The 57,313-nt window shown below is 62.0% G+C and carries 51 protein-coding genes (2 of these 51 only partly in view); 28 read left to right on the top strand and 23 right to left on the bottom strand.

Features of this window, described 5'->3' with window-relative positions; genetic code table 11:
* From dgcB to INT12_RS09595, 4 genes are all read right to left on the bottom strand, one after another.
* Nucleotides 1–1,173: the 5' portion of a dimethylglycine demethylation protein DgcB gene (gene dgcB, locus INT12_RS09610; protein WP_079444843.1), read on the bottom strand. The gene continues 771 nt to the left of window position 1, outside the view; only the first 1,173 of its 1,944 coding nucleotides appear in the window; it begins with the start codon at nt 1,171–1,173; its stop codon lies off the left edge, out of view.
* A gap of 113 nt (nt 1,174–1,286) precedes the next feature.
* Entirely contained in the window at nt 1,287–3,347 is a 2,061-nt protein-coding gene (gene dgcA / locus INT12_RS09605) for a dimethylglycine demethylation protein DgcA (protein WP_017849541.1), read from the bottom strand.
* A 16-nt stretch (nt 3,348–3,363) separates the two neighbouring features.
* Nucleotides 3,364–3,894 (bottom strand): DUF5943 domain-containing protein, encoded by a 531-nt coding sequence (locus INT12_RS09600; RefSeq protein WP_193039865.1) that lies wholly within the window; start codon nt 3,892–3,894, stop codon nt 3,364–3,366.
* A 51-nt stretch (nt 3,895–3,945) separates the two neighbouring features.
* Nucleotides 3,946–4,923, bottom strand: coding sequence for a dipeptidase (locus INT12_RS09595; protein ID WP_193039864.1), 978 nt, complete (start codon nt 4,921–4,923; stop codon nt 3,946–3,948).
* Nucleotides 4,924–5,142: 219 nt separating this feature from the next.
* On the opposite strand from INT12_RS09595, the gene INT12_RS09590 reads away from it, so the two are divergent.
* Nucleotides 5,143–5,544 (top strand): lysozyme inhibitor LprI family protein, encoded by a 402-nt coding sequence (locus tag INT12_RS09590; protein ID WP_017849538.1) that lies wholly within the window; start codon nt 5,143–5,145, stop codon nt 5,542–5,544.
* A gap of 40 nt (nt 5,545–5,584) precedes the next feature.
* Here INT12_RS09590 and INT12_RS09585 read toward each other — a convergent pair whose 3' ends face one another.
* Nucleotides 5,585–6,547, bottom strand: coding sequence for a tyrosinase family protein (locus INT12_RS09585; RefSeq protein WP_017849537.1), 963 nt, complete (start codon nt 6,545–6,547; stop codon nt 5,585–5,587).
* 202 nt (nt 6,548–6,749) lie between these two features.
* Here INT12_RS09585 and INT12_RS09580 point away from each other — a divergent pair, with 202 nt between their 5' ends.
* Entirely contained in the window at nt 6,750–7,166 is a 417-nt protein-coding gene (locus INT12_RS09580; RefSeq protein WP_193039863.1) for a DUF3010 family protein, read from the top strand.
* A 441-nt stretch (nt 7,167–7,607) separates the two neighbouring features.
* On the opposite strand, the gene INT12_RS09575 is transcribed toward INT12_RS09580, so the two are convergent.
* Together INT12_RS09575 and INT12_RS09570 are read right to left on the bottom strand one after the other, a co-directional pair.
* Nucleotides 7,608–8,786 (bottom strand): AAA family ATPase, encoded by a 1,179-nt coding sequence (locus INT12_RS09575; protein ID WP_104904324.1) that lies wholly within the window; start codon nt 8,784–8,786, stop codon nt 7,608–7,610.
* Nucleotides 8,787–8,854: 68 nt separating this feature from the next.
* Complete coding sequence (locus INT12_RS09570) at nt 8,855–9,799, bottom strand: GlxA family transcriptional regulator (protein WP_017844925.1); 945 nt, start codon at nt 9,797–9,799, stop codon at nt 8,855–8,857.
* A 193-nt stretch (nt 9,800–9,992) separates the two neighbouring features.
* On the opposite strand from INT12_RS09570, the gene INT12_RS09565 reads away from it, so the two are divergent.
* From INT12_RS09565 to INT12_RS09545, 5 genes are all read left to right on the top strand, one after another.
* Nucleotides 9,993–10,937 carry a choline ABC transporter substrate-binding protein gene (locus INT12_RS09565; protein WP_017844926.1) on the top strand — a complete coding sequence of 315 codons (945 nt, stop codon included), beginning with the start codon at nt 9,993–9,995 and terminating at the stop codon, nt 10,935–10,937.
* Between the two features lie 87 nt (nt 10,938–11,024).
* On the top strand, nt 11,025–11,912 hold the full coding sequence (locus tag INT12_RS09560; RefSeq protein WP_017844927.1) for a 3-keto-5-aminohexanoate cleavage protein: 888 nt from the start codon (nt 11,025–11,027) through the stop codon (nt 11,910–11,912).
* A gap of 147 nt (nt 11,913–12,059) precedes the next feature.
* The gene (locus INT12_RS09555) at nt 12,060–13,025 is read left to right on the top strand and encodes an L-carnitine dehydrogenase (protein WP_046381800.1); all 966 of its coding nucleotides are present in this window, start codon (nt 12,060–12,062) and stop codon (nt 13,023–13,025) included.
* Between the two features lie 13 nt (nt 13,026–13,038).
* Nucleotides 13,039–13,536 carry a thioesterase family protein gene (locus INT12_RS09550; protein WP_046487925.1) on the top strand — a complete coding sequence of 166 codons (498 nt, stop codon included), beginning with the start codon at nt 13,039–13,041 and terminating at the stop codon, nt 13,534–13,536.
* Nucleotides 13,537–13,633: 97 nt separating this feature from the next.
* Nucleotides 13,634–13,897, top strand: coding sequence for a hypothetical protein (locus INT12_RS09545; RefSeq protein ID WP_017844930.1), 264 nt, complete (start codon nt 13,634–13,636; stop codon nt 13,895–13,897).
* A 94-nt stretch (nt 13,898–13,991) separates the two neighbouring features.
* Here the strand turns inward: INT12_RS09545 and INT12_RS09540 are convergent, their stop codons facing one another.
* A complete protein-coding gene (locus INT12_RS09540) occupies nt 13,992–15,095 on the bottom strand; it encodes a GlxA family transcriptional regulator (protein ID WP_017844931.1) in 1,104 nt (367 codons plus the stop codon).
* Between the two features lie 523 nt (nt 15,096–15,618).
* Nucleotides 15,619–16,995 (bottom strand): L-serine ammonia-lyase, encoded by a 1,377-nt coding sequence (locus INT12_RS09535; protein ID WP_017844932.1) that lies wholly within the window; start codon nt 16,993–16,995, stop codon nt 15,619–15,621.
* 415 nt (nt 16,996–17,410) lie between these two features.
* Here INT12_RS09535 and INT12_RS09530 point away from each other — a divergent pair, with 415 nt between their 5' ends.
* The 3 genes from INT12_RS09530 (at nt 17,411) to choV (ending at nt 20,448) form a co-directional block, all read left to right on the top strand.
* Nucleotides 17,411–18,358, top strand: coding sequence for a choline ABC transporter substrate-binding protein (locus INT12_RS09530; protein WP_017844933.1), 948 nt, complete (start codon nt 17,411–17,413; stop codon nt 18,356–18,358).
* A gap of 69 nt (nt 18,359–18,427) precedes the next feature.
* Entirely contained in the window at nt 18,428–19,273 is an 846-nt protein-coding gene (gene choW / locus INT12_RS09525; RefSeq protein ID WP_017844934.1) for a choline ABC transporter permease subunit, read from the top strand.
* Nucleotides 19,270–20,448, top strand: coding sequence for a choline ABC transporter ATP-binding protein (gene choV, locus INT12_RS09520; RefSeq protein ID WP_104904321.1), 1,179 nt, complete (start codon nt 19,270–19,272; stop codon nt 20,446–20,448). The genes choW and choV overlap by 4 nt, the downstream gene beginning before the upstream one ends.
* Nucleotides 20,449–20,622: 174 nt before the next feature.
* On the opposite strand, the gene INT12_RS09515 is transcribed toward choV, so the two are convergent.
* Nucleotides 20,623–22,557: a BCCT family transporter gene (locus tag INT12_RS09515; RefSeq protein ID WP_227778914.1), complete on the bottom strand. Its 1,935-nt coding sequence runs from the start codon at nt 22,555–22,557 to the stop codon at nt 20,623–20,625.
* 390 nt (nt 22,558–22,947) lie between these two features.
* Here INT12_RS09515 and betI point away from each other — a divergent pair, with 390 nt between their 5' ends.
* The 10 genes from betI (at nt 22,948) to yccS (ending at nt 37,633) form a co-directional block, all read left to right on the top strand.
* Nucleotides 22,948–23,541 (top strand): transcriptional regulator BetI, encoded by a 594-nt coding sequence (gene betI / locus INT12_RS09510; protein ID WP_017844937.1) that lies wholly within the window; start codon nt 22,948–22,950, stop codon nt 23,539–23,541.
* A gap of 110 nt (nt 23,542–23,651) precedes the next feature.
* Nucleotides 23,652–25,124: a betaine-aldehyde dehydrogenase gene (gene betB / locus INT12_RS09505; protein WP_193058833.1), complete on the top strand. Its 1,473-nt coding sequence runs from the start codon at nt 23,652–23,654 to the stop codon at nt 25,122–25,124.
* Nucleotides 25,125–25,266: 142 nt separating this feature from the next.
* The gene (gene betA / locus INT12_RS09500) at nt 25,267–26,970 is read left to right on the top strand and encodes a choline dehydrogenase (protein WP_193039507.1); all 1,704 of its coding nucleotides are present in this window, start codon (nt 25,267–25,269) and stop codon (nt 26,968–26,970) included.
* Between the two features lie 205 nt (nt 26,971–27,175).
* Nucleotides 27,176–28,618 (top strand): TldD/PmbA family protein, encoded by a 1,443-nt coding sequence (locus tag INT12_RS09495; protein ID WP_193058832.1) that lies wholly within the window; start codon nt 27,176–27,178, stop codon nt 28,616–28,618.
* On the top strand, nt 28,618–29,934 hold the full coding sequence (locus INT12_RS09490) for a TldD/PmbA family protein (RefSeq protein ID WP_193039509.1): 1,317 nt from the start codon (nt 28,618–28,620) through the stop codon (nt 29,932–29,934). Before INT12_RS09495 ends, INT12_RS09490 begins: the two co-directional genes overlap by 1 nt.
* 235 nt (nt 29,935–30,169) lie before the next feature.
* The gene (locus INT12_RS09485; RefSeq protein ID WP_017844942.1) at nt 30,170–31,060 is read left to right on the top strand and encodes an alpha/beta fold hydrolase; all 891 of its coding nucleotides are present in this window, start codon (nt 30,170–30,172) and stop codon (nt 31,058–31,060) included.
* A gap of 35 nt (nt 31,061–31,095) precedes the next feature.
* Nucleotides 31,096–32,523 carry a multidrug transporter subunit MdtD gene (mdtD, locus tag INT12_RS09480; protein ID WP_017844943.1) on the top strand — a complete coding sequence of 476 codons (1,428 nt, stop codon included), beginning with the start codon at nt 31,096–31,098 and terminating at the stop codon, nt 32,521–32,523.
* 131 nt (nt 32,524–32,654) lie between these two features.
* Nucleotides 32,655–33,992: an ATP-dependent RNA helicase DbpA gene (gene dbpA / locus INT12_RS09475; protein WP_231590016.1), complete on the top strand. Its 1,338-nt coding sequence runs from the start codon at nt 32,655–32,657 to the stop codon at nt 33,990–33,992.
* 159 nt (nt 33,993–34,151) lie between these two features.
* Nucleotides 34,152–35,330, top strand: a complete 1,179-nt coding sequence (locus INT12_RS09470; RefSeq protein WP_193039511.1) for an NAD(P)/FAD-dependent oxidoreductase — start codon at nt 34,152–34,154, stop codon at nt 35,328–35,330.
* A 119-nt stretch (nt 35,331–35,449) separates the two neighbouring features.
* Nucleotides 35,450–37,633, top strand: coding sequence for a YccS family putative transporter (yccS, locus tag INT12_RS09465; RefSeq protein WP_017844946.1), 2,184 nt, complete (start codon nt 35,450–35,452; stop codon nt 37,631–37,633).
* Between the two features lie 4 nt (nt 37,634–37,637).
* Here yccS and INT12_RS09460 read toward each other — a convergent pair whose 3' ends face one another.
* Nucleotides 37,638–38,375, bottom strand: a complete 738-nt coding sequence (locus tag INT12_RS09460) for a substrate-binding periplasmic protein (RefSeq protein WP_046487940.1) — start codon at nt 38,373–38,375, stop codon at nt 37,638–37,640.
* 202 nt (nt 38,376–38,577) lie between these two features.
* Here INT12_RS09460 and INT12_RS09455 point away from each other — a divergent pair, with 202 nt between their 5' ends.
* Entirely contained in the window at nt 38,578–39,030 is a 453-nt protein-coding gene (locus INT12_RS09455) for a GNAT family N-acetyltransferase (protein ID WP_017844948.1), read from the top strand.
* 58 nt (nt 39,031–39,088) lie between these two features.
* Here the strand turns inward: INT12_RS09455 and INT12_RS09450 are convergent, their stop codons facing one another.
* The 3 genes from INT12_RS09450 to INT12_RS09440 are packed head-to-tail and all read right to left on the bottom strand — an operon-like array spanning nt 39,089 to nt 42,054.
* Nucleotides 39,089–39,385, bottom strand: coding sequence for a winged helix-turn-helix domain-containing protein (locus INT12_RS09450; protein WP_046381788.1), 297 nt, complete (start codon nt 39,383–39,385; stop codon nt 39,089–39,091).
* A gap of 19 nt (nt 39,386–39,404) precedes the next feature.
* Nucleotides 39,405–39,905 carry a M48 family metallopeptidase gene (locus tag INT12_RS09445; protein WP_010207148.1) on the bottom strand — a complete coding sequence of 167 codons (501 nt, stop codon included), beginning with the start codon at nt 39,903–39,905 and terminating at the stop codon, nt 39,405–39,407.
* Nucleotides 39,906–39,948: 43 nt separating this feature from the next.
* Entirely contained in the window at nt 39,949–42,054 is a 2,106-nt protein-coding gene (locus tag INT12_RS09440) for a putative bifunctional diguanylate cyclase/phosphodiesterase (protein WP_193039512.1), read from the bottom strand.
* A 312-nt stretch (nt 42,055–42,366) separates the two neighbouring features.
* Between INT12_RS09440 and INT12_RS09435 the strand changes: the two genes are divergently transcribed.
* A complete protein-coding gene (locus INT12_RS09435) occupies nt 42,367–43,032 on the top strand; it encodes a polysaccharide lyase family 7 protein (protein WP_102617721.1) in 666 nt (221 codons plus the stop codon).
* Nucleotides 43,033–43,213: 181 nt separating this feature from the next.
* Here the strand turns inward: INT12_RS09435 and fba are convergent, their stop codons facing one another.
* The 6 genes from fba to tkt form a co-directional block, all read right to left on the bottom strand.
* Complete coding sequence (gene fba / locus INT12_RS09430) at nt 43,214–44,278, bottom strand: class II fructose-bisphosphate aldolase (protein ID WP_003177554.1); 1,065 nt, start codon at nt 44,276–44,278, stop codon at nt 43,214–43,216.
* Between the two features lie 281 nt (nt 44,279–44,559).
* Nucleotides 44,560–44,892: an MliC family protein gene (locus tag INT12_RS09425; RefSeq protein ID WP_017844952.1), complete on the bottom strand. Its 333-nt coding sequence runs from the start codon at nt 44,890–44,892 to the stop codon at nt 44,560–44,562.
* A gap of 60 nt (nt 44,893–44,952) precedes the next feature.
* Nucleotides 44,953–45,180, bottom strand: a complete 228-nt coding sequence (locus INT12_RS09420) for a hypothetical protein (protein WP_017844953.1) — start codon at nt 45,178–45,180, stop codon at nt 44,953–44,955.
* Between the two features lie 26 nt (nt 45,181–45,206).
* Entirely contained in the window at nt 45,207–46,370 is a 1,164-nt protein-coding gene (locus tag INT12_RS09415; RefSeq protein ID WP_017844954.1) for a phosphoglycerate kinase, read from the bottom strand.
* A gap of 18 nt (nt 46,371–46,388) precedes the next feature.
* A complete protein-coding gene (gene epd, locus INT12_RS09410) occupies nt 46,389–47,438 on the bottom strand; it encodes an erythrose-4-phosphate dehydrogenase (RefSeq protein ID WP_017844955.1) in 1,050 nt (349 codons plus the stop codon).
* A 209-nt stretch (nt 47,439–47,647) separates the two neighbouring features.
* The gene (tkt, locus tag INT12_RS09405) at nt 47,648–49,645 is read right to left on the bottom strand and encodes a transketolase (RefSeq protein ID WP_017844956.1); all 1,998 of its coding nucleotides are present in this window, start codon (nt 49,643–49,645) and stop codon (nt 47,648–47,650) included.
* A gap of 259 nt (nt 49,646–49,904) precedes the next feature.
* Between tkt and INT12_RS09400 the strand changes: the two genes are divergently transcribed.
* The 5 genes from INT12_RS09400 (at nt 49,905) to INT12_RS09380 (ending at nt 54,876) form a co-directional block, all read left to right on the top strand.
* Nucleotides 49,905–50,900 (top strand): ArsR/SmtB family transcription factor, encoded by a 996-nt coding sequence (locus INT12_RS09400; protein ID WP_026139787.1) that lies wholly within the window; start codon nt 49,905–49,907, stop codon nt 50,898–50,900.
* A gap of 19 nt (nt 50,901–50,919) precedes the next feature.
* A complete protein-coding gene (gene metK / locus INT12_RS09395; RefSeq protein ID WP_017844958.1) occupies nt 50,920–52,110 on the top strand; it encodes a methionine adenosyltransferase in 1,191 nt (396 codons plus the stop codon).
* Nucleotides 52,111–52,329: 219 nt separating this feature from the next.
* Nucleotides 52,330–52,680: a hypothetical protein gene (locus INT12_RS09390; RefSeq protein ID WP_193039513.1), complete on the top strand. Its 351-nt coding sequence runs from the start codon at nt 52,330–52,332 to the stop codon at nt 52,678–52,680.
* A gap of 99 nt (nt 52,681–52,779) precedes the next feature.
* The gene (gene ligB, locus INT12_RS09385) at nt 52,780–54,441 is read left to right on the top strand and encodes an NAD-dependent DNA ligase LigB (protein ID WP_193039514.1); all 1,662 of its coding nucleotides are present in this window, start codon (nt 52,780–52,782) and stop codon (nt 54,439–54,441) included.
* 39 nt (nt 54,442–54,480) lie between these two features.
* Nucleotides 54,481–54,876: a DUF1090 domain-containing protein gene (locus INT12_RS09380; protein WP_046381783.1), complete on the top strand. Its 396-nt coding sequence runs from the start codon at nt 54,481–54,483 to the stop codon at nt 54,874–54,876.
* A gap of 5 nt (nt 54,877–54,881) precedes the next feature.
* Here the strand turns inward: INT12_RS09380 and INT12_RS09375 are convergent, their stop codons facing one another.
* Complete coding sequence (locus INT12_RS09375) at nt 54,882–55,331, bottom strand: c-type cytochrome (RefSeq protein ID WP_017844962.1); 450 nt, start codon at nt 55,329–55,331, stop codon at nt 54,882–54,884.
* Nucleotides 55,332–55,460: 129 nt separating this feature from the next.
* Here INT12_RS09375 and INT12_RS09370 point away from each other — a divergent pair, with 129 nt between their 5' ends.
* Entirely contained in the window at nt 55,461–56,645 is a 1,185-nt protein-coding gene (locus tag INT12_RS09370; RefSeq protein WP_046487957.1) for a murein transglycosylase A, read from the top strand.
* A 52-nt stretch (nt 56,646–56,697) separates the two neighbouring features.
* On the opposite strand, the gene INT12_RS09365 is transcribed toward INT12_RS09370, so the two are convergent.
* Both INT12_RS09365 and INT12_RS09360 read right to left on the bottom strand, forming a co-directional pair.
* The gene (locus INT12_RS09365) at nt 56,698–57,084 is read right to left on the bottom strand and encodes an MAPEG family protein (protein WP_046381781.1); all 387 of its coding nucleotides are present in this window, start codon (nt 57,082–57,084) and stop codon (nt 56,698–56,700) included.
* Nucleotides 57,085–57,264: 180 nt separating this feature from the next.
* On the bottom strand, nt 57,265–57,313 hold the end of the coding sequence (locus INT12_RS09360; RefSeq protein ID WP_017844965.1) for a formate/nitrite transporter family protein. 839 nt of this gene lie beyond the right edge of the window; only the last 49 of its 888 coding nucleotides appear in the window; its start codon lies beyond the right edge, outside the window; the stop codon is at nt 57,265–57,267.

Genomic DNA, 57,313 nt, shown 5'->3' with positions numbered 1-57,313 from the left:
GCTGAGCAACGGCAGGTTCAGATCCGCCGCCCAGTTCAGTCGGCCGCCCGGTGCGAAGCCGCCGGGGTTGTCGGTGGCGATCAGGTTTTCGAGGACTTCGGCGCCCTTGTTCGGCGTGGCGCCTTTTTCCAGGGTGAGGTGGCGGCGCATGTCGACGATGGCGTCCACGTGCTCGATCATCATCGGGCACTCTTCCACACAGGCGCGGCAGGTGGTGCAGGACCACAAAGTGTCGGCGTCCACCAGGCCGTTGACGATCGGTTGGTGCGGGTTGCCGCGGTGTTCACCGATCGGTTTTCCAGGATAAGCGCTGCCGGCGAACTTGGCATCGGTGCCGCCGGCCAGGCCGACCACCATGTCCTGAATCAGCTTTTTCGGGTTCAGCGGCTGGCCGGCGGCGAACGCCGGGCACGCCGCTTCGCACTTGCCGCACTGCACGCAGGCGTCGAAGCCGAGCAGTTGGTTCCAGGTGAAGTCCTTGGGTTTTTCCACGCCCAGGGGCGCGCTTTTATCGTTCAGGTCCAACGGTTTCAAACCGGTGGAACGGCCCCCGCCGAAACGCTCGGCGCGGCGGTGCCAGGCCAGGTGCAAGGCACCGGCGAAGGCGTGCTTCATCGGCCCGCCCCAGGTCATGCCGAAGAACATTTCCGACACGCCCCACAGCACACCCACGCTCAACAACGCGGCCAGCAACCAGCCGCCGAAGTCGGCGGGCAGCACCCCGGCCACCGGCAGCGTCACCAGGAAGAAGCTCACAGAAAACGCCATCAGGCTTTTCGGCAGGCGCATCCACGGGCCTTTCGACAGGCGCGACGGCGGATTGCGCCGGCGCAGATAGACAAACGTGGCGCCGACAAACATCAGTACCGACGCCAGCAGCAAGGCAACGCCGAGGATGCGGTTATGCAGGCCGAAACCATGCACCAGGACCGCCAGCAGCGCCGACAGCACAAAACCCAGCGCCGTAGCGACGTGGGTGTTGGCGATGTATTTGTCGCGGGCGACCACGTGGTGCAGGTCGACCATGTAGCGCTTGGGCATGGCCAGCAGGCCTTTGATCAAGTCGACCTTCGACGCTCGCCCACGGCGCCACATGGCTGCCCGCCGCAGTGCGCCCAGAACAGCAAGGCCCAGCGCCGCGAACAGCAGAATCGGAAGAAGAGTATTCAACATGGTGAAGCTCCCACAGACCACACGGATCTACTGTGAAACCGGGCCCTAAATGTGGGAGGGGGCAAGCCCCCTCCCACATTTTCAGACCGAGTACACATTGGTTCGGTGTCGGGTCAGAAATCCTTGCACAAGCGCAGGGCGTCATAGATCGCGGCGTGGGTATTGCGCTGCGCCACACAGTCACCGATGCGGAACAGCAAGTAGCCCTCGCCCGCTTCGCTCAGGCACGGTTGCGGCTTGATCGCGAACAGCGCTTCGATGTCCATCTGCCCCTTGTTGCGCGAGCCGGGCTTGAGGGCGTAGTAGATCTCCTCATCGGGACGCACGCCGTTTTCCACCACCACTTGATCGACCACCCGCTCCTCTTTGGCGCCGGTGTATTCGTTCTCCAGCACCGCCACCAGCTTGTCGCCTTCGCGGTAGACCTTTTCCAGCATCATGTCGCCGGTCATGATCACTTCCTTGGGGTACATGCTGCGGTAGTAGGTCGGGAACGACGTACCGCCGATGGCCACGCCGGGCTTGATGTCGTCGGTGACGATCTCGACCTGGCTGCCCTTGTCCGCGAGGAAATCGGCCACCGACATGCCGGTGAATTCGCAGATGGTGTCGTAGACCAGCACGTTCTTGCCCGGCGCGACTTTGCCGTCGAGCACGTCCCAGCTGCTGACCACCAGGCCTTCGGCCGCGCCCCAGTGTTCGTTCTGCTCCAGGAACGGATGCCCGCCCACCGCCAGCACCACCACATCCGGGCGCAGGTCGAGGATGGCCGCCGCGTCCGCCGCCACGCCCAGGCGCAGGTCGACGTTCAACCGCGCCAGTTCCAGTTGGAACCAACGGGTGATCCCGGCGATCTGGTCGCGCTGCGGGGCTTTGGACGCGGTAGTGATTTGCCCGCCGATAAAGGCTTTTTTCTCGAACAGGGTCACGTCGTGGCCACGCTCGGCGGCGACGCGCGCAGCCTCCATCCCCGCTGGCCCGGCGCCGACCACCACCACCTTGCGCTTGGGCCCGGTGGATTTTTCGATGATGTGCGGCACGCCCATGTATTCGCGGGAGGTCGCGGCGTTCTGGATGCACAGCACATCCAGGCCCTGGTACTGGCGGTCGATGCAATAGTTGGCGCCGACGCACTGTTTGATCTGGTCGATCTGGCCCATCTTGATCTTGGCGATCAGGTGCGGGTCGGCGATGTGGGCGCGGGTCATGCCGACCATGTCCACATAGCCGCCTTCGAGGATGCGCGTGGCCTGGTTCGGGTCCTTGATGTTCTGCGCATGCAGCACCGGGGCCTTGACCACTTCCTTGATCCCGGCCGCCAGATGCAGGAACGGCTCCGGTGGATAACTCATGTTCGGAATGACGTTGGCCAGGGTGTTGTGGGTATCGCAACCCGAGCCGACCACACCGATAAAATCGAGCATGCCGGTGTCGTCGTAATACTTGGCGATCTGCTTCATGTCCTCGTGGGACAAGCCGTCCGGGTGGAACTCATCGCCGCACAGGCGGATGCCGACGCAGAAATCCGGGCCGACTTCAGCCCGCACCGCCTTGAGCACTTCCAGGCCGAAACGCATGCGATTTTCAAAGCTGCCGCCCCATTCGTCGGTGCGCTTGTTGACCCGCGGGCTCCAGAACTGGTCGATCATGTGCTGATGCACCGCCGACAGCTCCACGCCGTCCAGGCCACCGGCTTTCGCCCGCGCTGCCGCGCTGGCGTAGTTGCCGATCACGCGCCAGATCTCTTCCGGCTCGATGGTCTTGCAGGTCGCACGGTGTACCGGCTCGCGGATGCCCGAGGGCGACAGCAGGGTCGGCCAATGCTCGCCGTCCCAGCGCGAGCGGCGGCCCATGTGGGTAATCTGGATCATGATCTTGGCGCCATGCTTGTGCATGGCATCGGCCAGGTTCTGGAAGTGCGGGATGATCCGGTCGTCGGCCAGGTTCACCGATTTCCACCAGCCTTGCGGGCTGTCGATGGCCACGCTGGAAGACCCGCCGCAGATGGCCAGGCCGATCCCGCCCTTGGCTTTCTCTTCGTAGTACTTCACATAGCGGTCGGTGGTCATGCCGCCGTCGGTGGCATACACCTCGGCGTGGGCGGTACTGAGCACGCGGTTGCGGATGGTCAGTTTGCCGATCTGGATCGGCGCGAACATTGCTTCGAAAGCCATGGCAGGGTTCCTCGACTTACAACGGCTTGACGGTGAACAGGCCGTCGTCATGACCCTCTTCGGAGCCGCCGTAGACTTGTTCGGCCACGGTGCGAATAGCGCTGCCGCGCGCTTGCAGGATCTGGTCCATGGCCCCGGCAAACCAGCCGGTGAACATGTAGTCGACCTTGCGCCCGACCTTGCCGTACACGTAGACAAACGCCGAGTGTTCGAGCTTGACGCTGGCGGTGCCTTTGTCCAGGTCGATGTCCTGGATCTTGAACAGGCCCCAGCCGCGTTGCGACAGGCGCTTCATGTAGTGCTCGAACACCGCCACGCCTTCAAGGCCATGGCATTCAGCTTCTTTTTCACACCAGTGCCAGGCGGATTTGTAGCCGGCCTTGTAGAGGATCGCGGCGTAGGCCTCGGCTCCGAGCACCTCTTCGATACCCATGTGGTTGTTGACGAAGAAATGACGCGGTACGTACAGCATCGGCAGGGCGTCGGAGGTCCAGACACCGGTTTCGCTGTCGACTTCGATAGGCAATTGCGGGGCGATCTTGGCCATGGAAACTTAACTCCAGAAAATTCGTAGTGGTGTTGCCCGTGGGTGTTTGGCTTATTCGCCCCACACGTCCTTCAAGACGTTGACCCAGTTCTCGCCCATGATCTTGCGCACCACGCGTTCGCTGTGGCCGCGCTTGAGCAGGGTCTCGGTGAGGTTGGGGAACTCGCCCACGGTGCGGATGCCCAGCGGGTTGATGATCTTGCCGAAGCTGGTCAGGCGGCGGGCGTAGCCCTTGTCATGGGTCAGCATTTCGAAGAAATCCTGGCCATGACCCTGGGTGAAGTCGGTGCCGATGCCGATGGCGTCTTCGCCGACGATGTTCATGGTGTACTCGATGGCTTCGGCGTAGTCGTCGATGGTCGAATCGATACCCTTGGCCAGGAACGGCGCGAACATGGTCACGCCGACAAAGCCGCCGTGGTCGGCGATGAACTTCAGCTCTTCATCGGACTTGTTGCGCGGGTGTTCCTTGAGCCCGGAGGGCAGGCAGTGGGAGTAGCACACCGGTTTTTTCGATTCGAGGATGACTTCTTCGCTGGTCTTGGAGCCGACGTGGGACAGGTCGCACATGATGCCGACGCGGTTCATCTCGCCGACGATCTCGCGGCCAAAGCCCGACAGCCCGCCGTCGTGTTCGTAGCAACCGGTGCCGACCAGGTTCTGGGTGTTGTAGCACATCTGCACCACACCGACGCCGAGCTGCTTGAAGATCTCGACGTAGCCGAGCTGGTCTTCAAACGCGTGGGCGTTCTGGAAGCCGAAGATGATGCCGGTCTTGCCCTGTTCCTTGGCCTTGCGGATGTCGGCGGTGGTTTTCACCGGGATCACCAGGTCGCTGTTCTCGCGGATCAGGGTCTGGCTGGCGACGATGTTATTGATCGTCGCCTGGAACCCTTCCCACACCGACACGGTGCAGTTGGCGGCGGTCAGGCCGCCTTTGCGCATGTCCTCGAACAGCTCGCGGTTCCACTTGGCAATGATCAGCCCGTCGATAACGATGCTGTCGGCGTGTAATTGCGCTGGGCTCATCAGGCGTCCCCTTATTGGCGATTCGTGCGCCGAATCGTCTGCCGGCGCTTTGGGGCCAGCATATGCCGAGGGGCCGAGCGGACCGGGTGCAAAAACGACAGGGGAATTGCCGAAAGCGTCAATCCGCGACGAAGGTCGCTAAGACAGGTCTGTCTGGCGGCTGTTCTTTGTCTTACGCTTGGGCCAGAATTCCCGCATCAACCGATATGAGACGGCGCAATGAAATCGATTTTCCTGGCTTTGGCACTCATCGCAACCGGCGTCCACGCGGCCGAAGACACCGACAGCACGCCGTGCGACGGCATCGAAAACGACAAGCAAACCCTGGAATGCGCCACCTACAACAAAACCACCGCCGAGCAATTGCTCAAGGATAACTATCAAGGGTTGCTGGAGCGCATGGGTTCGACCTATGGCAGCAACAAGTCACAACTGGCAGACATTACCGCTCGTCTGAAGGATGCCCAGCAGAAGTGGGAAAAATTACGTGACGCCGATTGCGCGGTGGACACCTTCCCGGCGGCGACCGGCACCAAGCCCTATGCGATCGCGCTGAACGATTGCCTGGCGCGGATGAGTGATGAGCGGTCGGAGTTTTTGGAGTCGATCGGCCAGGAGTGAAGCATTCCCGCGCATTGAACGCGGGAACGCTTCACAGGCGTCAGGCCATGAAGGGCGACTTGAACGGGCTTTTCGTCAATGGGCGGCTGGGCGCATAGCTGTAGCCCAGCGCGGCGATATCCATCACCTCACTGATCCGGCGGGTCCAGGGATTAATCACATCATCATAGTTGTGGCCCGGCGGACCGTCCTGCATGGGGCAATAGTGCGGGGCCAGGTCCGGCTCATCCAGGCGTTTCTGCGCCTGCCAGTCCGCCCAGATCTTGTCGATGAAACAGTGATGCAGGAAGAACACCGGGTCATCCGGTGAGGTCATGGGCAACATATTGCCGCCAATCCACAAATGCACACGGTTATGCAGCTGCGAACCGGAGGTTTTGACAGCAGGATCGCCACGCTGGGTGATCCAGCCTTCCAGGCGGTTTCTGAAACCGCGGACGAAAGGGCTCGAGTTGTAATTGGGTTCGTCATACAGGCTTTCGTTCATCGCCACTCGCAGGTCGTCCTCGGTTGGCAGTGAGCTGATCACTTGCCCGAACTGGCGTTTGAGGCCTGGCCCGGGCAAACCCTCTTCGTCATAGGACGGCACGGGCCAGTTCCCGTATTTGTGGGCAAAGACCCCATCCTGCACGCGAAACTGATCGGCTGGGTCGCCATCACCCCCCAGGAAACCCTGGCGCCACACCGGCGATTGTTCAGGGGCGGCCGCATCCTGCGTCCAGTCCCAATAAGGCAGCGTCACGCCGACGTTGATCGCTTGTAGATCCGCCTCGAACTGCATCAACATTTCACGGTGCCACGGCAGAAATGCCGGCCCCCGGTGAGCACCGTTACGGTAGTTGGGATCTTGGGGTTCGTTCGGGTAGACCGTGGCCTTCATGACGGCGTGATGCCAATGAACATACTTGTCGTAGACACCGGAACGCTTCATCGCCAATAACGTGTTGATAAACTCCAGTTGTTCCGTTGCGGTCAGTGCGCGAATTTCCTTGCGAATATTCATTGCATAACTCCCTTGTCGGAATAGCCATGGAACAGGCCGGAACCCTCGGCAGGCTCCTTCAGGGAATCTATGAGACCGGGCACGCGGCGGTCTACTGTCAAAAATAACAGGTCGAGCACGTTCCCGACGGGTGGACGGCGGCCGTCTCAGCCCTCGACCCTGATACTATTGCGGCCTCTCTTTTTTGCCCCAAGGCGACCCAATGACTCTCTGCGGCATCGAAATCAAAGGCAGCGAAGCCATCATCGCCGTTGCCTCCCTGAACAATCAGACGCTGACCCACGTCGCCCTGGCCACCAAGAAAATCGCCCTCGAAGACGACGATGACGCGGCCAACGTCAAAGCCTTCGCCGCCCAGGTGAAGGCGTTCGTGCAGGACAACGCCATCGAACGCATCGCCATCAAGAAGCGCAGCAAAAAAGGCGAATTCGCCGGCGGCCCGACCACGTTCAAGATTGAAGGGGTGTTTCAACTGCTGGAGGGGGTTGAAGTGACGCTGCTGTCGCCGCAGACCATCAATGCGCAGAACAAGAAGCACAATTTCGATCTGCCGGCGATGCTGAACAAGTACCAGCATGAAGCCTTCAAGGCGGCGTGTTCGGCCCTGATAAAGCAATAGGCACACCGGCAATTTACTGTGGGAGGGGGCAAGCCCCCGATGGCGGTGTGTCAGCCACTCAGGTGCCGCTGATCCACCGTCATCGGGGGCAAGCCCCCTCCCACATTTGATCTTTGTCGCTTACAGGAGAAGGGGTGTACCAGCATGAAGCCTTCAAGGCGGCGTGTTCGGCCCTGATAAAGCAATAAGCACACCGACAATTCAGTGTGGGAGGGGGCTTGCCCCCGATGGCGGTGTGTCAGCCACTCAGGTGCCGCTGATCCACCGTCATCGGGGGCAAGCCCCCTCCCACATTTGATCTTGGTCGCTTACAGGAGAAGGGGTGTAGTACCAGCATGAAGCCTTCAAGGCGGCGTGTTCGGCCCTGATAAAGCAATAGGCACACCGACAATTTACTGTGGGAGGGGGCTTGCCCCCTCCCACATTGGCTGTGTGGTGTGTTTAGCCGGGTGTGCGGTGCTTGTGCAGCAGCCAGTCGCCGAAGGACTTGTCTTCCAGGGCATAACCGCCGCGGCTGGACTTCCATACCAGTTCCTTGTCACGCAGGGCATCGATACACGCCTGGATGGTCTGAGTGCCGGGCACCACGTCGCTGCCCATCTCCTCCAGCGCCTTGCTGACCGCAGTGAGGGTGCTGTCGGTGAACGGGGCGAAGGGTTGATTGTGTTGCGAACGCTCCACCATCACTTGCAGCACGGCACGTTGCGCAAGGGTGAGGGCGTTCCAGGCGCTTTCGAATTCGTTCCAGACGCCGGCGCGCAGCACTTCCGCGCGGCTGTGCAGCAACTGGCCCAGGTTGCTCGCCTCGCCCAACTCCAGGGCCACTTCACCGATGATGGTGCGCAGCATCTCGGGGCGCCGGCCTACCAACTCAAACGCTTCGTCGATATCCGCCGCGTTGAATTGGTTGGTCTCGGCCAGGTGCGCGTTGAGATGCGCGGTGTAAGCCTGAGTGAACGCCTTACCCAGCAACGGAAACGGCGTGATGCTGGAGCCGAAGAACGGCTGGCTTTTGCCCAGCACCAAATGAGCGAGCTTGTCGCGGTTAGAGCCGGTGAACACCAGGTGTAAGCCACTGCCCTCGCCTTCGCGGCCCTGGTTGAGCTGGTCGCGTGCGGCCTTGAGGGCGAACATGGCGTTGATGCCCGCTTCGGTGGTGAGCGCGTGCTGGGCTTCATCAATCACCAGCACCACGGTTTTCTCGGCGGCGCGGTGAAGTAATTCCAGTGCTTGCGTAAGGGTCGCGCCCACGGGCAGTTGAGGCTTGGTGAAGTCCCAGGACAAGGTGCGCAGGAAGCTGAGTTTTTCGATGCCGATGTTCTTCGCCAGTTTGCGGATGCCCTTTTCGAAAGGCACCAACGCACCGGCAATGGCGCTGGAAATCAGCTCGGCGGGATCTTTCTCCTTGTCGGCCCACAGGTCCACATACACCGTCAGCCAACCCCGAGCCTGGCACTCGGGGAGAAGGTCTTCGCGCAGAAAAGTACTTTTGCCGGTACGACGCGGCGCCGCGAGAAACAGGCCAGAGGTGAAATCCTGGATACCCACGCCCACCAGGCCATCGGCAATACTGCTTGCCAGGGTGGGGCGGCGGAACACAAAACCGCTGGGCTTGGACATGCTTTTATACTCAATTATTGAACTAACTATAAATTATAGTCGTGAGTATAATTGACTATAATCGCCGGTCAAACCACCTCCCGTCGCCGATCCTCCCGCGGACACTTGGCAAACCGCGCCCGATAGCTGCGGGTGAAATACGACGGCGACTCAAAGCCGCAGGCAAGGCTCACTTCCAGCACGCTCATGTCGCTCTGGCGCAACAACTGCCGCGCTTTTTCCAGGCGCAGGCCGAGGTAGAAGTTGCTCGGCGTGTCGTTCAGATGCAGGCGAAACAGCCGCTCCAACTGGCGCCGCGTGACTTTGATCGCCTCGGCCAGGGCCAGGGTGCTCAACGGCGGTTCGGTGTGTTGTTCCATCTCGCCGATCACCTGCACCAACTTCTTGTTGTTGATGCCGTAGCGCGTGGCGATCTGCATGCGCTGGTGGTCTTTGCGCGGGCGGATGCGCCCGAGCACGAATTGCTCGGAGACCTGGATCGCCAGGTCGGGGCCGTGGGCCTGGGCGATCAGGTCGAGCATCAAGTCGATGGAAGCGGTGCCGCCGGCGCAGGTAATGCGGCGGCGGTCGATCTCGAACAGTTCCTGGGTCACGCTCAGGTGCGGATAGGCTTCCTTGAAGGCGTCGATGGCTTCCCAGTGCAGGGTCAGGCGGTGGCCGTCGAGCAGCCCGGCCTCGGCCAGGATGCAGGCGCCGGTGTCGATGGCGCCGAGGGTCACACCGTCATGGTCGAGGCGGCGCAGCCAATGTTCGAGGGCCGGGGTGGCGAATTCAAGCGGTTCGAAACCGGCGACCACCATCAGCGTCGCGCCTTTTTTCAGCGGCTCCAGCGCCGCGTCGGCGTTGACCGACATGCCATTGCTCGCCAGCACCGCGCCGCCGTCCGCGCTCAACACATGCCAGCGGTACAACTCGCCACGAAAGCGGTTGGCCACGCGCAGCGGTTCGAGCGCGGAGATAAAGCCGATGGCCGAGAACCCTGGCATCAGCAGAAAGTAGAAATCCTGGGACATGGTGCGCTCTCGTAGGACCGGCAGCGTGGTCACTGTGATACGCCAGTTCAACGGCCCATTCAAGAGCACAGGTCGCTGCAGTGCAAGAGCGGGTCGCCGCCGTGCGTTTTGTCGCCCCTCAAGCTGCGTAACGTGACCCCACGGCGCACAAAGACGCCGGCCCCCACAATAACGACCTGCCGAGGGAACCACCATGAACCGACTGATCAGCCGCTGCGTGCTCGCATTCAGCGCCAGCGCCATCTTGAGTACCAGCGTCTTCGCGGCCGATGCGCCATCCTGCCAGAACGTGCGTATGGGCGTGGTGAACTGGACCGACGTGATCGCCACCAGCGCCATGACCCAAGTGTTGCTCGATGGCCTCGGCTACAAGACCAAACAGACCAGCGCGTCCCAGCAAATCATCTTCGCCGGCATCCGCGACCAGCGCCTGGATTTGTTCCTCGGCTACTGGAACCCGCTGATGACCCAGACCATCGCCCCGTTCGTCGACGCCAAGCAGGTCAAGGTCCTCGATAAACCGAGCCTGGAAGACGCGCGTGCGACCCTGGCGGTGCCGACTTATCTGGCCGACAAAGGCCTGAAAACCTTCGCCGACATCGCCAGGTTCGAGAAAGAACTGGGCGGCAAGCTCTACGGCATCGAGCCGGGCTCGGGTGCCAACACCCAGATCAAGGCGATGATCGCCAAGAACCAGTTCGGCCTGGGCAAATTCCAGCTGGTGGAGTCCAGCGAAGCGGGCATGCTCGCCGCCGTCGACCGCGCGGTGCGTCGCAAGGAAGCCGTGGTGTTCTTCGGCTGGGCGCCGCACCCGATGAACGTCAACATCGCGATGACCTACCTCACCGGCAGCGAAGATGCCCTGGGCCCGAACGAAGGCATGGCCACCGTGTGGAGCGTCACCTCGCCGACCTATGCCGAGCAGTGCCCCAACGTCCACAAGCTGCTGACCAACCTGACCTTCACCGCCGCCGACGAGAGCCGAATGATGCAGCCGTTGCTGGAACACAAGGACGCCTTCGAGTCCGCCAAGCAGTGGCTCAAGGACCACCCGCAAGACCAGGCGCGCTGGCTCGAAGGCGTGACCACCTTCGACGGCAAACCGGCGGCCGCCAACCTGCAACTGACCAGCAAATAACGGTATTCGACGCACCGTTTCGCGGTCGTGCCTGACCGCGAACGGCCTCGCTACGCCTTGAAATCACGCCTGTAAGGAACCTGCCCCATGAACCACGACGTCATCATCACCTGCGCACTCACCGGTGCTGGCGACACGAGCGCCAGAAGCCCCCATGTACCGGTCACCCCCAAACAAATCGCCGCCGCCGCCGTGGAAGCCGCCAAGGCTGGCGCCACTGTCGTTCACTGCCATGTGCGCAACCCCGAGACCGGCAAGTTCAGCCGCGACGTCGCCTTGTACCGCGAAGTGATGGAGCGTATCCGTGAGGCCGACATCGACATCATCGTCAACCTCACCGCCGGCATGGGCGGCGACCTGGAGATCGGCGGCGGCGAGACGCCCATGGCATTCGGCCCCAACACCGACCTGGTCGGCCCGCTGACCCGCCTGGCCCATGTGGAAGCGCTGCTGCCGGAAATCTGCACGCTGGACTGCGGCACGCTGAACTTCGGCGATGGTGACACCATTTACGTGTCCACCCCGGCGCAACTGCGGGCCGGCGCCAAACGCATTCAGGCACTGGGCGTAAAAGCCGAGCTGGAAATCTTCGACACCGGCCACCTGTGGTTCGCCAAGCAGATGATCAAGGAAGGCCTGCTCGACGACCCGCTGTTCCAACTGTGCCTGGGCATCCCGTGGGGCGCGCCGGCCGACACCACCACCATGAAAGCCATGGTCGACAACCTGCCTGCCGACGCGGTGTGGGCCGGCTTCGGCATCGGCCGCATGCAAATGCCGATGGCGGCGCAGGCGGTGCTGCTCGGCGGCAACGTGCGCGTCGGGCTGGAAGACAACCTGTGGCTGGACAAAGGCGTGCTGGCCACCAACGGTCAACTGGTGGAACGCGCCAGTGAAATCCTCAGCCGCCTGGGCGCGCGGGTCATGACCCCGGCCGAAGGGCGCCTGAAAATGGGCCTCAAAAAACGCGGCTAACCCCCCAACCCAAACCGAATCAAAACCTGTGGGAGGGGGCTTGCCCCCGATAGCGGTGTATCAGCAGCGAATGCATCGACTGGTACACCGCTATCGGGGGCAAGCCCCCTCCCACAGGGGAACATCACCTTATTCAGGAATGTCGCCATGCGTTTTATTACAGATATCAAAACCTTCGCCGCCCTCGGCAGCGGTGTGATCGGCAGCGGTTGGGTGTCCCGCGCCCTGGCCCACGGCCTCGATGTGGTGGCCTGGGACCCGGCGCCCGGTGCCGAAGCCGCGCTGCGCCAACGCGTCGCCAATGCCTGGGGCGCCCTGGAGAAACAAGGCCTGGCTCCCGGCGCATCGCAGGACCGCCTGCGTTTTGTCGCCACGATCGAGGCGTGCGTGAAAGACGCCGACTTCATCCAGGAAAGCGCCCCGGAACGCCTGGAGCTGAAACTGGAGCTGCACAGCAAAATCAGCGCGGCCGCCAAGCCGAATGCGTTGATCGGCTCCAGTACCTCGGGCCTGTTGCCCAGCGAATTCTATGAAGGCTCGACCCACCCTGAACGCTGCGTCGTCGGTCACCCGTTCAACCCGGTGTACCTGCTGCCGCTGGTGGAAGTGGTGGGCGGCAAACACACCGCGCCCGAGGCGATCCAGGCGGCGATCCAGGTGTATGAATCCCTCGGCATGCGCCCGTTGCATGTGCGCAAGGAAGTCCCCGGTTTTATCGCCGACCGCCTGCTCGAAGCCCTGTGGCGTGAGGCGCTGCACCTGGTCAACGATGGCGTTGCCACCACCGGCGAGATCGACGACGCAATCCGTTTTGGCGCCGGCTTGCGCTGGTCGTTCATGGGCACGTTCCTGACCTACACCCTGGCCGGCGGCGATGCCGGGATGCGGCACTTCATGGCGCAGTTCGGCCCGGCGTTGCAGTTGCCGTGGACCCACCTGCCGGCGCCGGAGCTGACCGACAAGTTGATCGACGATGTGGTCGACGGCACCCGCGAGCAGTTGGGTAACCACAGCATTTCGGCGCTGGAGCGCTATCGTGATGATTGTCTGTTGGCGGTGCTGGAAGCGGTGAAGACCACTAAAGCCAAGCACGGCATGACCTTCGCCGAATAAGGAAACCCCCAGCATGCCTGCACTGACCACCTACACCACCCAGGTCCACCCCGACTGGGTCGACTACAACGGCCACCTGCGCGACGCGTTCTACCTGCTGATCTTCAGCTACGCCACCGACGCGTTGATGGACACCCTCGGCCTGGACAGCGAAAACCGCGCCGCCAGCGGCCATTCGCTGTTCACCCTGGAGCTGCACCTGAACTACCTGCACGAAGTGAAACTCGGCGCCGACGTGGAGGTGCGGACCCAACTGATCGCCCACGATGCCAAGCGCCTGCACCTCTATCACAGCCTGCACCGGGTGAGCGACGACAAGGAACTGGCGGGCAACGAACAGATGCTGCTGCACGTCGACCTCGCCGGGCCGCGCTCGGCGCCGTTCACCGAGGCGACACTGGAACGCCTCGCGGCCATCCGCGCCACGCAAGTCGACCTGCCCACTCCCGCCCTCCTCGGCCGCGTCATTGGCCTGCCCGCGCCAAATGGCCCGAAAACGACCTGTTCATAGCCATCCGAGCCATTCGTGCATTCTGCCCTTGCCGACCGCCTGGTCGGCTACCAGAATCCAGATCGATCCCCCCGCTCCCTTCACCAGGATAAACGTCATGATGCATGCGGATTTGATTGACCAGGATGACCTGCTGAGCAAACTGCGCTCGCTCGGTTTCGAGGTGTCCAGCGGCGCCAGCGCCGAGCAGGCCTGTGAGTGTGCGGTACGCGGTTTGAGCGAAGCGCGGGCCAAGGCGCTCAAGGGCATGGTCGAGCAGATGTACAGCGGCAGTGCGACGATTCTGCCGGCGGTGCGGCAGGCGATCGACAGGCAGTTATTGCCGGCGCTGATGCAGTTCAAACAGAACTCCGGCGTCTGACAGACCGCTATCGGGGGCAAGCCCCCTCCCACACTCGAATTGTGAATACAGTCAAATGTGGGAGGGGGCTTGCCCCCGATGCAGGCGACTCGGTCTAGAGCCTCACACTGGCAAACGTCGACTCATTGCGCGCCTGGCTCAACGCCGACATCGGCCCCGACAACGGGGACAACACCAACGCCGGCGGAATCGGCATCATCGCCACCTGCTGGGTGGTGTTGGAACCGACGCGCTCATCCCGTGGCGGAATACCGAAGTATTCGCGGTAGCACTTGGAGAAGTGCGGCGTGGACACGAACCCGCACACCGACGCCACTTCGATGATCGACATCGGCGTTTGCTTGAGCAACTGCCGTGCGCGAATCAGGCGCAGCTTGAGGTAGTAGCGCGACGGCGAGCAGTGCAGGTATTTCTGGAACAGCCGCTCCAGCTGGCGCCGCGACACGGCGACGTACACCGCCAGCTCATCCAGGTCGATCGGCTCTTCGAGGTTGGCTTCCATCAGCGCGACGATTTCCTGCAACTTCGGCTGGTTGGTGCCGAGCATGTGCTTGAGCGGCACACGCTGGTGATCCTGTTCGTTGCGGATGCGCTCGTACACGAACATCTCGGAGATCGCCGCCGACAGTTCACGGCCGTGGTCGCGGCTGATCAGGTGCAGCATCATGTCCAGCGGCGCGGTGCCGCCGGAGCTGGTGAAGCGGTTGCGGTCGAGGGTGAACAGGCGGGTGCTCATCGACACGCGCGGGAAGGCTTCCTGCATCGACGCCAGGCATTCCCAGTGCACGCTGCAATCGAAGCCATCGAGCAGCCCGGCGCAGGCCAGGGCCCAACTGCCGGTACATACCGCGCCGAGGCGACGGGACTGACGCGCCTGGCTTTGCAGCCACGACACATGTTCACGGGTGACGGTGCGCTGGATACCCACGCCGCCGCACACGATGACGGTGTCCAGGGCCGGGGCTTTGTGCATGGCGGCATCGGGGGTGATTTGCAGACCGTCGCTGGCCCACACCTGGTTGCCGTCGACACTCAGGGTTGTCCAGCGATACAACTCGCGCCCGGACAACTGGTTGGCCATGCGCAGCGGTTCCACTGCCGAAGCCAGGGAAATCAGCGTGAAATTGTCCAGCAGCAGAAAGCCGATGGATTGAGGCGCACGGTTCTGGGGTTGGGCCCCGGAGTTGAACGACGTCATCGCGGTATCTCCTCACACAAAGCGGGTGATGGCCTCAGGCGAGGCTCTTGTTATTGCGCTCGTCTCTGATGCAGAGAGAGGCGTTGAGTTGATAGAGCAATTGCCATGCCTAAATTTGAATGGCCATTCAATAACTCCTGAAAACGACCTCTTGATGTGTCTAGACAAGCCCCTGTACGAAGTGCGGAATATGCCCCGAATCGGCGGCGCAAACGGCCCCGTTCAAGGGCTGTGAGCAGATCGGTAGCACTTGTGGGTAGGCGCTTTGAGGGCGAAGCAAGCGTCTGTCACCGCAGGCACGGGTGACGGGTGGTCGGAGGGGAAATCGTTTGGGGGCTACTTATCTGTTTGCGACGCGCTAAAAGGTGGCGCTTTTGGTTTTGGTGTTCACTTTATGAGCAGGGTTGTTTGGACTGGCGCTATCGGGGGCAAGTCGAATCGTCGCACCGCCCCTCCCACACTCGACCGAGTTCACAATTCAAAATGTGGGAGGGGGCTTGCCCCCGATAGCGGCGACGCGGTCTCAACACTCAACCGCACTGACCGCCAACCCACCCCGCGACGTCTCTTTGTACTTGTCATGCATGTCCGCCCCCGTATCGCGCATGGTGCGGATCACCCGGTCGAGGGAGATAAAGTGCTGGCCGTCGCCGCGCAGGGCCATCTGCGCGGCGTTGATCGCCTTCACCGCGGCAATCGCGTTGCGCTCGATACACGGCACTTGTACCAGGCCGCCCACCGGGTCGCAGGTCAGGCCGAGGTTGTGTTCCAGGCCGATTTCGGCGGCGTTGCACAGTTGCTCCGGGGTGGCGCCGAGGATCTCCGCCAACCCCGCCGCCGCCATGGCGCAGGCTGAGCCGACCTCGCCCTGGCAGCCGACTTCGGCGCCGGAGATCGAGGCGTTCTTCTTGCACAGAATGCCCACCGCCGCCGCGCTGAGCAGGTAGTCGACCACGTTGGCTTCGGTGACGTCGTCGCTGAACTTCATAAAGTAGTGCAGCACCGCCGGGATGATCCCCGCCGCGCCATTGGTCGGCGCGGTGACCATGCGCCCGCCGGCGGCGTTTTCTTCGTTGACCGCGAGGGCGAACAGGTTGACCCACTCCATCGCGCTCAAGGTCGAGCCGATCACGTTGGGTTTGCTCAACTCCAGCAAACTGCGGTGCAACTTGGCGGCGCGACGGCGCACATTCAGGCCGCCGGGCAGGATGCCTTCGTGCTTGAGGCCCTGCTCGACGCACGCCTGCATGGCGCGCCAGAGCGTCATCAGGCCGCTGCGGATTTCATCCTCGGAGCGCCAGACTTTTTCGTTGGCCAGCATCAGCTCGGCGACGCGCAGGTTATGGCTCTTGCACAGTTGCAGCAGCTCCACCGCGCTGGAGAATTCATAGGGCAATGCGCTGCGGTCCATATCCGCCACGCCGCTTTGCGCCTGGGCTTCATCCACCACAAAGCCGCCGCCGACGGAGTAGTAGGTGTCGCGGTGCAACTCGCCGTCAGCACCGAACACCACCAGGGTCATGGCATTGGGGTGGAACGGTAGGTTTTCGTCGAGCAGGCGCATGTCCCGCGCCCACACGAAAGGCACCGGTAAACGCCCGTCCAGCAGCAGCGTGTCGGTCTCGCGCAGAGTATGGATACGCAGGCCGATCTGCGCCGGATCGATTGCGTCCGGCCACTCGCCCATCAGGCCCATGATGGTTGCGGTGTCGCTGCCGTGGCCGATGCCGGTGGCCGACAATGAGCCGTAGAGCTGAACTTCGACGCGCCGCACCTGTTCCAACCATTCACGTTCACGCAACCGTTGAACGAACAACGCTGCGGCGCGCATGGGGCCGACGGTGTGAGAACTCGAAGGCCCGATGCCGATCTTGAACAGGTCGAAAACACTGATAGCCATTGCCGTGGAACTCCTCGATAAGCACAGGCCAGGCTTGAACGAGGTGCTACGCTCAGATCGCCCAGATGGCGGCATCATCAGGCTTTTATCCGCCATCACGGCGTCTCACACCGACGCAACCATGCTCATCAGCGTCGCTCACGAACAAGGGCCTGTTTTGGGCGTTTTTAGCGGTGCAGATGGGTAAAAACAGCGGTTTTACCTTAGGAAAAATCTGTAAACGACGTCACCGACACTGGATGCGACCCTGCCTGTACTGGATACGACGCCCCCTGTAGGCGTCAGATTTTCACTGGTACATGATCAGTCTCGACTCGTTGGCAAGGCACCGTGCCGCCGCCTCAAAGCACGTTCCAACCGCAACACTTATAAAGCGCGGCGAATGCCGCCAGAAAGTACACAGGAGTCTAGCCCCATGAAAGGTTCACCCTCGTTGTTGTTGGCCGCCATGCTGAGTCTGCCAGTCCTGGCGCACGCTGCAGAACCGGCACAATGTCAGACCGTCAACTTCTCCGATGTCGGCTGGACCGACATCACCGTCACGACCGCGACCACCAGCGAAATCCTCAAGGGCCTCGGCTACAAGCCGCGCACCACGATGATTTCGGTGCCGGTGACCTACAAGTCCCTGGCCGACGGCAAGAACATGGACATCTTCCTCGGCAACTGGATGCCGACCATGGAAAACGACATCAAGGCATACCGTGATGCCGGCACCGTGGAAACCGTGCGCGCCAACCTGGAAAACGCCAAGTACACCCTGGCCGTTCCCGAGGCGCTGTATGACAAAGGCCTGAAAGACTTCGCCGATATCGCCAAATTCAAGGATGAGCTGGAAGGCAAAATCTACGGCATCGAACCCGGCAACGACGGCAACCGCACCATTCAAACCCTGATCGACAAGGACGCGTTCGGCTTGAAGTCGGCCGGTTTCAAAGTCGTCGAGTCCAGCGAAGCCGGGATGCTGTCGCAGGTCGAACGCGCCACCAAGCGCGGCAAGGCCATCGTGTTCCTCGGCTGGGAACCGCACCCGATGAACACCCGCTTCAAGATGAAATACCTGACCGGGGGTGACGACTCGTTCGGTCCCAACTACGGCCAGGCCACCATCTACACCAACGTGCGCAAGGGCTACACCCAGGAATGCAGCAACGTCGGCCAGTTGCTGAAAAACCTGTCGTTCACCCTGAACATGGAAAGCACCCTGATGGGTAACGTCCTGGACGACAAGATGAAACCCGACGCCGCGGCCAAGGCCTGGCTGAAGAAGAACCCGCAAGTGCTCGATACCTGGCTTGCCGGTGTCACCACCGTCGATGGCAAACCAGGTCTGGAGGCCGTCAAAGCTTACCTCGCCAAGTAATCCCTGCTGACCCCGGGCTGGTGCGCTGGCCCGGGATGTTTTCCCCTTCGCATGTGGACATTCACTACCATGCTGACTGAACAGAAAATCCCACTAGGCCAGTACATCGCTGCCTTCGTCGAATGGTTGACCCAACACGGTGCCAACTACTTCGACGCAATCGCATCGACCCTGGAAACGATGATCCACGGCGTGACGTTCGCGCTGACCTGGTTCAATCCGCTGGCATTGATCGGTCTGATTGCGCTGCTGGCTCACTTCATTCAACGTAAATGGGGCCTGACTGTTTTTGTCATCGCCTCCTTCCTGCTGATCCTCAACCTGGGGTACTGGCAGGAAACCATGGAAACCCTCGCGCAGGTGCTGTTCGCCACCCTGGTCTGCGTGGTCATCGGCGTGCCGCTGGGCATTGTTGCCGCGCACAAACCGATGTTCTACACCCTGATGCGGCCGGTGCTCGATCTGATGCAGACCGTACCGACCTTCGTCTACCTCATCCCTACCCTGACCCTCTTCGGGCTGGGTGTGGTGCCCGGGTTGATTTCCACGGTGGTGTTCGCGATTGCCGCGCCGATCCGCCTGACCTACCTGGGTATCCGTGATGTACCGCAAGAGTTGATGGACGCCGGCAAAGCCTTCGGCTGCTCGCGCCGTCAATTGCTCTCGCGCATTGAACTGCCCCACGCCATGCCGAGCATTGCTGCCGGCATTACCCAATGCATCATGCTGTCGCTGTCGATGGTGGTGATCGCCGCCCTGGTGGGTGCCGATGGCCTCGGCAAGCCGGTGGTCAACGCACTGAACACCGCCGACATCGCCCTGGGCTTTGAAGCCGGCCTGGCGATCGTGCTGCTGGCCATCATGCTCGACCGCATCTGCAAACAACCCGACGCCAGAGTAGGGGGTGATGCATGAGCATTATCCGATTCGACAATGTCGACGTGATCTTTTCCAAAGACCCACGCGAAGCGCTCAAGCTGCTGGACCAGGGCATGAGCCGTAACGAGATCCTGAAAAAGACCGGCCAGATCGTCGGCGTTGAAAAAGCCAGCCTGGATGTGGAAAAAGGCGAGATCTGTGTGCTGATGGGCCTGTCGGGCTCCGGCAAGTCGAGCCTGCTGCGCTGCATCAACGGCCTCAACACCGTCAGCCGTGGCCAGTTGTTCGTCGAGCATGAAGGGCGCCAGATCGACATCGCCTCCTGCACCCCGGCCGAGCTGAAAATGATGCGTACCAAACGCATCGCCATGGTATTCCAGAAGTTCGCCCTGATGCCCTGGCTGACCGTGCGCGAGAACATCAGCTTCGGCCTCGAAATGCAGGGCCGCCCGGAGAAAGACCGGCGCAAGCTGGTGGACGAAAAGCTCGAACTGGTGGGCCTGAGCCAATGGCGTAACAAGAAGCCGGACGAACTCTCCGGCGGCATGCAGCAGCGCGTCGGCCTGGCGCGGGCGTTGGCGATGGACGCCGACATCCTGCTGATGGACGAACCCTTCTCCGCCCTCGACCCGCTGATCCGCCAAGGCCTGCAGGACGAGTTGCTGGAGCTGCAAAACAAGCTGAGCAAGACCATCGTGTTCGTCAGCCACGACCTCGACGAAGCCCTCAAGCTCGGCAGCCGCATCGCGATCATGAAAGACGGCAAGATCATCCAGTACAGCGTGCCGGAAGAGATCGTGCTGAACCCGGCGGACGATTATGTGCGTACCTTCGTCGCACATACCAACCCGCTGAACGTGCTGTGCGGGCGCAGCCTGATGCGGACGCTGGACAACTGCAAACGCATCAACGGCTCGGTGTGCCTCGATCCGGGCGGCGACTCGTGGCTCGACCTGGCCGAAGGCAACACCATCCGGGGCGCACGCCAGAATGGCGCGGTGATGAACCTGCAGAACTGGGCACCGGGGCAACCCGTGGAAGGCCTGGGCCGCCTGCCGACACTGGTGGACTCGAATATCGGCATGCGCGATGCGCTGCAGATCCGCTACCAGACGGGCAACAAGCTGGTGTTGCACGACAACAACCAGGTGGTGGGGATCCTGGGGGACAGCGAGCTCTACCATGCCCTGCTGGGCAAGAACCTGGGCTAACAAACACCGCATAACCCATTGGAGAAACAGGGTCAAAATGTGGGAGGGGGCTTGCCCCCGATAGCGGTGTATCAGTAACAGACGAGCTGACTGACACACTGCAATCGGGGGCAAGCCCCCTCCCACATTTTTTGCCCCAGTGGTGTCAGTGGGGACACCACCAGGCTTCAACCATCAGCTATAGACACGGCCAAGGAGCTGCCGATGGCTTTCAAACTGATCGAGCACATCCCGGGTGATCTGTTCCTGGGCGAAGCCCATCAGGTCGTACTCCTGAGGCCCGTTGTGCAGGTACACCTCGGCCCGGTAGTAACGGGCGCGCTCCGCCTCGGGCAGTTCGTCCGACGCCACCGCGTAGCCGTCCAGGCTCACTTCGTAGACAAACGGGTTGCCCTCTTCCATCTCGATACGCACGCCGATGCAACGCTTGGATTTGCCCAACAGGGTCTGCACATCCAGCCCCTGGTCGCGCAACGCCTTCGTCGCGTCTTCCAGTGCCGGCGTGACGTGCTTGTCCATAAAGCGCTGCACCGTGGCCTGGCTCGGTTGCAGGTCCAGGGCGGTCAAGCGCTCGCTGAAACCACGACGGCCACGCTCGGCCAATTGCGCCTGCTCCAGTTCCGTCGCCATGTCCTGGCGCATCGCCTTGTGCAAACCGAACATAAAGACAATCAGCACCACCGAGAACGGCAGCCCCGCCAGCACCACCATGGTTTGCATGGCTTCGAAGTTACCCGCAAACAGCAGGCCGATAGTCACCAGGGTGATCACCGCCGACCAGAAGATCCGCAGCCAGTGCGGCGCGTCTTCGTCCACGTTGCCGCCTTTGCAGGAAAGGTTGGCCATCATCACCGCGCCGGAGTCCGCCGGGGTCAGGAACAGCACGAAGCCGACAAAGATCGACACGCCGATGACGATTTTCGACGCCGGGTAATGCTCCAGCAATTGGTAGATGGCCATCGACGGTTGTTCCAGCGCCGTCTTGCCCAACGCCACCGCGCCCTGGTTCAACACCAGGTCCAGCGCCGAATTACCGAAGATCGACAACCACGCCAGGGTGAAGCCCAGCGGGATCAGCAGCACGCCGGCCACCAGTTCACGCACCGTGCGACCCCGGGAAATCCGTGCGATGAACATGCCCACGAACGGCGCCCAGGAAATCCACCAGGCCCAGTAGAACAGGGTCCACAGGCCCATCCAGCGTTCGGTCTTGTCGGCGTCGCCTTCGTACACATACAGGTCGAAGGTTTTCAGGAGGATGCCGTTGAGGTAGTCACCGGTGTTCTGCACCAGGCCGTTGAGCAGGTGCAGGGTCGGGCCGAACAACAGCACGAAGATCAGCAAACCGCTGAACAACACGATGTTGAGGTTGGACAGGCGACGAATGCCGTTCTCCACCCCCGACACGGCGGCAATGGTCGCCACAGTGCTCATCACGATGATCACGATCAGCAGGTTGGTGTTGCTGTGCTGCATGCCGAACAGGTTTTCCAGGCCGGACGACACCTGCATCGCGCCGATACCGAGGTTGGTCACCAGGCCCAGCAGGGTCACGAACATGCCGAACCCGTCCACCGCGTGGCCGGCCGCGCCTTTGACCCAACGCTCGCCCACCAGCGGGTACAACGCCGAGCGCAGGGCCAGAGGCTGGTTATGGCGATACGCGAAGTACGCCACGGCCAGGCCGACCAGCGCATAGATCGCCCAGCCGTGCAGGCCCCAGTGCAGGAAGGTCAATTGCAGCGCCTGGCGCGCCGCGCCGTTGCTGGCGGCCGCGCCTTCGGGCGGGTTGAAGTAATGGTCCAACGGCTCCGATGCGCCGAAATACAGCAACGAGATGCCGATACCCGACGAAAACAGCATGCCGGCCCAGGCGCCGTAGCTGAAGTCCGGGGTGTCGTCCTTGCTGCCCAGCTTCAGCTTGCCGTAGGACGAAAACGCCAGGCCGACCACGAACACCAGGTAGGCCGCGATCACCAGCATGTAGTACCAGCCGAAGCTTTTCGATAACCACGCCTGCGCCACGCCGAGCATCCGGCCGGCCTCTTGCGGGGCGATGATCAAAATGGCGGTCAGCAACAGAATCAGTGCGGTGGAGGTGTAGAACACCCAACCGTTGACCCGCACCTTTTCCGGTGGGGTTTTTATTAGAGAGGCAGAACTCATGGCGCAGATGCTCCAGGCAGTGCGAGAGAGAAACACAAGGCAGCGGTGATCCCGTGCTCATCGATTTTTCGGCAGTCGACGGACGGGTGTTATAAAGACACCCCGAAAATTCTTGAGCCCGCCGAGGCGGTGTTCAGGCTCTGAAATGGCCTGTTTCAAGGGTTTTCACAGGTGTCAGATGTCGCCACCTACCTGTAGGAAATACCGGCAGGCAGCGACCATTTGTCGCAGAGCTTATTCTTTGTTGATTGAACGTTCAATCAAAACAAAATAGACTGGCCATCGAGTCGACGGACGTCATCGCCCGCCGGCAGGCCTGAGGAGAGGTACTCCATGCCCAAGGTCGGTATGCAACCCATACGCCGCCAACAACTGATCGAAGCCACGCTGACGGCCATCGATCAAGTCGGAATGGGAGATGCCAGCATTGCGCTGATCGCCCGTTTGGCCGGCGTTTCGAACGGCATCATCAGTCACTACTTCAAGGACAAGAACGGCCTGATCGCGGCCACGATGCGGTACTTGATGAATGTGCTGATCGAGAACGTCCACGAACGGCGACAAGCGTTGACGGAGGACACGCCACGGGCGCACCTCCAAGTGATCATCGGCGGCAACTTCGACGCCAGCCAGGTCAACGGCCCGGCAATGAAAACCTGGTTGGCCTTCTGGGCGACCAGCATGCACCACCCGTCTTTGCACAGGTTGCAGCGGATCAACGATCACCGCCTGTATTCCAACCTGTGCTGCCAGTTCCGCCGCGTGTTGCCGCTGCCGGATGCACGCAGCGCAGCCCGAGGCCTGGCGGCCTTGATCGACGGTTTGTGGTTGCGCGGCGCCCTGTCGGGAGATGAATTCGACACGGCGCAGGCGCAACGGATCGCTTACGAATACATGGATTTCCAATTGGCCAAGCAGGTGAGTTAGAGCACACATAACCGCTCAACCCCTGAACCTCCACTGATCGGTGTTGCCAGACTCTTATTGGCCACCCCTCAGTGGTTAACGCCAACCACTTATGCACTTGCGAGGACTTTATGGCCCGTTTCGACCTGCAAAAACTCTACATTGACGGCGGCTACAGCGACGCTGGCAGCGATGCCACCTTCGAAGCCATCAACCCGGCTAACGGTGAAGTTCTCGCCCAAGTGCAACGCGCAACGTTCGATGACGTTGAACGTGCCGTGGTCAGCGCTGAAAAAGGCCAGAAAATCTGGGCCGCCATGACCGCCATGGAGCGTTCGCGCATCCTGCGTCGTGCCGTCGACATCCTGCGCGAGCGCAATGACGAACTGGCCGCCCTGGAAACCCTGGACACCGGTAAATCCTTCTCCGAAACCAAGTACGTCGACATCGTCACCGGCGCCGACGTGCTGGAATATTACGCGGGCCTGGTGCCAGCCATCGAAGGCGAGCAGATCCCGCTGCGCGACACCTCGTTCGTCTACACCCGCCGCGAGCCGCTGGGCGTGGTCGCCGGTATCGGCGCGTGGAACTACCCGATCCAGATCGCCCTGTGGAAATCCGCACCGGCCCTGGCCGCCGGTAACGCGATGATCTTCAAACCCAGCGAAGTCACCTCGCTGACCACCCTGAAACTGGCGGAGATCTACACCGAGGCCGGCGTTCCGGCCGGTGTGTTCAACGTGTTGACCGGCAGCGGCCGCGAAGTCGGCACCTGGCTGACCGAGCACCCGCGCATCGAGAAAGTCTCGTTCACCGGCGGCACCGACACCGGCAAGAAAGTCATGGCCAGCGCCTCCAGCTCTTCGCTCAAGGAAGTGACCATGGAACTGGGCGGCAAGTCGCCGCTGATCGTGTTCGAGGACGCCGACCTGGATCGCGCCGCCGACATCGCGATGATGGCCAACTTCTACAGCTCCGGTCAGGTCTGCACCAACGGTACTCGCGTGTTCGTGCCCAAGCACCTGCAAGCCGCGTTCGAAGCCAAGATCGCCGAACGTGTTGCGCGCATCCGCATCGGCGACCCGCAGGACGACAACACCAACTTCGGCCCGCTGGTCAGCTTCGCCCACATGGAAAGCGTGCTCGGCTACATCGCCAAGGGCAAGGCCGAAGGCGCTCGCGTGCTGTGCGGCGGCGACCGCCTGACCGACGGCGACTTCGCCAAAGGCGCCTTTGTTGCCCCGACCGTGTTCACCGACTGCACCGACGAAATGACCATCGTCCGTGAAGAAATCTTCGGCCCGGTGATGAGCATCCTCACCTACGAGACTGAAGAAGAAGTGATCCGCCGCGCCAACGACACCGACTTCGGCCTCGCCGCCGGCCTGGTGACCAAGGACCTGAACCGCGCCCACCGCGTGATTCATCAACGGGAAGCGGGCATCTGCTGGATCAATGCCTGGGGCGAGTCCGACGCGAAAATGCCGGTCGGTGGCTACAAGCAGTCGGGCGTGGGCCGTGAGAACGGGATCAGCTCGCTGAACAACTTCACCCGCATCAAATCGGTACAGGTCGAGTTGGGCGATTACGCCTCGGTGTTCTAAAGCCTGAGCCTTGCGTTGCCTGTGAGGCCGCTATCGGGGGCAAGCCCCCTCCCACATTTGAATTGTGAATACCTTCAAAGGTGGGAGGGGGCTTGCCCCCGATGAGGCCCGACCTGACCACACTTCAAAGAGGGTGCATTCAATGTCCCAAGAATACGATTACATCATTGTGGGTGCCGGCTCCGCCGGTAACACCCTGGCGACCCGTCTGACCGAAGACGAAGGCGTCACCGTCCTGCTGCTGGAAGCCGGCGGCCCGGATTACCGTCTCGACTTCCGCACCCAGATGCCCGCCGCCCTGGCGTTCCCGCTGCAGGGCCGTCGCTACAACTGGGCCTACGAGACCGATCCAGAACCGCACATGGACGGCCGTCGCATGGAATGCGGGCGCGGCAAGGGCCTGGGCGGTTCCTCGCTGATCAACGGCATGTGCTACATCCGTGGCAACGCCATGGACTACGACAACTGGTCGAAACTGCCCGGCCTGGAAGACTGGACCTACCTCGACTGCCTGCCGTATTTCCGTAAAGCCGAAACCCGCGACATCGGCCCCAACGACTACCACGGCGGCGACGGCCCGGTCAGCGTGACCACGCCCAAGGCCGGCAACAACCCACTGTTCCACGCCATGGTCGAAGCCGGCGTACAGGCCGGTTACCCGCGTACCGAAGACTTGAACGGCTACCAGCAGGAAGGCTTCGGCCCGATGGACCGTACCGTCACGCCAAACGGCCGGCGCGCCAGCACCGCGCGCGGTTACCTGGACACGGCTAAAAAGCGTTCCACCCTGACCATCGTCACCCATGCCCTGACCGACAAAGTGCTGTTCGAAGGCAAGCGTGCGGTCGGCGTGCGTTACCTGATCGGCGCCGCCGAAGAACGCGTCGAAGCCCGTGCGCGTAAAGAAGTGCTGGTGTGCAGCGGCGCCATCGCCTCGCCGCAACTGCTGCAACGCTCCGGCGTCGGCCCGGACAAACTGCTCGAAAGCCTCGACATCCCGGTGGTCCACGACCTGCCCGGCGTCGGCGAAAACCTGCAGGACCACCTTGAGCTGTACCTGCAATATGCCTGCACCCAACCGGTGTCGCTGTACCCGTCGCTGCTCTGGTACAACCAACCGGCCATCGGTGCCGAGTGGCTGTTCAACGGCACCGGCATCGGCGCCAGCAACCAGTTCGAAGCGGGCGGTTTTATCCGTACCCGGGAAGACTTCGATTGGCCGAACATCCAGTATCACTTCCTGCCGGTGGCGATTAACTACAACGGCAGCAACGGCGTGAAAGAGCATGGTTTCCAGGCGCACATGGGCTCCATGCGTTCGCCGAGCCGTGGCCGCGTGCAATTGAAGTCGAAGAACCCACGGGACTACCCGAGCATTCTCTTCAACTACATGGCCACCGAGCAGGACTGGCAGGAATTTCGCGATGGCATCCGCCTGACCCGCGAAATCATGCAGCAGCCGGCGCTCGACCCGTTCCGTGGCCGCGAAATCAGCCCGGGCATCGAGGTGCAAACCGACGAGCAACTCGACCAGTTCATCCGCGAACACGCCGAGACCGCGTTCCACCCGTCCTGCTCGTGCAAGATGGGCAGCGACGAGATGGCCGTGGTGGATGGCGAAGGCCGCGTGCATGGCATGCAGGGCCTGCGGGTGGTCGACGCGTCGATCATGCCGATCATCACCACCGGCAACCTGAACGCGCCGACGATCATGATCGCCGAGAAAATCGCCGACAAGATCCGTGGCCGCAAGCCACTGCCGCGCAGCACCGCGGACTACTACGTGGCAGGCGATGCGCCGGTGCGGGGCAAGCCGATGCGTGAAGTGGGGCCTACTGCGCAGTAACTGGAAGACCGTGTCGCCCTATCGGGGGCAAGCCCCCTCCCACACTTTGAATGTATTCACACATCGAAATGTGGGAGGGGGCTTGCCCCCGATAGGGCCCGACCCAACACCGCAAACCTTACGCCTACACTCTCCTTGATCCGCTCCCCAGCCCAGGCCTACTCTGTTCGTCTGCCCGCGCTGAGCCGCCCACAAGGAAGGCCCCATGTTCGAACACCACGCCACACTCAAAAAGCATTTCAGTGCCCTGCGCACCACCGCCGAGTTTTTCTCCCTGCGTTACGTGCGCGAATCCGGCCACTACCTGTCGGTGCGCAAGAACGTCGCCGCACCGCCGCACCTGAACCACGACGAAGGCGCCATGCTCACCGTGCGCGTCAACGGTGTCGAAACCTACGCCGCGACCCACGATATTTCCCTGCCCGGCCTGCAAGCTGCGCTCGAGCGTGCCGAACAGCAAGCACGCCTGATAAAACCCCACGCCCTGCTCGACCTGCGCGAGCAACACGTGTCCAGCGACGTCGCCGATTACCTGTCGCCCCACCTTGAGCAAGCCTTCCCCTCCTTGAGCGACTGCTACCAATTGCTCGGCGCTGAATCTGCAGCCGTGCCCCGGGACGAGCGCCTGGTGAACTGGGAAGTCAGCCTCGGCCTGAGCCACGTCGAACAGATCTACCTCAACAGCGCCGGCGCGGAACTGCGCCAGGCCCAGCGTTTGGTGTTCCCTGGCGTCAACGTCACGGCCTACGACGGCAACGACAGCCAGTCGCGCACCCTCGGCGGCAGCAACTTCGGCCAGCAAGGCGGGTTTGATGTGATCGAGCGCTTCGGCCTGGTCGGCGCCGCGCCGCGCATCGCCGACGAAGCCCTGCAACTGCTGCTGGCGCCGAACACGCCGCAGGGCCCGCGCGACCTGCTGTTGATGCCCGACCAGATGATCCTGCAGATCCACGAATCGATCGGCCATCCGCTGGAACTCGACCGCATCCTCGGTGACGAGCGCAATTACGCCGGCACCAGTTTTGTGAAGGCCAGCGACTTCGGCCACCTGCAATACGGCTCCAAGCTGCTCAACGTGACCTTCGACCCGGACATCCCCGAACAACTGGCCAGCTACGGCCACGACGACGACGGCACCCCGGCCAGCAAACAATTCCTGATCCGCGAGGGGCTGCTGCTCAAGCCGCTGGGCGGGGCGTTGTCGCAATTTCGCGCGGGCATGAGCGGCGTCGCCAACAGCCGCGCCAGCAGTTGGAACCGCCCGCCGATCGACCGCATGGCCAACCTGAACATCGAGGCCGGCGACCAGAACCTGGCGCAACTGATCGGCGGCATCGAACACGGCATCCTGATGTCGACCAACCGTTCGTGGTCCATCGACGACGCGCGCAATAAATTCCAGTTCGGCTGCGAATGGGGCCAGTTGATCGAAAACGGCGAGCTCAAAGGCGTGGTGAAAAACCCCAACTACCGCGCCATTTCCGCGCAGTTCTGGCGCAAGCTCAGCGCCGTGGGCGACGCCAGCACCTTCCAGGTGTTGGGCACGCCGAACTGCGGCAAAGGCGAGCCCAACCAGGTGATCCGCGTCGGCCATGCCTCGCCCGCCTGTGTATTCAGCCATGTCGACGTATTTGGGGGAGACGCCTGATGAACAACTTCAAGGCATTGGTGGAATGGCTCAAGCAGGCCCTCACCGACAAAGAACAATTTCACCTGGGCTACGCCGCAGAATCGTCCGAATTCGTGCGTTTCAACCACGCCAAGGTGCGTCAGGCCGGGCAGGTGCAACAGGCCAGCCTGACCCTCAAACTGATCAACGACGGCCGTCATGCCGACCTCGGCATCACCCTCGGCGGCGAGCCGGCGCTGGACCGCCAGCGCCTCGCCGCTGGCCTGCAACAGCTGCGCGAAACCTTGCCGTTGCTGCCGCACGATCCGTACCTGTTGCTGAACCACAACGCGTGGCAGAGCCAAAACGAACAGGCCCGGCCGCTGCCCGAGCTGAGCCAGGTGCTGGAAGACACCAGCCAGGCGGCACACGGCGTCGATCTGGTCGGTTTCTACGCCGCTGGCCCGATCAGCCGTGGCTTCGCCAGTTCGGACGGGGCGTTCGGCTGGCATCAGGCCAATAGTTTCAACTTCGACTTCAGCCTGTTCCACGCCAACGGCGAAGCGGTCAAAGCCAGTTACGCCGGCGATGAATGGAACAGCGCCGAGTTCGCCCGCCGCTTCCAGCAGGCTCGCGAACAGCTGGAATTCCTCGGACGGCCACTGCACAAGCTGGCGCCCGGCGAGTACCGCGCCTACCTGGCGCCGGCAGCCCTGGAAGAAATCATCAGCATCATCACTTGGGGCGGTTTTTCCGCCCAGGCCATCGCCAGCAAAAGCAGCTCGCTACAGCGGCTGTATGCCGGCGAGCAGGCGTTGAGCGCGCTGGTGACGGTGGATGAGCACATCAGCGGCTCGCTGAGCCCGGCGTTCTCCAGCGAAGGCTACCCGTGCAGTGACGTCACGCTGATCAACGCCGGCCAGGGCGCCGGCCAACTGGTCAATTCGCGCAGCGCCGCCGAATACGGCCTCAGCGCCAACGGCGCCAGCAGCGACGAGTCCCCCAGCGCGTTGCAGATGGCGGCGGGCAGCCTGGCCCAGGCCGATATCCTCAAGCAATTGGGCACCGGGCTGTACATCAGCAACCTGTGGTACCTGAACTATTCCGACCTGCCGGCAGCGCGCCTGACCGGCATGACGCGGTTCGCCACGTTCTGGGTGGAAGACGGCGAGATCAAGGCGCCGATCAGCACCATGCGCTTCGATGACAGCGTCTACAGCCTGCTCGGCTCACAACTCGAAGCGCTGACCGCAGAGCGCGAACTGTTGCTATCGGCCAGTACCTACAGCCAGCGCAACACCGCGTCCAATCTGTTGCCGGGGGCATTGGTCAAGCGCCTGACCCTGACCCTCTGACCGACAGTAGTCTGCTTGTGGGAGGGGGCCCCTCCCACATTGTTTTGTGTTGATTTCAGACGCATTGCTTCGACATGTCCTACAGCTAAATCAGACCTCTCTCACCGCCCGCCCAAGGCCGGTTGTCGCCTGTAAAAAACCCCGTTATAACGGTTAGTGGCACCCCGCCACCTAACCCACGTGCCCGCACGTGATGCATGACCTCGCCCGGGAAAAGGCAAGCTGGAGCATTGACATGAACCATGGAAGTTTTGTCATAGAAAAGCTGTTCAAGCACTACAACGTTCATGTTGAGCAACTAGGTCACCATCCGCAAAAGAAAACCGTGCTGATGGTCAATGGCGCGCTATCCACCACGCGCTCCTTCGCCCGCACCAGTAAATGCCTGGCCGAGCATTTCAATGTGCTGCTGTTCGATTTACCGTTCTCAGGCTATTCACGCGAGCACAACACCGACCTGGACCTGGTGACCAAGGACGACGAAGTGCAAATCCTGCGGGCGCTGGTGGAGCGCTTCCAGGTCAACCACCTGGTGTCGGCCTCATGGGGCGGCATCTCCACGCTGCTGACCCTGGCACACAACCCGCCCTCCATCGAAAGCTCGGTGGTGATGGCGCTGGCGCCGAACCTCAACCAGGCGATGCTCGACTATGTGGAGCGGGTGCGCGTGCTGATCGAAGCCGACGACAAATCCGCCGTCGGCCACTTGCTCAACGACACCGTGGGCAAATACCTGTCGCCGCGACTCAAGCGCAACAACCATCGGCACCTGTCGAACATGGCCACCACCGAATACCGCCAGGCGCGCTTTCATATCCACCAGGTGCTGGCGCTGGGCGATGGCAACTACCTGCCACAGCTCAGCCGGATCGAAACGCCGGTGCATTTCCTCAACGGCACGCTGGACGAATACACCCCGGCCGCCGAGGCCCGACTGTTCCAGCACTACGTAGGCCGCAGCAGCTTTGCCGTCGCCGAACATACCGGGCATCTGCTCGACCTGGAGTCCCGCGAAGCGGCGCGGGCGGTACATCGCGCGCTGCTGGATTTCCTGGTGGGCGAGCACGCGATGTTGTCGGATGTAGACGAACCTTCAGTGGGAAAAGGAGCGACGAATGGCGCATAATCGCCGACACATAGCCTCCTAACAAAAGGGATCCCATGCCGAATCGCGCCCCTCTCGATGCCAAGACCGCCCGCTGGCTCCCTTGGGTGGTCGCGATTGCCTTCTTCATGCAATCGCTGGATGGGACGATTCTCAACACGGCACTGCCGGCGATGGCCCGGGACCTCGCGGAAAACCCGCTGCGCATGCAAGGGGTGGTGATCGCCTACATGCTCACCGTCGCCTTGCTGATCCCGGCGTCGGGCTGGATCGCCGACCGCTTCGGCACCAAGAAAATCTTCTTTGGCGCGATCATGCTGTTCAGCATCGGCTCGCTGCTGTGCGCGCTGTCCAGCAGCCTGACCATGCTCGTCGGCGCGCGGGTGGTCCAGGGCCTGGGCGGGGCGCTGATGCTGCCGGTCGGCCGGCTGGTGGTGCTGCGCGCTTATCCGCGCTCCGAGCTGGTGCGGATCATGGGCTTCATCACCATCCCAGGCCTGCTCGGTCCGTTGCTCGGCCCGACCATGGGCGGCTGGATGGTGCAATACCTGACCTGGCACTGGATCTTCCTGATCAACCTGCCGGTGGGCATGATCGGCTGCTACGCCGTGTGGAAACTGATCCCCGACCTGCGCGGCAGCGAGCGCACGCGGTTCGACGGCATCGGCTTCCTGCTGTTCGGCGCGGCGATGGTGTTGATCACCATCGCCATGGAAGGCCTGGGCGAATTGCACCTGCCGCACCTGCGGGTGATGTTGCTGCTGTTCGGCGGGCTGGCCTGCCTGGCGGCCTATTGGCTGCGCGCCGGGCATATCGATAACCCGCTGTTTGCGCCGGCGCTGTTCAAGACCCGTACCTTTGCGGTGGGCATCCTGGGCAACCTGTTCGCACGCCTGGGTAGCGGCGCCTTGCCGTTTCTGGTGCCGTTGCTGTTGCAGGTAGCCTTGGGCTATTCACCGTCCCAGGCCGGGATGAGCATGCTGCCCCTGGCGGCGGCGGCGATGCTGGCCAAGTCGGTTGCACGGCCGTTGATCGAACGCCTGGGCTACCGCGTGGTGCTGACCGGTAACACCCTGGCCTTGGGCCTGATGCTGGCGAGCATGGGCCTGGTCAGCGAACAGACGCCCTACCCGCTGCTGCTGGGCATGCTGGCGATACTCGGGGCGATCAACTCCTTGCAGTTCACCGCGATGAACACCGTTACCCTGATCGACCTCGACGATGCCCAGGCCAGCAGCGGCAACAGCTTGCTGTCGGTGGTGGCACAACTGTCCCTGAGCCTCGGCGTGGCCTGCGCCGGTGCGCTGCTCGGCGGGTTCACCGCCGAATCGGGCAATGACGGCGTGAGCACGGTACTCGGCGCCTTCCAGCTGACCTTCCTCACCGTGGGCATCATGGCAATGCTGGCGGCGGCGATCTTCCTGCAACTGTCGCCAAAAGACGGCAAACGCATCGGCAGCCGCGAACACGACATCGAACACTAGCAGGCGTCTCGTCGAGAACTTGCAGGGAAAATCCCACGGGACTGCTACACTGCGCGACATTTTGTTTTTGCAGAGCCAGTCCCGTGACCACCATCGCCACCGCTTTTAATACGTTGCCGCTCTCCGCCGCCATGCTGGCTAACCTCGACTCGCTGGGTTATGCCGAGATGACGCAGATCCAGGCGCAGAGCTTGCCGGTGATCCTCAAGGGGCTGGACCTGATTGCCCAGGCCAAGACCGGCAGCGGCAAGACGGCTGCGTTCGGCATCGGCCTGCTGAACCCGATCAACCCGCGCTACTTCGGCTGCCAGGCCCTGGTGATGTGCCCGACCCGCGAGCTGGCCGACCAGGTGGCCAAGGAAATCCGTCGCCTGGCCCGCGCCGAAGACAACATCAAGGTGCTGACCCTGTGCGGCGGCGTGTCCCTCGGCCCGCAGATCGCCTCCCTGGAACATGGCGCCCACGTCATCGTCGGCACCCCGGGCCGCATCCAGCAACACCTGCGCAAGGGTTCGCTGGTGCTCGACGGCTTGAACACGCTGATCCTCGACGAAGCCGACCGCATGCTCGACATGGGTTTCTACGACGCCATCGAAGACATCATCAGCAAGACCCCGGCCCGCCGCCAGACTCTGCTGTTCTCGGCCACCTACCCGGTGAGCATCAAGCAGTTGGCCTCGAAATTCATGCGCGCGCCGCAGCAAGTCAAGGCCGAAGCGTTCCACTCCGACGACCAGATCGAGCAGCGTTTCTACGAGATCTCGCCGGAAGAACGCATGGAGGCCGTCACCAAAGTCCTCGCGCATTTCCGCCCGGCCTCGTGCGTGGCGTTCTGCTTCACCAAGCAGCAAGTGCAGGAAACCGTCGACCACCTGACCTCCAAAGGCATCTCTGCCGTCGGCCTGCATGGCGACCTGGAACAGCGTGACCGCGACCAGGTGCTGGCGATGTTCGCCAACCGCAGCACCTCGGTACTGGTCGCCACCGACGTCGCCGCCCGTGGCCTGGACATCGATTCGCTGGACATGGTGATCAACGTCGAACTGGCCCGCGACTCGGAAATCCACATCCACCGCGTCGGCCGCACCGGCCGTGCCGGTGAGACCGGGATCGCCATCAGCCTGGTGGCGCCGTCCGAAGCGCACCGCGCCCAGGCCATCGAGCAACTGCAGAAGTCGCCGCTGAACTGGGACCAACTGGACAACCTCAAGCCACAGAGCGGTGGCCCGCTGCTGCCGCAGATGAGCACCCTGTGCATCGCCGCCGGCCGTAAAGACAAGGTCCGTCCGGGCGATATCCTCGGCGCACTGACCGGTGAAGCCGGCATTCCGGGGGCCCAGGTCGGCAAGATCGCGATCTTCGATTTCCAGGCGTTTGTGGCCGTGGAACGCAGCGTCGCCAAGCAGGCGCTGCAGCGTTTGAATGACGGCAAGATCAAGGGCCGTTCGTTGCGCGTGCGGATCCTGTAAACGATCTTTCGAACAATAGAGATCCCCTGTAGGAGGGGGCTTGCCCCCGATGGCGGTGGACCAGTCAACTCATCAGGTGACTGACATACCGCCATCGGGGGCAAGCCCCCTCCCACATTTGACTGTATTTCAAATCAGAACATGTATGAGGACACCGTTTTGCGCTCGACCGAAGTTGTGATCATTGGCGCCGGCGCCGCAGGCTTGATGTGTGCTCTGACCGCCGCAGGACGTGGGCGCAAGGTGATGCTGATCGACCACGCGAACAAGGCCGGCAAGAAGATCCTGATGTCCGGCGGCGGTCGCTGCAACTTCACCAATATGTACACCGAACCGGCGAACTTCCTCTCGCACAACGCGCACTTCTGCAAGTCCGCCCTGGCCCGCTACACCCAATGGGACTTCATCGGCCTGGTGGCCAAGCACGGCGTGCCGTACCACGAGAAGAAGCTCGGCCAGTTGTTCTGCGATAACAAATCCAGCGACATCCTCGGCATGCTGCTCGACGAGTGCATCCAGACCGGCGTGAGCCTGCACCTGGACACCTCGATCGAAACCATCGCCAAGCTCGACAGCGGCTACCAGTTGCAGACCACCCTGGGCGAGTTGCGCTGCGAATCCCTGGTGATCGCCACCGGCGGCCTGTCGATCCCGACCCTCGGCGCGACCGGCTTCGGTTACCAGGTGGCCAGGCAATTCGGCCACGAACTGCTGCCGACCCGCGCCGGGCTGGTGCCGTTCACCATCACCGACCAGCTCAAGGAGCTGTGCGGCGAGTTATCCGGCACGTCGGTCGATTGCCTGGTCAGCTGCAACGGCCAGAGCTTTCGCGAGAACCTCCTGTTTACCCATCGCGGCCTGAGCGGGCCGGCGATTCTGCAGATTTCCTCCTATTGGGAGTCCGGCGACACGGTCGAGATCAACCTGCTGCCCGACCACGACGCCCACGCCTGGCTGCAACAGCAACAAGCCGAGCGTCCCAACAGCGAGCTGAAAACCCTGCTGGGTGAAATCTTCACCAAGAAGCTGGCCAACCTGCTGGCAGAAACCTGGTTCGCGTCCAAGCCGATGAAGCAGTACACCCACGCCGAACTGGCCGACATCGCGCAAAAACTGGCGAGCTGGCAATTGGTACCGGCAGGCACCGAAGGTTATCGCACCGCCGAAGTGACGCTGGGCGGCGTGGATACGCGGGAAGTGTCGTCCAAGACCATGGAATCGCTGAAAAGCCCGGGCTTGTACTTCATCGGTGAAGTGCTGGATGTGACCGGCCACCTCGGCGGCTTCAACTTTCAGTGGGCCTGGGCTTCCGGCTACGCCGCTGCGCAGTATGCCTGACACATTTTGATTTTCAGTGTGCCCGGGAGAAATTTTGTGCAGTGATGTGATCACCACCCTTGCCGCAGCGTCCTTGATAGCTCAATTTAGCGGCATCGTCCCGGAAGACTCCAGCCTTCATGTCATCGACCTCGTTCAAGCAGTCCATGCGGCGCCTATGGGCACTGGATAAATTCAGTTACAGCGTTCGGGTATTCATCGCCCTCACCGGCAGCATGACGCTGTGCTGGTATCAGGATGAAATGACACTGCTGATCCCGCTGTTCCTGGGGATTATCGCCAGTGCCCTGGCCGAGACCGACGACAGTTGGCAAGGCCGCCTCAACGCCCTGGCGGTGACGCTGGTGTGTTTCAGCATTGCCGCGCTGTCGGTGGAGCTGTTGTTCCCCTACCCCTGGGCCTTCGCGGTCGCCCTGGCCCTGGCGAGTTTCGGCCTGACCATGCTCGGCGCCCTCGGTGAGCGTTATGGCGCGATTGCGTCGGCCACCTTGATCCTGTCGGTCTACACCATGATCGGCGTGGACCAGCGCGGCGGTGCCGTCACGGATTTCTGGCACGAACCGCTGCTGCTGGTGGCCGGCGCCGCCTGGTACGGTGCGCTGTCGGTGCTGTGGCAGGTGCTGTTTTCCAACCAGCCGGTGCAGCAGAGCCTGGCGCGGTTGTTTCGCGAGTTGGGGCGTTACCTCAAGCTCAAATCGTCGCTGTTCGAGCCGATCCGCCAGTTGAACGTGGAGGCGCGCCGCCTGGAGCTGGCCCAGCAAAACGGCCGGGTGGTGGCCGCGCTGAATGCGGCGAAGGAAATCATCCTGCACCGCGTCGGCAATGGCCGGCCGGGCTCCAAGGTCAGTCGTTACCTCAAGCTGTATTTCCTGGCCCAGGACATCCACGAACGCGCCAGCTCGTCGCACTATCCCTACAACGCCCTGGCCGAGGCCTTCTTCCACAGCGATGTGCTGTTCCGCTGCCAGCGCCTGCTGCGCCAGCAAGGCAAGGCCTGCGAGGCCCTGGCCGAATCGATCCAACTGCGCCAGCCGTTCATCTATGACGCCAGCTTCGCCGAAGCCTTGGGCGACCTGAACGCCTCCATGGAACACCTGCGCATCCAGAGCAACCCGGCCTGGCGCGGCCTGCTGCGTTCCTTGCGTGCGCTGGCGGCCAACCTGTCGACCCTCGACCGCCTGCTGGGCGACGCGAGCAACCCGGACGCCCTGGCCGACGCCAGCGACAGCAACCTGCTTGACCGTGCCCCACGCAACCTCAAGGAAATGTGGACGCGCCTGCGCACCCAGCTCACGCCGACTTCGCTGCTGTTCCGCCACGCCTTGCGCCTGGCCCTGGCGTTGACCATCGGCTACGGCACCCTGCATGCGATCCACGCTTCCCAGGGCTACTGGATCATCCTCACCACCCTGTTCGTCTGCCAGCCCAACTACGGCGCCACCCGGCGCAAGCTCGGCCAGCGGATCATCGGCACAGCCATCGGGCTCACCGTGGCCTGGGCGCTGTTCGACCTGTTCCCCAGCGCCCTGGTGCAGTCGATGTTCGCCATCGCGGCGGGCCTGGTGTTCTTTATCAACCGCACCACCCGCTACACCCTGGCCACCGCGGCGATCACCCTGATGGTGCTGTTCTGCTTCAACCAGGTGGGCGATGGCTACGGGCTGTTCCTGCCACGCCTGTTCGACACCTTGATCGGCAGCGTGATTGCCGGCCTGACCGTGTTCCTGTTCCTGCCGGACTGGCAAGGCCGGCGCCTGAACAAAGTGCTGGCCAATACCCTGACCTGCAACAGCATCTACCTGCGCCAAATCATGCAGCAATACGCCGCCGGCAAAAGCGACGACCTGGCTTACCGCCTGGCCCGACGCAACGCGCACAACGCCGACGCGGCGCTGTCCACCACCCTGGCGAATATGCTGATGGAGCCGGGGCAGTTCCGTAAGGAGGCCGACGTGGGCTTCCGCTTCCTGGTGCTGTCCCACACCTTGCTCAGCTACCTGTCGGGGCTCGGCGCGCACCGCGAAACCCAACTGCCGGCCGACGTGCGCGAGCACTTGATCGACGGCGCGGGAAAAACCCTGGCGGCGAGCATCGACGAAATCGCCACGGGGCTGGCCAATAAACAGCCGATCTCGATTCAGAGCGATGCCGAGGAAGCCTTGGCTGCGGAGCTGGAACAGATGCCGGATGAGATCGATGAGGGGCAACGTCTGGTGCAGACGCAACTGGCGTTGATTTGCCGGCAGTTGGGGCCGTTGCGCACCCTGGCGGCCCACCTGATCAAAGACACCAGCGCGGCGTAGGCCACTACATGCCGTGCTGCTTCATCAACCGCGCATAACTGCCGTCGGCCTTCATCTTGGCAATCTCGCGGTCAAAACCGGCGACGATCTGCTCATGCTCGGGGTTCTTCAGGCTGACCAGAATATGCAGGCTGTTTTCACTCAACGGCTGCGGCAAAAACTCCACCGCATTGCGCACCCGCGCCGACTCCTGCGCCAGGTAATAACGGGCAACGAATTCGTCCTCCACCGTCAGGCGTACCCGGCGCGCAACGAGCATCCGCACCGCCATGGCGAAGTTGTGTACCGGGACTTTCTGTAACTGCGTGTCCTGGTCGAACGCCGCAGAATACGCATACCCCCGCACCACGGCGATGGGATAGTTGTGCAGTTGCTCAAGGTTCTGGAACTCGATGGGATCGTCGCGACGCTTGATAAAAACCAGGCGGTTGATCAGGTATTCAGCGGAAAACTGCCCCAGGCGCGTGCGGGCCTCGTCATACCAGGCGTTGACCACCACGTCATAGCGCCCATCGCCGACACCCATCAACGCGCGAGCCCAGGGCACCTGCTCGAAATCACTGGCATAACCGGCGCGGGCCAAGGCTGTGCTGACAATATCGGTAGCCAGCCCACCATTGATCAAGGTGGCATCGGTAAAGGGTGGCCAGGCATCTGCCACCAGGCGCAGACGCTGTGCGAACGCCGGCTGGGCCAGCAACAACATTCCAATCAAAGCAACGGCACGAGAGAATCGCGGCATGCTTAAAGTCCTTGGCAGGCAGGCGGTGGCCCTGGCTCAGGCGGTGCCTGAGGATGTAACAGTAGCTCAGATTACACAAAGAACCCGCCGCTGAATGCATACAATGATGGCAGATTGATGTCACTGATCCAAACAGTCGATTTAGACAGAAGTGCCCGCCGCGCTTACTATCCGGGACAGACACTTCCAAGAGAACCACACCATGACAGTCGAATGGGTCTGCAAACATCACAACGACCTGGGCAAGGAACAGCTGTATGCCATTCTGCGCCTGCGCAGCGAGGTCTTCGTTGTCGAGCAAAAGTGCGTCTACCAGGACATCGACGGGCAGGACCTGCAAGGCGATACCCACCATCTGATGGCCTGGAAAGGCGACGACCTGGTGGCCTACCTGCGCCTGCTGGACCCGGAGACCCAGGCCGGGGATGTGGTGATCGGCCGGGTGATCGTGGCACCGATGGCACGCGGCACCGGTCTGGGGCATCTGCTGATGGAAGAAACGCTCAAGCAGATTGACGATATCTGGCCAGAGACGCCGATCTTTCTCTCAGCCCAGGCGCATTTGCAGGGGTATTACGCGCGGTATGGTTTTTTGGTGGCGGGTGAGGAATACCTTGAGGACGACATTCCGCACATCGGCATGCGGCGTGCCTGATGGCCCCATCGCGAGCGGGCTTGCTCGCGATAGCGTCAGCCCAGCTGACCGCCAAGCCTCAGGGATAACCCAAGACCTGTTTGATCGACGCCAGATTCGCCTCGATCCACCGCCGATCGATCGCGCCCCAGTCGCGAATCCGATAGCACCCCGCATGATTGCGCGCGCCGTCTTCCTGCTCGAACTCGCAGACGATATCCAGATCCGCCAATGCCGCAATCGTGTCCTGCGCGGTGCGCCGGGGCATGCCCGTCACCTCGGTCAGCGCCGGCACGCTGCTGGCCTGCTCGCTGTCGATCAGATACGCCACGTACAGGCGGCGGTAGAAGCTGCTCTTGGTCTTGCTCACATCCATGGTCAACCGCCTTGGAAAGTCAGGGTTTGCCCTGCAGGTCGCGATACGTGAGGTACACGCGCAGGTCGAATTCCACCTGATGGTAGCCCGGCATCATGTACTCACAGAGTTTGTAGAACGCTTTGTTGTGGTCCGATTCCTTGAAGTGCGCCAGTTCGTGTACCACGATCATGCGCAGAAATTCCGGGGCGGCCTCCTTGAACAGCGCGGCGATCCGGATTTCTTTCTTGGACTTCAGATTGCCGCCCTGTACCCGCGAAATCGTGGTGTGCAGGCCGAGGGCACGGTGGGTCAGGTCGAGGCGGTTATCGAACAGCACTTTGTCGATAGCCGGCGCGTTGCGCAGGTGCTCCTGTTTCAAGGCCAGCGCGTAGGCATACAGGGCCTTGTCGCTCTGCACGGCGTGACGTTCGGGGTAACGCTGCTCCAGGTAGGCGCCCAACTGGTCCTTGGCGATCAGTTGGCGCACTTGCTCCTGAAGGGCAGCGGGATAGGCCTGGAGGTATTTCAGCGCGGTCATTGAGGTCTGCAACAGGGTTCGAATGGGCGCCAGTGTAGCGAATTCAGCAGGAACGGGCGCGCAACCAGTCGACCACCGCTCCGGCCATCAACGGTGGGGCCGCCCATGGCCCCTGGACAAACGGGCAACCATTGGCCTTGAGCCACTGGGCTTGCTCCAGCGTCTCTACGCCCTCGGCGACTACCAGCACACCGAAATGCCCGCACAACTCGATAATGCTACGGGCCATCGCCGCATCCCGCGCTGAGCCCGGCAGGCCCGCGACCAATTGGCGGTCCAGCTTGAGTGTGTCGAATGGCAGGTCGCGCAGATGGGCCAGGGAACAGTGGCCGGAACCGAAGTCATCCAGGGCGATGCGTACCCCGACCGCGCGCAGTAACTTGAACTGCTTGGCGGACGCTTCGAGGTTATGCATCAGGCTGTCTTCGCCGATTTCCACCTCCAACTGGCGCCCCTGCAACCCATGTCTGTCGAGTACCTGCTGCAGTTGGCTCGCCAGGTTGGGCATGTTGAACTGGCTGCTGCTCAGGCTCACGCTCAACACCAGTTCATCCTCGAACATGGCTTGCCACACCTGACGCTGAGCGGCGACCTGGTGGTAGATCCAGGCACTCAACTGGCTGATCAGCCGCGCCTCTTCCAGCAGCGGCAAAAACAGCCCCGGCGGTACATCGCCGACACTCGGGTGCTGCCAGCGCAACAACGCCTCGACGCCGCGCAGATGGCCGTCCTCCAGAGACACCTGGGGCTGGTACACCAGGGTGAAATCCTTGTTCTGGATGGCGTTGCGCACGCTGTCCTCGAGCATCAGCCGCGAGCGGGCGCGACCGTTCATTTCCTGATCGTAATAGCGATATTGCTGACGCCCCGCACGCTTGGCCTCATACATGGCGATATCAGCCGCACGCAACAGGCCGCCCAAGTCCGAGCCGCAATCCGGAAAAGTCGCGATGCCGATGCTGACCCCGAGCATCACCTCCAAGCCATCCACCTGTTGGCAAACAGACACTCGCTCGATCAGTTTTTCCGCAATCTTCGCCGCCTGTTCGGGGAACTCCAGTTCCAACAACGCCGTGAATTCATCCCCACCCATGCGTCCGAGAATGTCGTAGGAACGCAGGCAGCTCTGCAACTGTTCCGAAACCCAGCGCAGCACCCGATCACCCGCGTCATGCCCCAGCGAGTCGTTGACCCGTTTGAAGCCGTCGAGGTCCAGGTACAACAAGACCAGCGACTGCTCGGTGCGATCGCTGCGCAGCAGGGAGTTTTCCACGGCCTGGTAAAAGCCACGACGGTTCAACAACCCGGTCAGCGGGTCGGTCACCGCCTGGAACTCCAGTTGCTGATGCAGGTGGCAGACCTCGGACATGTCCAACACGGTCACCACCATGGCCTTCTGCTCGGCGGGCAACGGCGCACAAGAGAGCGCCACCGGCACCTGCTGACCGCGGCCGGTACGCAAGATCGCATCATGCAAACGCCAGGTTTGGCCTTGACGGAAACCGGCGTACATCTGCGATTCCAGCCAGGCGGGCACATGGGGTTTTTGCAGGAAACTCAAAAAATCCTTGCCCTTGAGCTCATCGTGCGTGGCATTGAGCAGGCGCGAAATCGCCGGGTTGGCGTACTCGATCACGCCCGCATCACTCACCACGAGGATGCCTTCGGCGGCGTTGTCCAGCACCGAGGCATTGAAGGCGCGGGCGGACTCCAGGTCATGGCTCAGACGCTGCAACGCCCGACGGGTGCGCTGCTGCTCCAGCAACGCCTGGACCTTGGGCTTGAGGATATGCGGGTCGAAGGGTTTAAACAGGTAATCGATGGCGCCGCTGGCATAACCTTCCAGCACGGCGGCCGGCGATTGCGCGTTCGCGCTGAGAAAGATGATCGGCGTCATGCGCGTGCGCTGGCTGCCGCGCATCAGGCGGGCGACTTCAAAACCGTCCATGCCGGGCATCTTTACGTCGAGCAGCACCAGGTCTACCTCGTGCTGGAGCAACAGTTCCAGAGCCTCCAGGCCGGAACCGGCGGTCACCACCTGCCAGTCATCACGTTGCAAAAGGGCGCGCATGCTAATCAGATTTTCCGGGTAGTCATCGACCACCAGAAGAACCGAACCGCCATCGCCTTGGTGTGGAGCGCATTCCATGCTACGTCTCTTCCTTAAGGTGCCGCACCGGTCAGTTCTGACAGAAAACCCGGGCAAGCACTGAGGTCTCACTCTAGCCTTGGTTCCCAAAAATCAGAAGTGAAGCGGGGGCCATCATCGCACCAAAGACTGCTAAGCCGACTAACGGTCAACCCCTGCAGCCCACGGTTCATGGGGAACATGGCTTTTTGACATTCCCTTGGCGTCAATAATTTGCCAGGCATTCATTAACAAGCGGCGGACTACCGCCTATAAAGATGCTGTCTGGCCCAAGGGCCAAAGCCTATACCTATCTGTAAAAAGGCCTACGCCATGATTGATCTTTCCACCTGGAACCTGAGCATTCCGGTCGGCTCGCCCCCCGCGACCATCAACACCCCGAAGCTGATGAGTGGCTTCAATGACCAATATTTCCAGGCCGAAGGCAGCAACGTGCAATTCTGGACACCCGTCACCGGCACACGTACCGAGAACGCCATTTACCCCCGCAGCGAACTGCGCGAAACCTACGCCGACGGGCGTCTGCGCAACTGGACCTACCCCGAAGCCGACAATTATCTGCGCGCCACGCTGGCCGTCAACCAGGTGCCCTCCTCCGGGAAAATCGTCATCGGCCAGATCCACGCCTACGACAGCCAGAAACCCTTGATCAAGGTGGAATACCAGTTCAAGGAAAAAACCCAGACCGGCAACATTGTCGCCAAGGTCCGCATGCGCCCGGACGACGATGAAAGCCGGGTGATCATCGTCGCCTCCAATGTGCCGCTGGAGAAGAGTTTTACCTACGTGATCAACCTCAACAAAGCCGGGTTGCTCAGTGTCGTAGCGGCCGACGGGCAGTGGAACGAGCGCATTGGCGCGGCCTGGGGCAGCAAGCCGCTGTATTTCAAGGCGGGGGCGTATGTGCAGGACAATAGCGGGGATAGCAAGGAAGGGGCGAAGGTGACGTTTGCGAAGTTGGATATTGATCACGAGTGAACGGATTGGCCTCATTACGAGCAGGGATTGTCTGATCAGCACAATGAGCACGCCCTGGTAAACGCCGTTCCCCTGTGTAGCCTTAGGACTCGGTGCTGGTCCTACACGCCTGCAAGCTGATCAAATTCCAGCCGCAAAAAAAGCCCGCATCGCTGCGGGCTTCTTTTTAAACGCTTGAGGCTCAGTTCACCTTAGCGTTCAACTCACCTTTCAGGTAACGCTGGTACATCGCTTCCAGGGAGATCGGCTTGATCTTCGAAGCATTGCCCGCAGTACCAAACGCTTCATAACGTGCGATACACACATCGCGCATCGCGGTCACGGTGGCACCGAAGAATTTACGTGGGTCGAATTCGCTCGGGTTGGTGGCCATCAGGCGACGCATCGCGCCGGTGGATGCCAGGCGCAGGTCGGTGTCGATGTTGACCTTGCGCACGCCGTATTTGATGCCTTCGACGATTTCTTCAACCGGTACGCCGTAGGTTTCTTTGATGTCGCCGCCGTACTGGTTGATGATCGCCAGCCACTCTTGCGGCACCGAGGAAGAACCGTGCATCACCAGGTGGGTGTTGGGGATGCGCTTGTGGATTTCCTTGATGCGGTCGATGGCCAGCACGTCGCCGGTAGGCGGCTTGGTGAACTTGTAGGCGCCGTGGCTGGTGCCGATGGCGATGGCCAGGGCGTCGACCTGGGTCTTCTTGACGAAGTCGGCGGCTTCTTCCGGGTCGGTCAGCATCTGGCTGTGATCCAGCACGCCTTCGGCGCCGATGCCGTCTTCTTCGCCAGCCATGCCGGTTTCCAGGGAACCCAGGCAGCCCAGCTCGCCTTCAACCGAGACGCCGCAGGCGTGAGCCATGGCCACGGTTTGTTGGGTGACGCGCACGTTGTACTCGTAGTCGGTCGGGGTCTTGCCGTCTTCGCCGAGGGAGCCGTCCATCATCACCGAGCTGAAGCCCAGTTGGATGGAACGCTGGCACACGTCCGGGCTGGTGCCATGGTCCTGGTGCATGCACACCGGGATGTGCGGGAATTCTTCGATCGCGGCGAGGATCAGGTGACGCAGGAACGGGGCGCCGGCGTATTTACGCGCACCGGCCGAAGCCTGGACGATCACTGGGGAGTCGGTCTTGTCAGCGGCTTCCATGATGGCGCGCATCTGCTCAAGGTTGTTGACGTTAAAGGCTGGGACGCCGTAGCCGAACTCGGCTGCGTGGTCCAGCATTTGACGCATGCTGATAAGTGCCATTGTGTTGTCTCTCCCGGTCGAGGGTCGTTAATCGTGCAAGCCTGCCGTAGCGGCGGCTGCTATTCAAGTTATTGCCGGTCAGGCTTTGCATACCTGGCCTGCTGAATCGTTTTTTGTGAGCCGGACTCAACGCCGACATCACTTTGAAACCGTATCAATGTGGGAGGGGGCTTGCCCGCGACGGCGATTTACCTGTCGACATCGCGAGTGGCTGACCCAACGCTATCGGGGGCAAGCCCCCTCCCACATTGGGGTCTCATTAATGTTGAGACCGTGTTCTTTTACTGGGCCTTGCAGCCACGTCCGATCAAATCGTCGGTGGCCACCCAGTAAACCAGGCCTTCCTCACCTTTTGTGTGAAACGCCAACTGATCGTTGCTGTAGAGCACACCCGATGCCGCCACATCCTGCTTGAGGCGGTAAACCTGGGTCGAGCCGCCGAGGCGGACATCCACTTCGGTGCGGGCCGGGTTGGCAAAGCGCCAGTTGACCTCGGCCTTGCTGTCGCAGGTCCAGGTCGTCCATTTGTCGGCAGGCTCTGCCTTGTTGAACATGTTCATGCTGCTGCAACCGGCCAGTAACGCCAGTGCTGCCAGGGCGAAAACGCCTTTCATTGCCAATCCTCGCACGCAGGCCTTGGGCCTGCGTTGCAGTCGGTTAGTTGATCAGACCCTTCAAGGGCAACCCTGTTCCTGACCGTTGGGCGCAGAGTCGTATTTCTCCAGCCGTTCGTTGCCCATGCGCTTGTTGATCACCGGCATGGTCTCGGCTTGCCAATCGGCTTGGTAGCAGCTTTTTTTCTGCGCCGGCAGCGCCTTTCCAGGTGCCGGCGCCGCGCTCGGCGTGCTGCCGCAGCCGGCCAACAGGCCCGCTGCGATCACCAGTGCCAACGACTTGATCATGGGAATGCTCCTTTTCCTGATCTGCCTCAGCCTTTGGCTCGGCTTTCCAGGACTTCAACCGCCGGCAGGACTTTGCCTTCGACGAATTCGAGGAACGCGCCGCCACCGGTGGAAATGTAGGAGATCTGGTCGGCAACGCCATATTTATCGATGGCCGCCAGGGTGTCGCCGCCGCCAGCGATGGAGAATGCCGAGCTTTCGGCAATGGCCTTGGCCAGCACTTTGGTGCCGTTGCCGAACTGGTCAAACTCGAACACACCGACCGGGCCGTTCCACAGGATGGTCCGGGAGGCTTTCAGCAATTGCGCGAAGTTGGCTGCGGTTTGCGGGCCGATGTCCAGGATCATGTCGTCAGCGGCCACGTCATCGATGAGTTTGACGGTGGCTTCAGCGCTTTCGGCAAATTCCTTGGCCACGACCACGTCCACCGGCAGCGGCACGCTGACCTTGGCCGCGATGGCGCGAGCGGTGTCCAGCAGGTCCGGCTCGTACAGCGACTTGCCCACCGGATGGCCGGCTGCGGCCAGGAAGGTGTTGGCAATGCCGCCGCCGACGATCAACTGGTTGCAGACCTGGCTCAGGCTGTTGAGCACATCCAGCTTGGTGGAGACTTTGGAACCGGCCACGATGGCCGCCATTGGTTGGGCCGGCGCCTTCAGGGCCTTGCCCAGCGCGTCCAGCTCGGCAGCCAGCAACGGGCCGGCGGCAGCGACCTTGGCGAACTTGGCCACGCCGTGGGTCGAACCTTCGGCGCGGTGGGCGGTGCCGAAGGCGTCCATCACGAACACGTCGCACAGGGCGGCGTATTGCTGGGCCAGTTCGTCACTGTTCTTTTTCTCGCCCTTGTTGAAGCGCACGTTTTCGAACAGCACGACGTCGCCGGCTTTCACGTCAACGCCGCCGAGGTAGTCAGCCACCAGCGGCACGTCGCGGCCCAGGGCCTTGCTCAGGTAATCGGCCACAGGCTTGAGGCTGTTTTCGGCCGAAAACTCACCTTCGGTCGGACGACCCAGGTGGGAGCAGACCATCACGGCCGCACCTTTTTCCAGGGCCAGCTTGATGGTCGGCAGCGAGGCCAGGATTCGCGCATCGCTGGTGACAACACCGTCCTTGACTGGGACGTTGAGGTCTTCGCGAATCAGTACGCGTTTACCTTGCAGATCGAGGTCGGTCATCTTCAACACGGTCATGGGTGGCAATTCCTGAGGCTAAAGTTTTGGAGAGGCTGTTTGCAGATAGTGTTCTGCGACGTCCAGCATTCGGTTGGCAAACCCCCATTCGTTGTCGAACCAGGCCAGGATATTCACCAGCCTCGGGCCGGAAACGCGGGTCTGGCTGGCATCGACAATCGCCGAATGCGGGTCATGGTTGAAATCACAACTGGCGTGGGGCAACTCAGTGTAGGCCAGCAAACCTTTGAGCGGGCCGCTGGTGGCGGCGTCGCGCAGAATCCGGTTGACCTCCACCGCATCGGTGTCGCTGACGGTTTGCATGGTGATGTCCAGGCATGAAACGTTCACCGTCGGCACCCGCACGGCTTTGGCCTGAATTCGCCCGGCAAGTTCCGGCAACAGCCGTTCGATGCCACGCGCCAGACCGGTGGACACCGGAATCACCGACTGAAACGCCGAACGCGTGCGGCGCAGGTCTTCATGGTGATACGCGTCGATCACCGGCTGGTCGTTCATCGCCGAGTGGATGGTGGTGATCGACACGTAGTCCACGCCGATCGCCTGGTCCAGCAGGCGCAACAACGGCACGCTGCAGTTGGTGGTGCAGGAAGCGTTGGACACCAGCCGCTCAGCGCCGGTCAGGCAATCCTGGTTGATGCCGTAGACGATGGTGGCGTCGACATCCGCCTCGCTGGCCATCGGCTGGGAAAACAGCACACGCGGCGCGCCGGCATCGAGAAAACGCTGGCCGTCGGCACGGGTGTTATAGGCACCGGAGCATTCCAACACCAGGTCGACGCCCAGCGCCGCCCAGTCGATGCCCTCGGGGGTGGCACTGCGCAGCACTTTCACGCAGTCGCCCTTGATATGCAGACAATCGCCTTCCACCCGCACTTCGCCGGGGAACCGGCCGTGGGTGGAGTCAAAGCGTGTCAGGTATTCGATGCTGGCCATGTCGGCCAAATCGTTGATCGCGACAATCTCAAACCCGGCCGCCGCCCCTCGCTCGAACAGAGCACGCAAGACGCAACGACCAATACGGCCGTAGCCGTTGAGTGCAACTTTGTAGGGACGCGGTTGGGGCATGGGGTTCTCGCAGTGTGGGCGACACAAACCATCTAACCAATGTAGGAGCGAGCTTGCTCGCGAAGATCGTCAACGATAACGCAGCGTCTCTGGTTTGACGCGGCGCTCTCTCGTTCTTCGCGAGCAAGCTCGCTCCTACAGTGGGTGCGATGGGCAGTCGCCACCGCACATCTGTGTGCAGCAGCCAGTTGGCCACCGCGTTCGCGCTTTTAGTCTTCCAGCAGCTCTTCAGCCTGACCCAGGATGTTTTCCAGGGTGAAACCGAACTCTTCGAACAAGGCTGGCGCCGGCGCCGACTCACCGTAGGTGGTCATGCCGATCACGCGGCCTTCCAGGCCCACGTACTTGTACCAGTAGTCGGCGTGAGCCGCTTCGATGGCGATACGCGCGCTGACCTGCAGCGGCAACACCGATTGCTTGTAGTCGGCGTCCTGGGCTTCGAACACGCTGGTGCAAGGCATGGACACCACGCGCACGTTGCGGCCCTGGGCAGTCAGCTTGTCGTAGGCCTGAACGGTCAGGCCGACTTCGGAACCGGTGGAGATCAGGATCAGCTCCGGCTCGCCGATGCAGTCCTTGAGCACATAGCCACCACGGCTGATGTCAGCGATCTGCGCGTCAGTGCGAACCTGATGTTGCAGGTTCTGACGGGAGAAGATCAGCGCCGAAGGGCCGTCCTTGCGCTCGATCGCGTGTTTCCAGGCCACGGCGGATTCGACCGCGTCGGCTGGGCGCCAGCAATCCAGGTTCGGCGTGGTGCGCAGGCTGGTCAATTGCTCGACCGGCTGGTGGGTCGGGCCGTCTTCGCCCAGGCCGATGGAGTCATGGGTGTACACGTGGATCACGCGTTTCTTCATCAGCGCGGCCATACGCACTGCGTTGCGCGCGTATTCCATGAACATCAGGAAGGTCGCGCCGTAAGGCACCAGACCGCCGTGCAGGGACACGCCGTTCATGATCGCGCTCATGCCGAATTCGCGCACGCCGTAGTACATGTAGTTACCGCTGGCGTCTTCGGCGGAGACACCTTTGCAACCTTTCCACAGGGTCAGGTTGGAACCGGCCAGGTCGGCCGAACCGCCGAGGAACTCAGGCAGCAGCGGGCCAAAGGCGTTCAAGGTGTTTTGGCTGGCTTTACGGCTGGCGATGGTCTCGCCCTTGGCTGCGACTTCGGCGATGTAGGCCGAGGCTTTTTCCGCGAAGTCGGCAGGCAGGTCACCGGCGAGGCGGCGTACCAGCTCATTGGCAAGCTCCGGGAATTCGGCGGAGTAGGCGGCGAAACGCTGGTCCCACTCGGCTTCGGTGGCCAGGCCTTGTTCCTTGGCGTCCCATTCGGCGTAGATGTCGGCCGGGATTTCGAACGGGCCGTAGTTCCACTTCAGCGCTTCACGGGTCAGGGCGATTTCCGCGTCACCCAGCGGGGCGCCGTGGCAGTCTTCTTTGCCTTGCTTGTTCGGCGAGCCGAAACCGATGGTGGTCTTGCAGCAGATCAGGGTCGGCTGCTCGCTCTTGCGGGCGGTGTCGATGGCGGTCTTGATTTCTTCCGGATCGTGGCCGTCGACGTTGCGGATCACCTGCCAGTTGTAGGCTTCGAAGCGCTTAGGGGTGTCGTCGGTGAACCAGCCTTCGACTTCGCCGTCGATGGAGATGCCGTTGTCGTCGTAGAAGGCAATCAGCTTGCCCAGGCCCAAGGTACCGGCCAGGGAAGCGACTTCGTGGGAAATGCCTTCCATCATGCAGCCATCACCCAGGAATACGTAGGTGTGGTGGTCGACGATGTGGTGGCCGGGGCGGTTGAACTGCGCGCCCAGGACTTTTTCAGCCAGGGCGAAACCGACGGCGTTGGCCAGGCCTTGGCCCAGGGGACCGGTGGTGGTCTCGACGCCTGGGGTGTAGCCGAATTCCGGGTGACCCGGGGTACGGCTGTGCAACTGGCGGAAGTTTTTCAGATCGTCGATGGTCAGATCGTAGCCGGTCAGGTGCAGCAGCGAGTAGATCAGCATCGAGCCGTGGCCGTTGGACAGCACGAAGCGGTCACGGTCGGCGAAAGACGGGTTGGTCGGGTTGTGTTTCAGGTAGTCACGCCAGAGTACCTCGGCGATATCCGCCATGCCCATCGGGGCACCGGGATGGCCGCTGTTGGCTTTTTGCACGGCATCCATGCTGAGGGCACGAATGGCGTTGGCACGCTCACGACGGCTGGGCATCGCTGTTCTCCTGAGGGTTGAATAAAAGAAACGGAAAAAAGGACCGGCATTTTCCCTCAGCCACCGCCTGCGGGCAATGACAGATAGTCACTTGAGGGCGTTTTTCCTGTGGTTTGCGCGGCAATCGCCTGCAGAACCCTGCCGCCGCTTCGTCTAACGGGAATAGCGCTCGCTTATAACCGCCACTTATCGACCAATATCAAAACTTTTTGATATTGGCCTTGCGATGATTTCCACCCGTCACTAGACTGCTGGCCTTATGAACTTACCCGTGCCCTCCCTGCGTCCCGACGATGGCGATGAACTGGCTGCCTTATGCAAGGCCGCTGGCGATCCGTTGCGCCTGAACGTCTTGCGGGTGCTGGCCAACGATTCCTTCGGCGTGCTGGAACTGGCGCAGATCTTCGCCATCGGCCAGTCGGGCATGAGCCATCACTTGAAGGTCCTGGCCCAGGCCGACCTGGTGGCCACCCGCCGCGAAGGCAATGCGATTTTTTACCGCCGTGCCCTGCCCCACACCGAGTTGCTCGGCGGCAAGCTGCACAGCGCGCTGCTGGAAGAAGTGGACAACTTGAGCCTGCCCGGCGACGTGCAATCACGCATCGGCCAGGTTCACGGGCAGCGTGCGGCGGCCAGCCAGGACTTTTTCTCACGGGTCGCCGAGAAGTTTCGCGCCCAGCAAGACCTGATCGCCGGCTTGCCGCAATATCGCGAAAGTGTACTGGCGTTGTTGGACAAGCTGAGCTTCAGTCATAAAGCGACGGCCCTGGAAGTCGGGCCTGGCGATGGCGGCTTTTTGCCGGAACTGGCGCGCCGCTTTCAACAGGTCACGGCGCTGGACAACAGCCCGGCGATGCTCGAACTGGCACGCCAGCTGTGCGAGCGCGAGGCCTTGGGCAACGTCAGCCTGCAGTTGGCCGATGCCCTGAATGACACCAGCCTGCGGGCCGATTGCGTGGTGCTGAACATGGTCCTGCACCATTTCGCCGCCCCCGCCGACGCCCTCAAGCAGATGGCGAATTTGCTGCAACCCGGCGGTAGCCTGCTGGTTACAGATTTATGCAGCCACAACCAGAATTGGGCCAGGGAGGCCTGCGGTGATCTCTGGTTGGGTTTTGAACAGGACGATCTGGCCCGTTGGGCCACCGCTGCGGGACTCGTTCCCGGGGAAAGCCTCTATGTAGGTTTACGTAATGGTTTCCAGATCCAGGTCCGCCATTTTCAGCGACCGGCTGGCGACACTCACCATCGGTAAATATCAGGAAAACATCGAGATGAGCGAATACTCCCTTTTCACCTCCGAGTCCGTGTCTGAAGGGCATCCGGACAAAATCGCCGACCAGATTTCTGATGCGGTGCTGGACGCCATCATTGCTGAAGACAAGTTCGCCCGTGTGGCGTGCGAGACTCTGGTGAAAACGGGCGTGGCGATCATCGCCGGCGAAGTCACCACCACGGCCTGGGTCGACCTGGAGCATATCGTCCGCGAGGTGATCACCAACATCGGCTATAACAGCTCCAACGTCGGCTTTGACGGCGCGACCTGCGGCGTGATGAACATCATCGGCAAGCAGTCCCCGGACATCAACCAGGGTGTTGACCGCGCCAAGCCAGAAGACCAGGGCGCCGGCGACCAGGGCCTGATGTTCGGCTACGCCAGCAACGAAACCGACGTGCTGATGCCAGCGCCGATCACCTTCTCGCACCAACTGGTGCAGCGCCAGGCCGAAGCCCGCAAATCCGGCCTGCTGCCGTGGCTGCGTCCGGACGCCAAGTCCCAGGTGACGTGCCGTTATGAAGGCGGCAAAGTGGTCGGTATCGATGCTGTCGTGCTGTCGACCCAGCACAACCCGGACGTTTCCTACGCCGACTTGCGCGAAGGCGTGATGGAGCTGATCGTCAAGCACGTGCTGCCGGCTGAACTGCTGAACAAGGACACCCAGTTCCACATCAACCCGACCGGCAAGTTCATCATCGGTGGCCCGGTGGGCGACTGCGGCCTGACCGGGCGCAAGATCATCGTCGACAGCTATGGCGGCATGGCCCGTCACGGCGGTGGCGCGTTCTCCGGCAAAGACCCATCCAAGGTTGACCGTTCGGCGGCCTACGCCGGTCGCTACGTGGCCAAGAACATCGTCGCCGCTGGCCTGGCCGAGCGTTGCGAGATTCAGGTGTCCTACGCCATCGGCGTGGCCCAGCCTACGTCGATCTCGCTGAACACCTTCGGCACCGGCAAGATCAGCGATGACAAGATCGTCAAACTGGTGCGCGAGATCTTCGACCTGCGCCCTTACGCGATCACCACCATGCTCGACCTGCTGCACCCGATGTACCAGGAAACCGCGGCCTACGGCCACTTCGGCCGTACCCCGGCGCAGAAGACAGTCGGCGACGACACCTTCACCACCTTCACCTGGGAAAAAACCGACCGCGCCAACGACCTGCGTATCGCTGCCGGCTTGTAATCGCTTGCGCTACCCAAAGCCCTGCCGGGTTCGCCCGGCGGGGCTTTTTATTGTCGGGAGATTCGCCTCGGCGTTCACATTTTTTGGATCCAAACCTTGCAGGCTAAATAGTGGCCCACTAGAATCCGCGCCCTCTCGGGCCCTCCACCTTATTCTGGATATTGCACTGCGCCGGCCCGGGACTCATCAGCGCGCAGGCAATCGGACATTGAGGTTTTCATGCAAATTTCCAAGCTCGCCCCTGCCGCCCTGCTGCTCAGCCTGTTTGCCCTGCCGGTGAACGCCGCCGACCTGAGCGCACTGAGTGGCGCACTGAGCTCCCAGCTCGGTGGCGGCAACTCCGGCGACTGCCAGCAGCATGCCAAAGACCTGCAAACCAAGATCGACGCGGCCAATGCCAAGAACGACGCGTTGAAAGTGAAGGCCTTCGAAGCTGCGCTGGAGCAGGTCAACAAAGGCTGTAACAAACTCGCCGAGTCCCAGGCCAACGTCGATGCCAAGCAGCAAAAGCAGCAGGCCAAGGCAGAAAACAACGATGCCGTGAAAGCCCTGGGTGGTCTGTTCAAGTAAGCAGAAACACCCGGTAAAAAGCCCCGCTCTGTCGGGGCTTTTTTGTGGGCGCGAAGATCCCTTAGGCTGAACGCCCCTTACCGAGCAAGGATGCTCCCGATGCGCTTGCTGATCGTTCTTTTACTCAGTGTTCTAACCGGGTTGGCCAGGGCTGAAGAGTGCCCCGATGACGCACGGGCACAAATCGGCCCGCTGGCTCGGCAAATCAGCCTTTGGGACGACAGTTACCACCGGCTCGGCCATTCGCCCATCAGCGACGAACTCTACGACCAGGCCCGCCAGCGCCTGGCTCACTGGCAGCGGTGTTTCCCGCAACCGGCGGCGGTGGCCGACAAGCCTCTGGCCAGCTCACGGGGCACCTCGCCGCACCCGGTGACCCATACGGGCCTGGACAAATTGCTCGACGAACACGCCGTCGGCGAATGGCTCCAGGTTCGCCAAGATGTGTGGGTCCAGCCCAAGGTCGATGGTGTCGCCGTGACCCTGGTGTACCGCCAGGGGCGCCTGCACCAGGTGATCAGCCGGGGCGACGGCCTGCTCGGCCAGGACTGGTCGGCCTGCGCGAAAAAAATCCCCGGTATCGTCCAGCAACTGCCGGAGCCCATCGACCTGGTGCTGCAAGGTGAGCTCTATTGGCGTCTCGACGACCATGTGCAATCAAGCCTGGGCGGGCTCAATGCGCGCAGCAAGGTGGCCGGTTTGATGAACCGTCGACAGTTGAGCGACGCCGAGGCCGCCGGGATCGGTCTGTTTGTCTGGGCCTGGCCCGATGGCCCGGCGGACTTCACCGAGCGCCTGGCCACCCTGGCAGGCTGGGGCTTCATCGACAGCCAACGCTACAGCCGGCCCATCCAGGACATCGTCGGCGCCGCCCGCTGGCGCACCTACTGGTACAACCATCCACTGCCTTTTGCCAGTGATGGCGTCGTGCTGCACCAGGCCACACGCGCACCCGCCAAGCGCTGGCAGGTCAGTGCGCCTTACTGGGCAGTCGCCTGGAAATACCCCGCCGCCAAGGCTCTCGCACTGGTACGCAAGGTGCAGTTCAACATCGGCCGCACCGGGCGCATCACCCCTATCCTGGAACTCGAACCGGTGCGCGTGGACGACCGGCAGATCAGCCGCGTCAGCACCGGCTCCCTGCAACGCTGGAAAACCCTGGATATCCGCCCCGGCGACCAGGTCGCCATCAGCCTCGCCGGCCAGGTCATCCCGCGACTGGACGAGGTGGTCCTGCGCAATGAGACCAGAGTGGACATCCAAGTCCCCAACGCCCGGGACTTTCACGCCCTGAGTTGCTGGCAACTGGACCCTGGCTGCGAAGAACAGTTGCTGTCGCGCCTGACCTGGTTGAGCGGCAACCAGGGCCTGGGCCTGCCGCATATGGGCCGGGAGACGTGGAACGTATTGATCCAGGCCGGTCTAATCGCAGGCTTCCTCGATTGGTTGACCCTCGATGCGGCAGAGCTTGCTAACATTGAGGGCTTCGGCGATCGCAGCCGTGCGCGGGTGCTCGACAGTATCCAAAGCGCGCGGCAACGGCCTTTCGCTCAATGGCTCAAAGCCCTGGGTGTACCGCCTGCGGCACGCAATAACCTGGAAGGCGACTGGCAGGCGCTGGTTGCCAAGGACACCCAAGCCTGGCTGGCCCTGGATGGCATCGGCCCGGGCCGCGCGGCGCAACTCAGCGCTTTTTTTCGCGACCCGCAGATACAGGCTTTGGCTGAGACACTACGCGTGGCCGGAATAGACGGATTTTGAACCCGACCCGGCCATCAGATTGCGACTTTGGAGCTCCATATGAAATTTTTAGCCCCTTTTGCCCTGCTGACCGTCGCATGCTTCATGGCGACGCCACTGCTGGCAGCCGAAGAAGCAACCCCGCTGACCGGCTGCGCCGCCAAGCGCCAGGCCATCAGCACCCAGATCGAACAGGCCAAAGCCCATGGCGACAGCGCACAACAGGCCGGCCTGGAGAAAGCCCTGAGTGAAGTCACGGCCAACTGCAACGACGCGGCGTTGAAAAAGGAGCGCGAAAACAAGGTGCTCGACGCCAAGCATGACGTCAGCCGCCGTCAGGCCGACCTCGACAAGGCGATGAAAAAAGGCGACGCGGACAAGATCAACAAACGCAAGGACAAACTGGCCGAGTCGCGCAAAGCACTGCAGGATGCGGTGGAAGAACTCGACCAGTAAACCGGTCAGTGGTCCCGGAACTGCTTATGACAGGCGCTGCAGGCATCTTCGACTTTCTGCACTGCAGGCGAAAGGTTACTGGCCTTGTAAGGCTGCACCTGGCTTGCGATCACCAATTCACCGGTGGCCGCTTCGAGGTCGCGGGCCATTTGCTGGAATTGCGCCTGTTTTTGCCAGACGTCGTCCTTGGCGCTGGTGTGGTCTTCCTCACGCACGCTCGGAAAATGCTTCCATGGCTCATGGGACAACGCATCGAGCTTGACCGCGCCTTCGGCGAACTTCGCGCCGTCGAACGGGATGCGCCCACGCAACATGCCACCCAGGTCTTCGCCGGTCTTGAGCATTTGCTTGAAGATCGCTTTGCGCTGGCCCAGGGGCGAATTCGGATCAACGCCGCCACAGGCGGACAGCGCCAGGCAGGCCAGCAGTACAACAGTCAGTTTTTTAAAAGTCATGGTGGCTTCGAGGTCACGGGAAACGGCGGCCAGTATCCTCGCCCCACCCGCAAAGACCAATAGCCCTATTAACGATAAGGGTTGCCCAAACGCGTCGACGCACGGGCAATCGCTTCAGGAATTGCTTGTATGAATATCGCTTTGAAACCCTGGAGCCGCCGTCTGGCGTGGGCTCTACCGATGATCGCGGTGCTGGCCGGCTGCGATGCGGGCAAGGACACGCACAAAGATGAAACAATCAAACCCCATGCGGTGGCCACCTATGTGAACGCACCGTGGGAAGCCCTGCCGGCAGTGTCCGACAGCGAACTGCTGGCCGGCTTTGAGTCCTGGCGCAGCGCCTGCCAACGCCTCAAGGCTGACCCGGTGTGGGGCACGACCTGCGCGGCGGCAACGGCGGTGCCAGGCGATGCCGCGGCGGTTCGCGGTTTTCTCAAGGAACGCCTGGACGTATTCGGCCTGCGCTCGGCCGACAACACACCGAACGGCCTGATCACCGGCTACTACGAACCCGTCTACCCCGGCAGCCTGACCGAAACCCCCACCGCCCATGTGCCGGTGTATGGCGTGCCGGACGACCTGATCATCGTCAACCTCGAAAGTATCTACCCGGAACTCAAGGGCAAGCGCCTGCGCGGCCGCCTGGAAGGTCGTGTGCTCAAGCCGTATGACGACGCCAGCACGATCAACGGCCAAGGCTCCACCGCCAAGCCGATCGCATGGCTGACTGACCCGATGGACCTGCAGTTCCTGCAGATCCAGGGTTCGGGGCGGATTCAACTGGCAGGCGGGCGCCAATTGCGCATCGGCTATGGCGACCAGAACGGCTACCCCTACCGCCCCATTGGCCGCTGGCTGGTGGAGCAAGGCGAGCTGAAGAAAGAAGACGTGACCATGGGGGCCATCGGCGCCTGGGCCAAGGCGCATCCGCAGCGCATTCCGGAACTGCTGGCGAGCAACCCCAGCTACGTATTCTTCAGCGCCCGCCCCGACAGCAACGAAGGCCCTCGCGGCTCGCTGAACGTGCCGCTGACCGCCGGCTACAGCGTGGCGGTGGATCGCAAGGTGATTCCGCTGGGCAGCCTGCTGTGGCTGTCGACCACACGGCCGGACGGTGCGCCGATCGTGCGCCCCGTCGCCGCGCAGGATACTGGCGGTGCAATCACCGGCGAAGTGCGCGCAGACTTGTTCTGGGGCACAGGGGCGGCCGCAGGCGAACTGGCAGGGAATATGAAGCAGCAGGGGCAGATCTGGATGTTGTGGCCAAAGGGCGCCGCATTACCCCAGGTACCGGATGCCCCGGCCGGCACCTGACAGACGCTGATCGACAGTGTGGGGCAAGCCAGCCCCCACACTGCGGCAAGCGTTAGATCGAGACGAAGAAGAAACTCGCAATCAGCGCCATGCCCACCGCCCACACCAGCGAGCGCAGGATGGCCCAGTCCGCCAGGTAGCAGATGATGTACAGCAGGCGGCTGGTGATAAACAGCACCGCGAGGACATTGATCGTGACCAGTTCGGCGGTGCCGGCCAGGTGCGCGATGATCACTGCGGCAGCAAACGCCGGGGTCACTTCAAAGCTGTTGAGCTGCGCGTTATGGGCGCGTTTGGCGAAGCCTTCCAGGGTATCGAGGAAGGCACGCGGGTCATGGTTCTGCCGTGGCCCGAACTTGCCGCCACTGAATTTGGCCACACCGGTACACAGGTACGGCAGAAAGATTGCAATCAATACACACCAGAAAGCGACAGTCATCACTCATTCCTTTTTTGGTTTTATCAAGGCGATCAACGCTTTATCACAAACATGCCGATCCGCATCCAGCCACAGGCTCTGCGCCCAACCGCATGGCCCAAAGCACTCAAGCGTAGCTCATCAAAACGCACACCCCCAACCGCCATGGGTTCCGTGTCGGCAGCGCGTTGATTCTGCCGCTCACTGATCCTTATTGATCCGCTGCGGATGCCTCGGGTCCGCTGCAACC

Origin of the sequence: Pseudomonas sp. K8 (assembly GCF_014889455.1) — a bacterium.
Classification (GTDB): domain Bacteria; phylum Pseudomonadota; class Gammaproteobacteria; order Pseudomonadales; family Pseudomonadaceae; genus Aquipseudomonas; species Aquipseudomonas veronii.
The sequence above is the reverse complement of the archived record's forward strand: the minus strand, read 5'-3'. Positions and strand labels throughout refer to the sequence as shown.

Bases quoted from the DNA above. Each gene is read 5' to 3' on its own strand.
- dgcA (WP_017849541.1), bottom strand. From the start codon at position 3,347: ATGGCTTTCGAAGCAATGTTCGCGCCGATCCAGATCGGCAAACTGACC.
- INT12_RS09600 (WP_193039865.1), bottom strand. From the start codon at position 3,894: ATGGCCAAGATCGCCCCGCAATTGCCTATCGAAGTCGACAGCGAAACC.
- INT12_RS09595 (WP_193039864.1), bottom strand. From the start codon at position 4,923: ATGAGCCCAGCGCAATTACACGCCGACAGCATCGTTATCGACGGGCTG.
- INT12_RS09590 (WP_017849538.1), top strand. From the start codon at position 5,143: ATGAAATCGATTTTCCTGGCTTTGGCACTCATCGCAACCGGCGTCCAC.
- INT12_RS09585 (WP_017849537.1), bottom strand. From the start codon at position 6,547: ATGAATATTCGCAAGGAAATTCGCGCACTGACCGCAACGGAACAACTG.
- INT12_RS09580 (WP_193039863.1), top strand. From the start codon at position 6,750: ATGACTCTCTGCGGCATCGAAATCAAAGGCAGCGAAGCCATCATCGCC.
- INT12_RS09575 (WP_104904324.1), bottom strand. From the start codon at position 8,786: ATGTCCAAGCCCAGCGGTTTTGTGTTCCGCCGCCCCACCCTGGCAAGC.
- INT12_RS09570 (WP_017844925.1), bottom strand. From the start codon at position 9,799: ATGTCCCAGGATTTCTACTTTCTGCTGATGCCAGGGTTCTCGGCCATC.
- INT12_RS09565 (WP_017844926.1), top strand. From the start codon at position 9,993: ATGAACCGACTGATCAGCCGCTGCGTGCTCGCATTCAGCGCCAGCGCC.
- INT12_RS09560 (WP_017844927.1), top strand. From the start codon at position 11,025: ATGAACCACGACGTCATCATCACCTGCGCACTCACCGGTGCTGGCGAC.
- INT12_RS09555 (WP_046381800.1), top strand. From the start codon at position 12,060: ATGCGTTTTATTACAGATATCAAAACCTTCGCCGCCCTCGGCAGCGGT.
- INT12_RS09550 (WP_046487925.1), top strand. From the start codon at position 13,039: ATGCCTGCACTGACCACCTACACCACCCAGGTCCACCCCGACTGGGTC.
- INT12_RS09545 (WP_017844930.1), top strand. From the start codon at position 13,634: ATGATGCATGCGGATTTGATTGACCAGGATGACCTGCTGAGCAAACTG.
- INT12_RS09540 (WP_017844931.1), bottom strand. From the start codon at position 15,095: ATGACGTCGTTCAACTCCGGGGCCCAACCCCAGAACCGTGCGCCTCAA.
- INT12_RS09535 (WP_017844932.1), bottom strand. From the start codon at position 16,995: ATGGCTATCAGTGTTTTCGACCTGTTCAAGATCGGCATCGGGCCTTCG.
- INT12_RS09530 (WP_017844933.1), top strand. From the start codon at position 17,411: ATGAAAGGTTCACCCTCGTTGTTGTTGGCCGCCATGCTGAGTCTGCCA.
- choW (WP_017844934.1), top strand. From the start codon at position 18,428: ATGCTGACTGAACAGAAAATCCCACTAGGCCAGTACATCGCTGCCTTC.
- choV (WP_104904321.1), top strand. From the start codon at position 19,270: ATGAGCATTATCCGATTCGACAATGTCGACGTGATCTTTTCCAAAGAC.
- betI (WP_017844937.1), top strand. From the start codon at position 22,948: ATGCCCAAGGTCGGTATGCAACCCATACGCCGCCAACAACTGATCGAA.
- betB (WP_193058833.1), top strand. From the start codon at position 23,652: ATGGCCCGTTTCGACCTGCAAAAACTCTACATTGACGGCGGCTACAGC.
- betA (WP_193039507.1), top strand. From the start codon at position 25,267: ATGTCCCAAGAATACGATTACATCATTGTGGGTGCCGGCTCCGCCGGT.
- INT12_RS09495 (WP_193058832.1), top strand. From the start codon at position 27,176: ATGTTCGAACACCACGCCACACTCAAAAAGCATTTCAGTGCCCTGCGC.
- INT12_RS09490 (WP_193039509.1), top strand. From the start codon at position 28,618: ATGAACAACTTCAAGGCATTGGTGGAATGGCTCAAGCAGGCCCTCACC.
- INT12_RS09485 (WP_017844942.1), top strand. From the start codon at position 30,170: ATGAACCATGGAAGTTTTGTCATAGAAAAGCTGTTCAAGCACTACAAC.
- mdtD (WP_017844943.1), top strand. From the start codon at position 31,096: ATGCCGAATCGCGCCCCTCTCGATGCCAAGACCGCCCGCTGGCTCCCT.
- dbpA (WP_231590016.1), top strand. From the start codon at position 32,655: ATGCTGGCTAACCTCGACTCGCTGGGTTATGCCGAGATGACGCAGATC.
- yccS (WP_017844946.1), top strand. From the start codon at position 35,450: ATGTCATCGACCTCGTTCAAGCAGTCCATGCGGCGCCTATGGGCACTG.
- INT12_RS09460 (WP_046487940.1), bottom strand. From the start codon at position 38,375: ATGCCGCGATTCTCTCGTGCCGTTGCTTTGATTGGAATGTTGTTGCTG.
- INT12_RS09455 (WP_017844948.1), top strand. From the start codon at position 38,578: ATGACAGTCGAATGGGTCTGCAAACATCACAACGACCTGGGCAAGGAA.
- INT12_RS09450 (WP_046381788.1), bottom strand. From the start codon at position 39,385: ATGGATGTGAGCAAGACCAAGAGCAGCTTCTACCGCCGCCTGTACGTG.
- INT12_RS09445 (WP_010207148.1), bottom strand. From the start codon at position 39,905: ATGACCGCGCTGAAATACCTCCAGGCCTATCCCGCTGCCCTTCAGGAG.
- INT12_RS09440 (WP_193039512.1), bottom strand. From the start codon at position 42,054: ATGGAATGCGCTCCACACCAAGGCGATGGCGGTTCGGTTCTTCTGGTG.
- INT12_RS09435 (WP_102617721.1), top strand. From the start codon at position 42,367: ATGATTGATCTTTCCACCTGGAACCTGAGCATTCCGGTCGGCTCGCCC.
- fba (WP_003177554.1), bottom strand. From the start codon at position 44,278: ATGGCACTTATCAGCATGCGTCAAATGCTGGACCACGCAGCCGAGTTC.
- INT12_RS09425 (WP_017844952.1), bottom strand. From the start codon at position 44,892: ATGAAAGGCGTTTTCGCCCTGGCAGCACTGGCGTTACTGGCCGGTTGC.
- INT12_RS09420 (WP_017844953.1), bottom strand. From the start codon at position 45,180: ATGATCAAGTCGTTGGCACTGGTGATCGCAGCGGGCCTGTTGGCCGGC.
- INT12_RS09415 (WP_017844954.1), bottom strand. From the start codon at position 46,370: ATGACCGTGTTGAAGATGACCGACCTCGATCTGCAAGGTAAACGCGTA.
- epd (WP_017844955.1), bottom strand. From the start codon at position 47,438: ATGCCCCAACCGCGTCCCTACAAAGTTGCACTCAACGGCTACGGCCGT.
- tkt (WP_017844956.1), bottom strand. From the start codon at position 49,645: ATGCCCAGCCGTCGTGAGCGTGCCAACGCCATTCGTGCCCTCAGCATG.
- INT12_RS09400 (WP_026139787.1), top strand. From the start codon at position 49,905: ATGAACTTACCCGTGCCCTCCCTGCGTCCCGACGATGGCGATGAACTG.
- metK (WP_017844958.1), top strand. From the start codon at position 50,920: ATGAGCGAATACTCCCTTTTCACCTCCGAGTCCGTGTCTGAAGGGCAT.
- INT12_RS09390 (WP_193039513.1), top strand. From the start codon at position 52,330: ATGCAAATTTCCAAGCTCGCCCCTGCCGCCCTGCTGCTCAGCCTGTTT.
- ligB (WP_193039514.1), top strand. From the start codon at position 52,780: ATGCGCTTGCTGATCGTTCTTTTACTCAGTGTTCTAACCGGGTTGGCC.
- INT12_RS09380 (WP_046381783.1), top strand. From the start codon at position 54,481: ATGAAATTTTTAGCCCCTTTTGCCCTGCTGACCGTCGCATGCTTCATG.
- INT12_RS09375 (WP_017844962.1), bottom strand. From the start codon at position 55,331: ATGACTTTTAAAAAACTGACTGTTGTACTGCTGGCCTGCCTGGCGCTG.
- INT12_RS09370 (WP_046487957.1), top strand. From the start codon at position 55,461: ATGAATATCGCTTTGAAACCCTGGAGCCGCCGTCTGGCGTGGGCTCTA.
- INT12_RS09365 (WP_046381781.1), bottom strand. From the start codon at position 57,084: ATGACTGTCGCTTTCTGGTGTGTATTGATTGCAATCTTTCTGCCGTAC.